Consider the following 54,253-nt stretch of genomic DNA (forward strand, 5'->3'; position numbering starts at 1 on the left):
TGGGCTGCCAGGTGCTGCTCAAGCGCGAAGACCTGCAGCCGGTGTTTTCCTTCAAGATCCGCGGCGCCTACACCAAGCTGGCCAGCCTCTCGGCCAGCGAGAAGGCCCGCGGGGTGATCACCGCCAGCGCCGGCAACCATGCCCAGGGCCTGTCCCTCGCGGCCCGCGAGCTGGGCGTGCGGGCGATCATCGTCATGCCGCGCACCACCCCCGAACTCAAGGTCATCGGCGTGCAGTCGCGTGGCGGCGAGGTGGTGCTGCACGGCGACGCCTTTCCCGAGGCCCTGGCCGAGGCGCTGCGCCTGGTCGAGGAGCAGGGCTACACCTTCGTGCCGCCCTATGACGATCCCGATGTCATCGCCGGCCAGGGCACCGTGGCCATGGAGATCCTGCGCCAGCATCCCGGGCGTTTGGACGCCATCTTCGTCCCGGTTGGTGGCGGCGGTCTGATCGCCGGCATCGCCGCCTATGTGAAATACCTGCGGCCCGAGATCAAGGTCATCGGCGTCGAGCCGGACGACTCCAACTGCCTGCAGCAGGCCATGGCGGCGGGTGAGCGGGTGGTCTTGCCGCGCGTGGGACTGTTCGCCGATGGCGTGGCCGTGGCCCAGATCGGCCATCACACCTTCGAGATCTGCCAGCGTTATGTCGACGAGGTGATCACGGTCAGCAGCGACGAGATCTGCGCGGCGATCAAGGACATCTACGACGACACCCGCTCCATCACCGAGCCCTCGGGGGCCCTGGGCGTGGCCGGGATCAAGAAGTACGCCGAGCGTGAAGGCTCCGGCGGCCAGGTGCTGGTGGCCATCGATTCCGGCGCCAACATCAACTTCGACCGCCTGCGCCACGTGGCCGAACGCGCCGAACTGGGTGAGCAGCGCGAAGCCATCATCGCCGTGACCATCCCCGAGCGGCCAGGGAGCTTCCGGGCCTTCTGCGAGGCCCTGGGCCGGCGGCAGATCACCGAATTCAACTACCGCTACCACACCGGCGAAGAGGCGCACATCTTCGTCGGCGTCCAGACCCATCCGCAGCGCGATCCGCGCGAGGCGCTGCTACAGGGGCTGCGCGACCAGGGTTTCCCGGTGCTGGACCTGACCGACAACGAACTGGCCAAGCTGCATATCCGCCACACCGTGGGTGGCCATGCCGCGCGGGTCGGCCAGGAGCAGGTGTTCCGCTTCGAATTCCCCGAGCGACCGGGCGCGCTGTTCGACTTCCTCGAAAAGCTGGGCGGACGCTGGAACATCAGCATGTTCCATTACCGCAACCACGGCGCGGCGGACGGCCGGGTGTTCGCTGGGCTGGAAGCCAGCCAGGCCGAACGGCCGGAGCTGCTGGCGACCTTGGATGCCATCGGCTATCGCTATTGGGACGAGACGGAGAATCCGGCGTACCGGTTGTTCCTGGGCTGAGGTCTGGCGGTGTTGGGCTTCGCCAGGCTCAGCGCCAACCCATGGGGCATACGGGTAATGGCGCAGTCTTATCCACCGCTGGCGCCGACGTGTGTCAGTGGAAAACGCTACGCGGTTTTCCACGCTACGGCGAAGATCGCGGCCATGGGCCGCTCCTACAGGGAATGACGCCTTTGTAGGAGCGACCGCATCGACGGACCGCCATGGGCATAATGAGCCCCCAAGCCCACGCTGGACCAGACCGCCCGCTCTCCCTCGGGGAGAGGGCTGGGGTGAGGGCGGCCAGACACCGCCAGTCCCGCCCGTTGGGCTTCGCTGCGCTCAGCGGCAACCTACGAAGCCAGCGGCTCCACTTGGATATCCGTCAGTCCATGCACCTCCGCCTGGCGCAGGATGGCCGCGGCTGGGGCATCGGCGGGCGGCAGGGCCAGGCTGTTCTCGGCGTCGGCGCGAAGGTGCTCCAGCACGGCCAGGGCCGCTTCATGGGGCGCGAGCGTCGACTGCGGATGGTCGAGATCGAGCTGACGGGACTCGCCGTCCTTGTGGTAGTGGACGCGAAACGTGGGCATGGCGGCGGCCTCGGGCGGGTTTCTAGACAGACCCACCCGAGCGCGCCGCCGTTCCGGCCTACTTGAGGATGACCAGCTTGCCCTTGAGGGCGACACCGGCCATGAGGGCGCCGGCGTGGCACTCGTAGCGGCTGGGATCGCTCCACTCGTTCTTCTTGTAGTAGCTGGTGATATCGGTGACCGCATTGGCACCGGCGGCCTTGGCGGCTTCCTGCAGGCGGATCAGCGCCGATTGCAGCACCCAGCGGCAGGCGACCTCGTCGGTCTTGTTGAAGGCGTTGGTCTTCTGGTTGGTGGTGATGCTGGAGTTGACCACCGTGGCCTTGCCCGGCACCGGGTTGCCGGCCAGGTAGAACTTCACGCTGCCATCCAGACGCTTGGCGGCCAGGGCTTCCTGGACGACTTCGGCGAAGGGCAGTTGCAGGGTGGTGTCGCGGGCCTGGGCGGCGCTGGGCAGCAGGGTGGCCAGGGCCAGGGCCAGGGCCAGGGCGAGGGTAGGGGCTAGGGTACGCATGGCGACTTCCTTGTGGTGGTGGGGATGACTGTTTAACCCAGAACGCCCGCTCCGTCAGCCTGGAGACCGGCGTTCTGCGATATCGCGCAGGCCGCGGGCGGTCATTCCGCGTCGGCTGCGGGGGCGGGCAGCTGCAATTGCCTGCGGATGTCGGCGTCGAGCAGCTGGACCCATTTGTTGTAGTTGCGATGGATGCGCTCGCCGTCGTAGTCGAGGCCGGCGCTGTCGCGGTAGCGGATCTGGTAGCCCTTGGTGCTGTAGGGGATGTCGACCCAAGCCTGGTGGCGATCGCGCACCACGATGCTGGCGACCACCAGGCCGGGGCTCTCCTGGCCGACGCTCCAGCCACGGCGTTCGAGGGTGTCGACGATGGCGCGGCGGACATCGGCGGCGTTCTCCGTACGGTCGGCGGGAAAGACCTCCTGGGGCGTCACCAGGGGCGCGCGGGTGCAGGCCGCCAGGAACAGCAGAGCGGAGACGAGCAGCAGGCGACGCAACATGGGAGTACCTCGAGCTATGGCCATCAGGACCAGCGACGGAAGATCAGCGAGGTGTTGACCCCGCCAAAGGCGAAATTGTTGTTCATCACATGCTCGGTACGCAGCGCCCGCGGTCCGTCACGCAGATAGTCCAGCTCGCCGCACTGGGGGTCCAGGTCATCAAGGTTGAGCGTGGGCACGAACAGCTCGTCGTTCATCATGGCGATGCTGAACCAGGATTCCAGGGCGCCACAGGCCCCGAGGGTATGGCCCAGGTAGCTCTTCTGCGAGCTGATGGGCATGCGGGCGCCGAACAGCGCCTGGGTGGCCCGTGTCTCGGCGATGTCGCCCTGTTCGGTGGCGGTGCCGTGGCCGTTGACGTAGCCGATGGCCTCCGGCGTCAGCCCGGCGTCTTCCAGGGCCAGCTCCATGGCGCGCTGCATGGTGGCCTGTTCCGGGCGGGTGGAGTGCTGGCCGTCGGCGTTGCTGCCGAAGCCGACGATCTCGGCATGGATGTGCGCGCCGCGCGCCAGGGCGTGCTCCAGCTCTTCCAGCACCAGGATGCCGGCGCCTTCGCCGATCACCAGGCCGTCGCGCCCCTTGTCGTAGGGGCGCGGCGAGGTATGGGGGGCATCGTTGCGCAGGCTGGTGGCATAGAGGGTGTCGAAGACCATGGCCTCGCTGGGACAGAGTTCCTCGGCGCCGCCCGCCAGCATCAGCGGCAGGCGCCCGAACTTGATGGCCTCGTAGGCGTAGCCGATGCCCTGGCTGCCGCTGGTGCAGGCGCTGGAGGTGGGGATCAGCCGACCCTTGAGCCCAAAGAACAGACTCAGGTTGGCGGCCGCCGTGTGCGGCATCATGCGCACATAGGTGTTGGCGTTGAGGCCCACCGCGGCGTCGCTGAGCAGCATGTTGGCCAGCGCCTTGATGTCGTCGGTGCTGCCGGTGGAGGAACCACAGGCCACGCCCATGCGGCCGTCGGTGATGCCGGGATCATTCAGCAGCCCGGCATCGGCCAGGGCGCGTTCGCCGGCGGCCACCGCCAGCTGGGAGACGCGGCCCATGCTGCGCAGCTGCTTGCGCGTCCAGTGGCTGGGCACCTGGAAGTCGACGATGGGTCCGCCCAGGCGGGTGTTCATCTCGGTATAGCGATCCCAGGCGTCCATGCGGCGAATGCCGCTGTGGCCGGCCAGGAAGAGATCGCGGATGGTCGGCCAGTCACTGCCCAGGGCGGTGACGCCGGCCATCCCGGTGATCACGACGCGGCGCGCGCTCATCAGCACAGCCCTCCGTTGACCGCCAGCACCTGGCGGGTGATGTAGCCGGCCTCCGGGGCGAGCAGGAAGGCCACCGCATGGGCCACCTCCTCGGGGGTGCCCATGCGCCCGGCGGGGATCATCTCGAGGATCTTGTCCACCGGCACGTGCTCGTCGAGGATCTCGGTGTCGATCAGCCCCGGGGCCACGCAGTTGACGGTGATCCTGCGCTTGGCCAGCTCCACCGCCAGGGCCTTGGCGGCGCCGATCAGCCCCGCCTTGGAGGCGCTGTAGTTGACCTGGCCGCGATTGCCGATCAGCCCGGAGACCGAGGTGATGCAGACGATACGCCCCGGCGCGCGGCGGCGGATCATCGGCATGACCACCGGGTGCAGGACATTGTAGAAGCCGTCGAGATTGGTGCGCAGGACCACGTCCCAGTCTTCCCCGGTCAGCGCCGGAAAGGCGCCGTCGCGGGTCAGACCGGCGTTGCAGACCACGCCGTAGTAGCCGCCGTGGGCTTCGGTATCGGCGTCGAGGATGGCCGCGCAGGCGGCGCGGTCGCCGACGTCGAATTGCAGCACCCGGGCCGTGCGACCCAGGGCCTCGACCTCGGTGCGCACGGCCTCGGCTTCCTCGCGACGGCTGCGGCAGTGCAGCACCAGGTCGTGCCCGGCCGCGGCCAGGCGCAGGGCGATGGCGCGGCCCAGGCCGCGGCTGGAACCGGTCACCAGGACCGGAGCGGGGGCGACGCTCATGGCGCGGGCTCCTCTAGATACAGATCCGCCCGGGGCGGACGATAGACGTTCAGGCGGGCGCTGGCCTGGCAGCCAGGACCCTGCAGGTGGCAGTCGAAGATGGCCATGCCATCGTCGTTCTGCAGTGCCGGCTGAGCCTGGATGCGCAACTCACCGCCAGCGGGAAAGGCCGCCACATCACAGGCGAACTGGCGGGTGCCGAGCAGGAAGCCCAGAGCCGGGGCCTCGCCACGGCGCCGCGCCTGGCAGCCGGCGAAGGCGGCCACGCTCTGGGCCATCAGCTCCACGCCGATCCAGGCCGGCAGGGCGCCGTCGGCGTCGGTGAAGAGGCCGGGGCGTACCACCAGGCGGGTCTCGATGCCCTGGTCGTCGCAGGCGAGGATCTCCTCGATCAGCAGCATGTCGCCGGCGTGGGGCACCAGCTCGGCGAGGGGCCAGGAACTCATGGCGTGGCTCCGAGGATGAGGCTGACGTTGCTGCCGCCAAAGGCGAAGCTGTTGCTCATGGCGTGGCGGCGGCCGTCCAGGCGGCTGTCGGCGTGGGCCAGCGCCAGGCGTGGCAGGGCCGGATCGGCCTGGCCGTCCCAGCGCTGCGGTGGCAGCTGGCCGGCCGGGTTGAGGACCGGGTCCAGGGTCAACCAGGCGAAGGCGGCTTCCAGGGCGCCGGCGGCGCCGAGGGTATGGCCGGTCAGCGGCTTGGTCGAGGAGCAGGGCACCCCGGCCGGGAATACCTCATGGGTGGCGTGGCTTTCCATGGCGTCGTTGTGTGGCGTGGCGGTGCCGTGCAGGTTGAGATAGCCGATGTCGCCCGGCTGCAGGCCGCTGGCGCGCAGCGCCGTCTGCATGGCCTGGACGGCGCCGCGACCGCTGGGGTCGGGGGCGGAGATGTGGTGGGCATCGGAACTGGCGCCGCCACCGAGCAGGGCGATGGGACCGGGTTCGCGGGTCAGCAGGAACAGCGCCGCGCCCTCGCCGATGTTGATGCCGCAGCGATTGACCGAGAAGGGATTGCACAGCGACTCGCTGACCGCTTCGAGGGCGGCGAAGCCGTTCAGGGTCAGGCCGCAGAGGCTGTCGACGCCACCGCAGAGCACGGCATCGCAATGGCCCTGGACCAGTAGCCGACGGGCGCTGAGCAGGGCGCGGGCGCTGCTGGTGCAGGCGGTGGAGAGGCCATAGCAGGGGCCGCTCAGGCCCAGGTAGCGGGCGAGGAAATCGGCCGGCGCGACCAGTTCCTGCTGGGCGTACTGATAGCCCTCGGGCAGCTGGCCGCTGCGCTGGTGCACGGCGATGCCCAGGCTGGCCTCGTGAATGCCGGAGGTGCTGGTGCCCAGCACCACGCCGATGCGCGCAGGACCGTGGCGCTCGATGGCCTGGCGCACCTGGGGCTCGATCTCGGTCAGGGCCGCCAGCAGGAGCTGGTTGTTGCGACTGAAGAAGGGGGCCCAGTCGGCGGGCCAGGCCGGCAGGGGGGCGCTGACGGTACCCACCGGCGGCTGGCGCTCGGGAATCCAGCCCGGGGTGGGCTGCATGCCCGCCGTGTCGCCGGCGAACAGGCCGCGCGCCACCTCGGCCTTGCCCTGGCCCAGGGCGCAGAGCAGGCCCAGGGCATTCAGGTAGGCACTCAAGGCGCGGACTCCGGCAGCAGGGTCAGGCGATAGCGCGACCCGTCCGGCGCCTCTAGCTCCAGGCGGTCGGTGGCGGGATAGCGCACCTGCCAGTCCTTGAGGCGACGGCTACCATCGGCGGCCTGTTGCCAGTCGTCCGCGGCATAGGTTCGCGGCAACCGCTCGGCCGGGGTCAGGGCGAACAGCAGCACGCTGAAGAAGGTGCGCGCCCGGGGATTGGGCGGCAGCAGGCCGTCGGCGTGCCAGGCGCCGTCGAGCAGCCGCTGGCGCGCCTGGGGCACGCCCAGGGGGTCGAACAGCGAAAAGCGCAGGGCTTGGCCTTCCGGCTGGATGGCCAGCAGCAGGGCGTCGCTGCCCTCGGCGGTCTGGCGTTCCACCTGGTAGACGAGGGCGCGCGCCAGCGGCGGCGGACTGCTGGGCAGCGGCGGCTGGCTGGCGCAGGCGGCGAGCAGCAGCAGGCAGGCCAGCGCGAAGACGAACGGACGGGGCAGGGTCATGCAGGATGGGCCGAATTCAGCTGGCAGAGCTCGACGAGCAGGCGCAGGCGCCGCTTGGGCTCCTTGACGAAGGGGTTGCGAAGGTCCCAGGCGTAGCCGGCGAGAATGGCGCAGATCATGCGGCGGATCTCGGGATCGGCGTTCTCGAAATAGATGACGTCCTGGAAGCTGCCATCGTACCAGCCCTCCACATAGGCACGGAACGTATCGACGCCCGCCTTGAGCGGTCGGGCGAATTCGCCCTCCCAGTCCACCGCCTCGCCACGCAGCTGGCGATCCACCAGCGGCGCAGCCAGGCTGGCCGAACGCAGGGCGATGGTGACGCCCGAGGAAAACACCGGATCGAGAAACTCGGCGGCGTTGCCCAGCAGGGCGAAGCCGGGGCCGTGCAGGCGCTTGACGTTGGCCGCATAGCCGCCCAGCTCGCGCACCGGGGTATCCCAGACCGCATTGTGCAGCACCCGGGCCAGACTCGGGGTCTCGGCGACCCAGTCGCGCAGACAGGTGGCGAGATCGGCGGCGCGTCCGGCATGGCGCTCGGCGGCGGCCACCACCCCGACCGAAGTGCGGCCGTCGCTGAAGGGGATGGTCCAGAACCAGACGTCGCGCCAGGTCGGGTGGGTGGTGATGAGGATGCGCTCGCGGTCGAAGCCGGGATCGTCGATGCGGTCCTCGACATGGGTGAAGAGGGCGCGGCGCACCGGGAAGTCCGAAGGGGCTTCCAGGTCCAGCAGGCGTGGCAGCACCCGGCCGTAGCCACTGGCGTCGAGCAGGAAGTCGGTGGTCAGCGCATAGGCGTGGCCGTCGTCGCCCAGCACCTCGATCCGGGTCTTTTCACCGCCTTCGCCCAGGGTCACGGCGGTCACCCGCTGGCCGTAGCGGATTGCCACGCCCTGGCGTGCGGCGTCGTCGGCGAGGATCTTGTCGAAGGGGCCGCGCTGGACCTGGAAGGTGCTGCGCCCGCCACTGTAGGTGTCGCGGAAGTCGAAGTCGGTGTAGCGCTCGCCCCAGGCGAAGGCGGCGCCGACCTTGGTCTGAAAAACGGCGGCCTCGACCGCCGGCAGCATCCCGGCTTCCTCGACGAAATCCAGGCTGTGGGAGAGCAGGCTCTCGCCGATGGAAAAGCGCGGAAAATGCTGGGCTTCCAGCACCAGCACCGGATGGCCGCGACGCTTGAGCAGCGCGGCGACCACGGCGCCGGCCGGGCCGGCACCGATGATGACCAGGGGATGATGTTCAACCATGACGAAGGTCCTTTTCGTGGGAGACGGGGGGCGAGGCCCAGGGTGCCAGCAGGAAGCTGAACACCAGCCCCAGGCTGATGGCCAGGCCGAAGTTGGCGATGGCCGGGGTGCTGCTGAGCAGCAGCAGTCCAAAGGACAGCCAGCTGCCGACGCCGGACAGCAGGCCGCCGAGCAGACTGACCGCCGCGCCGCCGATGGCCTCGTGCATGAGGATGGCGTAGTCCACGCCGATGGCGGTGATGAGCAGCAGGGCGAAGAGGCTGAACAGGGTCAGTGGCTGACCCAGCCAGCCGAGGCAGGCCAGGGCCGCCAGGGCGGCCAGGAGCGGCAGGCAGACGATGCGCAGCGCCGCGCGGCGACCGAAGGCCCAGAGCAGCAGGAGGAAGATCGCGCCCGAAGCCAGCAGCTTGAGTTCCACCGCCAGGCGCTGGGTGTGGACGAACAGTCCGCGCAATTCGCCGAGGCGATCCACCAGCTGCACGCCGGGCAGGCCCTCGGCCACCGTCTGCAGGACCTGGGCGTTGCCCAGCCCTTGCAGGCTGACCAGGCCGGCCGCGCCGCCATCGACGGTCCGGCCCAGCCAGAGCGGTCGCCAGAGCTCGCCCAGCGGGCCGGCCAGGGCCTGGTCGAGACTCAGGTCGGGCAACTGGCGCAGTTGATCGAGTTCGGCCTCCAGCGCCTCGGCCGGGATGCCTACCGCCAACAGGGGTTGCAGGCGCTCGCCCCAACCGGCCAGGGCCTGGCGCAGTTCGGCCTGGGCCGCGGCGGGAGCGACCAGGCCACTCAGGGCGCGATAGCCCTGCAGCTTGCCCTCGGCGACCAGGGCGTCGAGGCGCTTGCCCAGGACGGTCTGGCGCTGTAGCACCTCGTCGGCATCGCCGCCACGCACCAGGAAGAACTGGCTGGTGGGCTGCAGGCCGGTGAGACGGGCGATGGCTTGGGCTTCGCGGGTCAGCGCCGGGTCCTGGCCAAGCCAGAGGCGCAGGTCGTTCTGCAGGTGCAGCTGCCAGACGCCCGCGCCACAAAACGCCAGCAGCGCCAGCAGCAGCGGCAGGCTGCCGGTGCGCGCCAGCAGGCGCAGCCGCAGGTCGAGCAGGCGTTGCATCAGCCGCAGGGGCGCGGCCGGCGGCGCCAGGTCCAGGCATTGCCACCAGGCCGGCAACAGGCAGACGGTGGTGAGGTAGGCGCCGATCAGGCCGGCGGCGGAAAACGCCGCCACCTGGGTCAGCGCCGGAAAGGGCGTGCAGGCCAGCGCCAGGTAGCCCAGCAGATTGGTCGCCAGGCTCAGGGACAATCCCGGCAGGGTCTGGCGCAGGATGGCCGTGGCGTCCCAGGGGCCGCCCTTCCAGCTCTTGCTCAGGTAGTGCAGCGGATAGTCGGCGGCCACCCCGGTGAGGCTGGCGCCAAGGATCAGGGTGAGGGCGTTGATCTGGCCGAACAGCAGCACGCAGGCGGCGCTGCCGGCCAGCAGGGCCACGCCCACCGCCAGCAGGCTGAGCAGCACCCGCCAGCGGCGGAACAGCCCCAGCAGCAGGGCCAGGGTGCCAAGGGTGGCCAGCCCGCCGATCAGCGACATCTCGCGACTGGCGGTGGCCTGGCCGGCGGCGGCGTATCTCAGGCCGCTGGCGGCGAGTAGCTGACCGCCATCGGCGACCACCTCACGGCGGGCGGCCTCGATCAGGGCTTCCACCCGGGGCGGGGCGTCGAAGTCGAAGGCATCGGCGCGGGTACGGGCGCGGATCAGGGCCCAGGTCAGGCCGTCGCCCTGGGTCAGCAGCAAGCCGCTGCCGGCGTCGAATTGCACCTTGCTGGCCGGGGTGAGCTGGCGCTGCACCAGCAGGCCGAGGCCGAACCAGTCCTGCTCCAGGGGCAGGGCGCCGGCGCCGGCGAAGGGATCGAAGAGGGCCGCGGCTCGGGCCTGCAGATAGCTGTCGGGCGTCTTGAGCAGCTCGTCGCGCGCCGGCCCCAGTGCCAGCGCCAGGCGGCTAGCCAGGAGCTGCTGGCGCAGGCCGGGCAGGTCCGGCGTGAGTTGCCACTGCACCTTCTCGAACAGCGGTTCCCGGGACCAGGCCTGGCCCAGGCGCTCGGCCAGGGCGGCTACCCGCTCGCGCTGGGGATAACCGACCAGCAACAGGACTTCGCGATTGAGCGGCTCGGCCATGCGCGCCTCGGCCTGCAGGGTCAGGGCATCACCGGCGCCCTGGGGCAACAGCGCCAGCAGATCGGCCGCCACCGGCGGACCATGGCGCCACTGCCAGGCGCTGAGCGCCAGCAGGGCGAGCAGGAACAGCAGGAAGGGGCGCTGCAGCCGGGTCACTGGAAGACCGCGCGCTGCTCGGCGCTCAGGGTGTCGCGAGGCTGGCCGTCCAGCTTGAGTAGGCTGCGATCGCCCTGGGTCTCGCGGATTTCCACCCGTTCGACCAGGGCGCCGCCCTGGATGAAGATGCCGTCGAACACCTGCTTGAGCAGGGCGCCGCGCGGGGTCAGGCGCAGCTGCCAGTGACTGGCGTCGCCCGTCAGGGCCAGCTCGAAGTCGCGTTCCAGGCCGCTGCGATCACCGCCGAGCACGGCCAGGAACAGCGCGCTCTGGCGCGCGGCCAGGTCGCTGCCGGGCAAGGGCGTCCAGCCCGTCGGCGTCTGCTTGGCGATGGCGCCCGGGGTGATGCGATAGGTCTGCGCCAGGGGCTTTTCCAGCCGCCAGAGCAGGCCCAGGCCGCGGGCCAGGGTGAAGTGACCGCTGCTGGTGAGCGGCTGCGGCAGGGCGCGCAGATAGCGCTGCTGGACGAAGCTGCCCTCGACCGCCGCGGGGCGCGCCAGCTGGGCGGCCAGGTCATCGAGATCGAAGGCCTGGGCCAGGGGCGCGGCCAGGATGAACAGCAGGGCGATCAGCGTGCGCATGCCAGGGCCCTCTCCACGGCGTCGATAAAGACCTTGGGCGAGGCCAGCTGCATCTCGCGGCTGGCCAGGTCCACGGCGACCTGCACGGTGCTGGCGCGGGTCAGGCGCTCACCGGTGACGGCGTCGCTGATCAGGTAGTTGAGCTTGAGGCGATGCTCCCACTCCACCAGATCGGCGCGGACGCGGACGCGCTGCTGGAACAGCAGCGGACGGATGTAGCGGATCTGCAGGTCGATCACCGGCCAGCCATAGCCGGAGTCGCGCATCTGCAGGTAATTGTGGTCAAGGCGGTCGAGCAGCGCGCAGCGCGCCACCTCCAGATACTTCACATAATGGCCGTGCCAGGCGATCTCCATCATGTCGACGTCGAAGAAGGGGATCTGCATCTCCACCTCGACCTGCAGGGCACCGGTCTTACGCATAGAGCCTCCAGTGGCGGGCGCGAATCAGGGTCAGGGTCTGGCGCAGTTCGGCTTCCAGGGCACGGTCTTCGATCAGCGGCGGGAAGGTCTCGCCCAGCGCCCGGTGCATGGCGGCCAGGGGCACGGGCGGTTGCCCGCCCTGCGCACACCTGAGCCAGACGCCCTGCTGGGCAGCCAGCAGGGTGGCGGCGGCCACCTGCTCGGTGAGCTCCAGCACGCGCAGGGCGTCGCGGGCGGCGATGGTGCCCATGCTGACCTTGTCCTGGTTGTGGCATTCGGTGGAACGGGAGAAGACGCTGGCCGGCAGGGTGCCCTTGAGCGCCTCGGCGGTCCAGGCGCTGGCGCCGATCTGCACCGCCTTGAAGCCGTGGTTGAGCATGGCCCGCTCGGCCGGCGCGCCGGAGAGATTGCCCGGCAGGCCGTGGTTGTAGCGGGCGTCCACCAGCAGGGCGAGCTGGCGGTCGAGCAGGTCGGCGACGTTGGCCACCAGGGTCTTGAGACTGTCCATGGCGCAGGCGATATGGCCGCCATAGAAGTGGCCGCCATGCAGCACCCGCTCGTCCTCGGCGTCGATCAGCGGATTGTCGTTGGCGCTGTTGAGCTCGGTCTCGATGAACTGGCGCAGCCAGGGCAGGCTGTCGGCCAGCACGCCCAGCACATGGGGCGCGCAGCGCAGCGAATACCTGTCCTGCAGGCGGTGCAGGGGCGCGGCCGGCCCCTCTGCGGCCAGATCCGCGCGCAGCCAGGCGGCCACCTGGCCCTGGCCCGGATGGGGCTTGGCGGCGAACAGGCGCTGGTCGAAGTGCTCGGGATTGCCGGCCAGGGCCACCACGTTGAGCGCGGTGATGCGGGTCGCCAGGCGCAGCAGGTACTCGGCGCGGGAGAAGGCCAGGCAGGCCAGGCCGGTCATCACCGCGGTGCCGTTCATCAAGGCCAGGGCTTCCTTGGGCCTGAGCACCAGCGGCGTCCAGCCCAGCTCGGCATGGACGTCCGCGGCGTCCCGTATCTCGTTGCGCCAGAGCATCTGGCGCTCGCCGCAGAGGGCGGCAGCGACGTAGGACAGCGGGGTGAGATCGCCACTGGCGCCCACCGAACCCTCTTCGGGGATCAGCGGCAGGATGTCTTCGCGCAGGAAGGCGGTGAGGCGTTCGAGCAACTCGACGCGCACCCCGGAGACGCCCTGGCACAGCGACTGCAGCCGCGCGGCCAGCACCGCACGGGTCGCCGCCGGATCCAGGTGGCGGCCCAGGCCGCAACCGTGGAAGGTGTAGAGCTGGCGCGGCAGTGCCTCGACCTGGGCCAGGGGCACGGCGACCACGCAGGAATCGCCATAGCCGGTGGTGATGCCGTAGACCGAACCCTCGCGGGCCAGCAGCGACTCGACGAAGCGGGCGCCGCGGGCGATGCCGTCGCGAAAGGCGGCGTCGTCCTGCAATTCGGCCTGGGCCCGGCCCTCGGCCAGGGCGACCAGGTCTTCGACGGCAAGGGCCTGGCTACCAAAGCGAACACTAGCGTTCATCGCGACTCCAGAAGGGGTAGAAGTTGAACCACTGCCGCGGCGCCTTGAGGCAATGGGCGGCGAGGCGCTCGGCATAGGCCTGGGCCAGGCCCTGGATGCCGGCGGCGCGCTCCTGGCGGCGCCAGGCCGGGGCCGGGGCGAAGTCTTCCAGGTAGAGGTGGTAGCCGTCGGCTTCGCGCAGGCAGAACAGCAGGTTGGTCGGGCAGCGCAGCAGGTGCGCCAGCAGCCAGGGGCCCTGGGGGAAGGGCGCCGGGGCGCCGAGGAAATCCACCTCGACGGTCCGACCGCCGTGCAGCGGCACCCGGTCACCGGCGATGGCCAGCCATTCGCCGCGCTCCAGGCGTTCGCTGAGCTGCAGCATCACCGCCGGGTCCAGTTCGCTGACCTGGATCAGCCGCAGGTCGCTGGCGCCGGCTTCTTCCAAGAGGCGATTGAAGGCTTCGGCATGGCGGGTGTGCACCAGCACATTGAGGCGCACCCGCCGCCCCAGCTGGGCCAGGGCGCGACAGACCTCCAGATTGCCCAGGTGGGCGGTGACCAGGATCTCGCCACGCGGCGCGTGCATGCGGCTGTGCACCTGATCCGGGTCGTGCAGTTGCACCTGATCCAGGCCGAGGCGGCCGTTCCAGGCATCGAGCTTGTCCAGCAGGGCTTCGGCGAAGGCCATGAACTGGGCATAGCCGCTGCGCCAGCTGGGCTGCAGGTCGGGGCGCTTGCTCCAGTGGGCCAGGCGCTGCTGGTATTCGCGGATGCCGCGGCGGGCGCGGGCGCCGAACAGGAAGAAGTACAGCACGATCAGCCGCAACAGCGGAGCGATGGCGCGGCGGCCCAGGTGCCGCGCCAGCCAGGCGGTGAGCCGCATCAGCAGGGGGCTGCCGCGCTCGCGCTGCTGCGCCCAGTGGCCGCTCACGCGCGCACCCGGCGCCAGAGCAGGCGCGGCGCGCGCAGCAGCATGCCGAAGAACAGCCGGGTGTGCATGCGCGAGATCAGCACGTTGTCCTGCCAGAGGCGAAAGTGCGAGCGACCGTCCAGCGGGTAGTGCACCCGGGTCGGGCGCCAGCGCATGGGCTGCTCGCGCCAGGCCAGGCGCACCAGGATCTCCGGGTCGAAATCCATGCGCTTGCCCAGGCCGCCAGCGCGGATCACCGCCAGGGTTGGCGCCAGCGGATAGACGCGAAAGCCGCACATGCTGTCGCGGATCGCCAGGGATAGGCTGTTGATCCACACCCAGACATGGGTGAGGTAGCGGGCATAGAGCCGGCCCTTGGGCACCGAGTCGTCGAACTGCGGGTAGCCGCAGATCAGCGCCTCGGGATAGGCCTGGGCCTCGGCGAGAAAGGCGGCCACGTCGGCCAGGTCGTGCTGGCCGTCGGCATCCACCTGCAGGGCATGAGTGAAGCCCAGGCGCTGCGCCTCGGCGAGTCCGGCCATCACCGCGCCGCCCTTGCCCTGGTTGACCGGCAGCCGCAGCAGATGGACATCGGGCTGGGTCGCCAGCTCGTCCATCACCTGGGCGCAGGCGGGGCTGGAGGCATCGTCCACCAGCACGCAGGGCAGCGCGCGCTGGCGCAGCGCCTGGACCACCAGCGGCAGGGCGTGCTCATGGTCGAACACCGGGATCACCGCGCAGGCACGAAAGCTCATGGCTGCGCCGCCTTGAGCAGGATGCGCCCGGAGGAGCAGGCCGCGGCGCCCTGGCGAAAGGCGAAGTGCAACTTGCTGCGGGTGGCGTCGAAGTGGAAGGTCAGGGTCACCCGGTCGCCGGGGCGCAGCAGCTGCTGGAACTTGAGCACCTCCAGGCCGGCGAAGTCCGCGGGCAGATCCAGGTGCTGACGGGCCAGGCGCTGGGCCCAGCCGACCTGCACCACCCCGGGCACCACCGGCGCCGTGGGGAAGTGGCCGAAAAAGAACGCCAGGTCCGGGGCGATCTCCAGCTCCAGGCGCCAGCCGTCTGCGGTCTGCTCGACGCTCAGCGGCTCGATCTCCACCGGCCGTGGCTGGGCCAGCAGGCGTTCCACCTCGGCCTGGGCCAGCTTGCCCTGGGCGCTGTAGGGCAGCGCCAGCAGCAGGCGCCAGCGGCGCGGCAGGGCGATGGCCTCGCAATGGCCGGCCAGGTGTTCGCGCAAGTCGGCCACCAGGGCGCGCCGACCGCCATTGCGCAACTGGTGCAGGCCGCTTTCGCTCAGGGCGACCAGAGCGCCGAGCAGGGCGCGACCCTGTTGCACCACGCCCAGGCGGACGTCGGCGATGGCGGGATGGTCGAGCAGGCGCGCTTCCAGTGCCGGCAGGGCGATACGCTTCTCCTCCAGTTTGACGATGCGATCCAGCCGCCCGAGCAGCTCGAAGCGACCCTCTCCCAGCAGGCTCACACCGTCCATGGTCTGCTCGCGCACGCCCTGGGGCAGATAGGGCGAGGTCAGCCAGAGGGCGCCGTCAGCGTCCTGGCCCAGAGCGATGTTGGCGAAGGCCTGCCAGGGCTGCGGGCCCTGGCGCCAGGCAATGCCGCCCGTCTCGGAGCTGCCATAGACCTCGGTGGGGTATTGGCCGAAGCGCGCCTGGCAGGCCGTGGCCGCCGCTTCCGGCAGCACGCCGCCAGAGGAAAATACCCGCACCACCTGAGCGAGGATGGCGTCGTCGAGGTTCTCGCCCAGGCGCTTGAGCAGCGCCGGGCTGCTGATCCACACCGCGCGGCGGCCCTGGCGCAGCAGGGCGGCGGTCTCCCGCTGCAGCTCCTCGGTGAAGGGCAGCGCCTGGCGGGCGAAGGGGCGACCGGCGCAGAGCGGCCAGAGCACGCGAAACAGCAGGCCATAGATGTGCTGGGTGGAGACGCTGCCGAGGATGGTCGCCTCACCGAGGGACTCCCCCCACAGCCGCTCCAGGGCAGCGACCTCGTTGGCCAGCTGGAACAGCTGCTTGGCGATGGGCTTGGGCTCGCCACTGGAGCCCGAGGTGCTCAGGGTCAGCAGCGGTGCCTGGAGGTCGAGCACGGCAGGCGCCAAGGGCTCGGCGGCCGTCCAGCCGGCAAGATCGTCGAGCCAGGCGTCGAGTGTAGGCAGCAGCCGAGCACGGGTGGCGGGCTGGGCGTCGGCTGGCAGGATCACCTCGATGCCGGCGCGCCAGGCGCCGAGCAGGGCGCAGGCCAGGTCCTCGGCATCGTCCAGATGCAGCGCCAGGCGCTTGAGACCAGCGGCCTGGAAGGCCGCCGCCAGGCTCAGGGCGCGCTGCTTGAAGGCCGCATCCAGCGGGCTCGCGGCGCCCAGCAGGTCGGCGAGAGGGGTGAACGTCATGGCAGCCTCCGCACGCGCTGGCGGACCAGCCATTCACCGGCGAACAGCAGGCCCATCAGGCCATAGGCGATCACCCCGGTATAGAGCGTCCACCAGGCCAGGGGCGCCCAGAGCGCCAGGGCAGCGGCGGTGAGCGCGTTGAACAGAAAGAACAGGCACCAGACCTGGGTCACCCGCCGGGTATAGCGCACCGCGCGCGGCGGCAGCTCGGGTTCGCGCAGCCGTGCCAGGCGCTCGATCAGCGGCTGGCCGCGCAGCAGGCTCAGGCCGAACAGCGCCAGTAGGAAAAGACTGAGCAGCACCGGATACCAGCGCAACAGCACGGCGGCGTCGCTCAGGGCCAGCAGCAGGCAGAAGCCCAGGGCGACCAGGGCGGTGCCGCGCTGCAGGCCGTTGAGGCCGGGTTGCAGCAGGCGCAGGCCCCAGAGGGCACCGAGGCCGGCGGCGAACAGGCGCGGCGAGAGGTGCTGCAGGCCGAAGTAGACGGCGAAGGGATAGGCCAGGCCGAGCAGGAGCAGCAGGGCGCTGGCGACCAGGCCCAGGGGGGAGCGGGAAGGCAGGGCACTCATAGGCGGCGGATCAGGCGTCCGCCTGGCTGATGCGATGGACGGCCTCGACCACGTCACCCACGGTACGCACCTGGCGGAATTGCTCGGCGGCGATCTTGTGCCCGGTCTGGCGGCGCAGGTGGTCGATCAGGTCGACGGCGTCGATGCTGTCGATCTCCAGGTCCTCGTAGAGGTTGGCTTCCAGGGTCACCCGCTCGGGCTCCAGCTCGAAGAGTTCGACCAGGGCGCTGCGCAGGGTCTCGAAGATGGCTTCACGGCTTTGCATGGCGATCTCCTCAGGCGGCGCGCTGGGCGGCGACGAAGGCCGCAAGGGCATTGACGTTGGCGAAATGGGTGCGGGTGTCCTTGGCCTCGGCGTCGATGCGGATGCCGTAGCGCTTCTGGATCGCCAGGCCCAGCTCCAGGGCGTCCACCGAATCCAGGCCCAGGCCGTCGCCGAACAGGATCTGGTCGTCGCCGATGTCGTCGACGGTGACGTCCTCGAGGCCGAGCGCCTCGATGATCAGGCTTTTGAGCTCAAGGTTGAGATCAGTCATGGTTGCCGGTTTCCTTCAGGTAGAGCTGGTGCAGCTGGTCGTTGAGTTCACGCGACGCCAGCGGCAACGGCCGCCCGGCGAAGGTGGTGGGGTCGATGTCGGCGCCCACTTCCAGCTGGAAGTCGAAGCGCCGGGAGGGGATGCGATACCAGGGCGTGGCCTTGGTCAGGGTGCTGGGCACCACGCGGATGATCACCGGGGTGATGCAGCGGGCGCCGCGCAGGGCGATGGCCGCGGCGCCCCGATGGAAGCGCGGCGGCTCGCCGGGGGTGGTGCGGGTGCCCTCGGGAAAGATGATCAGGGTCTGGCCTTCGCGCAGGGCGTCGGCGGCTTCGTCGAGCATCTCGGCGCTGCCGTTGTTGCTGATGTAGCCGGCGGCCTGGATCTGCCGCTTGAGATAGGGGTTCTGCCAGAGGCCCTGCTTGACCACGCAATTGGCGTCGGGCACCAGGCCGATGAGCACCACCACGTCGATCAGCGAGGGGTGGTTGGCGATGATCAGCTGGCCCGGACGACCCAGCCGCTCGCGGCCCTGGATGCGCAGATTCATCACCCGGGTCAGCACCATGAAGGCGACGAAGAAGCGGAACAGCCGGGCATTGGCCCGCCGCGCGCGCTGGCGGCGGCGCAGGGGATCGCCCGGCAGCGCCAGCAGCAGCGGCAGGATCAGCAGGCGAAAGACCAGGGCGCCGCAGCCGAACACCACGAAGTTGAGCGCCGTGGCCAGCAGGCGGTAGCCGTAGTCCAGGCGGCCGCTCATCCGAGGGTCTCCGCCTGCCAGTGCCAGGCGCGCCCGGCATAGGCGAGGTGCAGGGCGCCAGGCGCTTCCAGCAGGCGCAGCAACTCCAGGGCATGGGGCCAGGCGCTGGGCGCGGCCTCCGCCGGCGCCGGCGCGCCGCTCAGGCCATGGCTGCCGCCCGGGGTCAGCAGCAGGCCCACGGCATAGGGAAAGGGGACGTCGTCGATCTGGGGGGCATAGAGGGTCGGCGGGGCCTCCTCGGCGATCACCACCAGCACCCCGCTGGCACCCTCGGCGAGCAGGGTGCAGGCCTCCAGCACGGCGTGTTCGAGGCCGTCGCGACCGGTGGCCAGGGCGTTCATCTCGCTGTGGTCGCCGCGCAGGATCGACCACTGGCCGATGATGGCGTTGTGCACCGAGAGGCTGAACTGAGTCGGCGAGAGCGGCTCGCCGCGGGCCAGTTCCTGGAGGATGGCCAGGGTGCGCGGGGTCTCGCCATGGCGCGAGGCGAAGATCAGCGGCAGCGGCTCGCCATGGGCGTCGGCCAGCGGCCAGGCCACCTGGAAGGTCATGCGCGCCAGCCGGCTCAGGCGGCGCCGCTGCATGGCCGGCAGGAAGCTGGCATCGGGCTGGCTGCCGTCGTCCGCCGGACGCCAGGGCGCGGCGCACCACTGCCGCCAGGCGTCCTGGTCGCCAAGACCAGGTGCCCAGGCGCGCCAATCGCTAATCTGGAAGTGCATGTTCACAGCCGAATCTACCCCGGAGCCTTACGTGCTTGCCGTTTCATCTATCCCTGATGAGCAGGGTATTGCAGCGTTCGGCGCGCATTATCCAAGCGGCTCCCACCCTAGGCAAACATTTGTCTGAACTTTGCGAAGAGGTGACAGTCGCGCCGCCAAGCCAGAGACAGGCTAGCGTGGCGGGAGGTAGAGAGCCCCTTTTCAGGGAGTGAAACGCCGCTCCGTGCGACGAGCGGCAGCGCCAACCCCGATTTGCGGGACAGGGATGAAGGTAAAGGAGAAGCTGTCGCTGAAGGTTATCGCGATCAGGGCCTTCTCGGCGGCTCCAGGGGAATTTCCTCCTGCCAAAAGCCGTCGCCGCCCGCGATCAGGCCGCCGGCAGCGGCTGCAATCGCGATAGCCGAATCGCTACGGCCAGGGCCGCCAGCAGCAGGGCGCCGATGAACAGGCCGACCCCGGTCCAGCCACCCAGGTGCCAGCAGAAGCCGCCCAGGGTCCCGGCCACGCTGGAACCGGCGTAGTAGCTGAACAGATAGAGCGACGACGCCTGGCCCCGGGCCTGGCGCGCCCGCCGACCCACCCAGCTGCTGGCCACCGAGTGGGCGCCGAAGAAGCCGAAGGTGAACAGCAGCATCCCCGGCAGCACCAGCCACAGCGGGGTGAACAGGGTCAGCAGCAGGCCACAGAGCTTGAGCACGATGGCGGCGGCGAACACCCGCCGCCGACCGAAGCGATCGGCCAGGCTGCCGAACTTGGCCGAGCTGTAGATGCCGGCCAGATAGACCAGCGAGAGGACGCCGATCCAGGCCTGGCTCAGGTGGTAGGGCTCGGCGAGCAGGCGATAGGCGATGTAGTTGAACAGGGTGACGAAGGCGCCCATCAGCAGGAAGGCTTCGAGGAACAGCCAGGGCAGGCCGGCATCGCGAAAGTGCAGGGCATAGCCGGCGAGCAGGCTGCGCGGCCGCAGGGGGCGCGGCTGAAAGCGCTTCGAGGCCGGCAGGCTGCGCTTGAACAGCAGCGCCGCCACCAGCGCCAGCACCCCCAGGGCGCCGAGGGCGATGCGCCAGGAGACGAAATCCACCAGCACCCCGCTGATCACCCGGCCGGACATCCCGCCCAGGGCGTTGCCACTGATATAGAGGCCCATGGCATAGCCCAGGTGCTCGGGATGCACCTCCTCGGCCAGGTAGGTCATGGCCACCGCGGCCACCCCGGCCAGCGACAGGCCGACCAGGGCACGGGTCACCAGGATGCCGTCCCAGGTGGGCATCAGGGCGCTGAGCAGGGTGAAGCCACCCGCGGCGAACAGCGCATAGACCATCACCGACTTGCGCCCGATGGCATCGGAGATCGGCCCGGTCACCAGCAGGCCGCAGGCCATCAGCCCGGTGGCCAGGGACAGCGACAGGCTGCTGGCCGCGGCGGTGAGGCCGAAGGCCTGGGAAAAGATCGGCATCAGCGGCTGCACGCAATAGAGCAGGGCGAAGGTGGCGAAGCCGCCGCAGAACAGCGCCAGGGCGGTGCGCAGGAATTGCGGCGTACCCTTCTTGATGAAGGCATCCGGTTCGTGGTGGGCTTCGTTGGCGGCCGGCAGGGTGGCCAGGGTGGGGGCGGGTGGCGTGGCGGACGACCGGGACGTGTTCACGGGTACCTCAGGGCAAGTCTGACCTCATTACCCTAGGCTGGCGGCTGCCATATATCCAATATATTGTCCGTCTCGATTGATAGGTTTTACGACTCAATGGAGACGGCATGGAATTGCGCCACCTGAGGTACTTCGTGGCGGTGGCCGAGGAGCTGCACTTCGGTCGCGCCGCCCAGCGCCTGAATCTCTCCCAGCCGCCGCTCAGCCAGCAGATCCAGGCCCTGGAGACCGAGTTGGGCACGCGTCTGCTGGAGCGCACCAACCGACGCGTCGCCCTCACCGAGGCCGGCCGGCTGTTTCTCGACGAAGCCCGGCAGATCCTCCTGGCCAGCGAGCGTGCCGCCGAACGGGTCCGCCGCGCCGGCCGTGGCGAGACGGGGCAGTTGCAGGTGGGCTTCAGCGCCTCTTCACCCTTCGTCGCCACTATCCCCAAGACGCTGTTCGCCTATCGCCGCGCCTATCCGGAGGTGCGCCTGCAACTGCAGGAGATGAGCAGCCGCGAACAGATCGACGCCATGCTCGCCGGCAACCTGCAGATCGGCCTGATCCGCCCCATCGAATTGCCGGACTCGCTCGTTGCGGTCGAACTCTTCCGCGAACCCCTGGTGGTCGCCCTGCGCCACGATCATTCGCTGGCGCAGCAGGGCACCGCGCCGCTGCCCCTGGCCGCCCTTGCCGAAGAGCCTTTCGTCTATTTCCCGCGCAGCTTCGGCACCGGCCTCTACCAACAGCTCCACACCCTCGCGGCCCGCGCAGGCTTCACCCCGCGCATCGTCCAGGAGGCCAGCGAAGTCCTCATCATCCTCGGCCTGGTTGCCGCCGGCCTCGGCGTCACCGTGCTGCCCGCCACCTACCAGCGCACCCAGATGGAGGGGCTGGTGTATCGCGAGCTGGATGACCCGGAGGCGACGTCGGCGGTGTGGCTGCTGAGGCGGAGAGATGAGGTGTCGCCGCAGGCGGAGGCGTTTGTGGGGTTGTTGATGAGACAATAATGGCATTTAATTTCTTAATTTAATAGGCAGCTTTAAACTTCTTGAAAGCAGACGTTATAACCACCTTTTTCTAGTTCTCTTAATAATCTTGCAATTCCGCATTTTGCGAAGAATGGAAGCGCCATGTGATCTTTTCCCATAAGTGCTAAGCAGAGATTCCACTCATGTCTTTTAGGTTGACTCAAAATCCAACTTGTATCCCAGCTTTTGCCTATTTTTTGTATTCGCTCAGCTAGTTTCTTTCGATAGCTATCGTCTGCGCTAAAAAATATCTCTGCAGTGCGTCTCGTTTGTTCGCAAAGGTGGCTTACTCCTGCTGAGCCTGCAGGGTGCTTTACAAAGTATAGAGTTCGAGTTGGCCAGTGCATAATATCGCAAAACTCAAAGCGCGATGTCCCTCCTCCAAAGTTTACTAATTCTTTGTCAAAGAGCCAGAGGGATGAGTCTGAAAGGCAGGTTGTTTCGTTGTACTCGCCTTCGTGGCTTTTCTTGTCCCAGGTGCCTAACAGATATGGTGGTGGACTGAGGGTTTGAAGGGTTTTGTGCGTTTGCTCTATAAATTGATGATTGGCTAGGTACCAATGACCTGATGAGATTATGTATGTTTTCCCATCTTCAGAAACTTCGGCTCCAATGCAAGAGTACATGGAGCAACTACCTATACGTTCTCGATTTTCATCAAGCATGTTTATTGTGGTGCCGTGTGAATTTTCAAGATTCATAGGAAGCTTCTTGCTATCAAGGTATTGCTTGCAGCTTGAAAGCGATAGGTAGGGTGATGTAGCTGGGGTTGAGCTCATTCTGCCAATGATAAAGTGGTGGGGATAAGGCTTTTCCCCATTTTTTTCGTTAGGTGCTGCTAAAGTGATTTTAAGGTTGGCGTCCGTAGAGCATAGGATGGAATTTAAAATACCATCCAATATTAAAACTTTATCAGTGTCTTTTACTGGGCTTAGATTGTTTGCCTGTGGCCATCTATCTAGATGTTCGTTTGATTCGTGTCTTTCTATTAGAAGGTCAAGCGTTTCAAGTATTCTGTGTATCTGAATTTCAATTTTTAGGGCAGTGCCTCCTCGAATCTTTTCGCCTAGAGTATTTTGATATCTGGCTTCTGGAGTGCCCTCTACTGCAGATACAAGGTCACGGTCCGACTCAAAGCCAAATTCTTTTGCAGATGAGGCCTGAGGTGCTCTTTCACTTGCGATGTGTCGTTTTGCAAATACCTGTTCGGCTTTGACCTCTCGGACCTGGTTTTGGGGTATTGTCGATAGGGCTATGATCTTTCCAAAATCGGGTTCTATCCACTCTTCTTTAAGTCTGGAATGGGCGTGGCCAAAAGTAAATGCGAAAGTTTTTCCTCTGTGGTTTATCCAGATTATGGCGCTAGGGGACTGGGTTGTAACATTAGGTTTTTCTTCTGTTGGAACTAAGGTGTGGGCTGCTACAAGCCATTTAGGTATGTCTGATGTGCATGGGAGTAGGAAAAAGAAGCTGTCTGGAATGTTTTCGATTAATGGGTGGATTTCGTCGCAAAAGCTCTCTATTTTGGATTGGGCTTCTTTGGATTTGTGACTTTTTAGTAAGTAAATGCTGGTGTTTATGGTTTCAATGGGTTTGCTCATTTTTCGTCCCTGAATAATGCAGCTGTTATTTTTTTAGACTAATCTTTATCTTTCTCGTAAATTCTGACTCATGCTCGTATGTCATCACCAACCGATCAATCGCCCGCGTCATCGCCACATACAGCAACCGCGCCTCATCCGCTTCCGGCTCGCCCTGCTTGGGCATTTCGCCTAGTCCAGGAATCAATACCAGCCCGAACTCCAACCCTTTGCTGGAGTGCATGCTGACGATCTTGACGCTGTCTTCGGCGTCGTAGAGTTGGGCGCGGCCCTTGTTGCTGGCGCCGGAGCGATAGGGGATGGCGACCTTCTTGAGTTCGTATTCGGCCTGGTAGGCCTGGCTGGTGCTGCGGTAGAGGATGGCCATGTCGCTGAGCAGGCGGCCGGCGGCCTGTTCGTCGCGGATGCGGGCGATGAGCAGGTCCCATTCCTCGCGGTCGCTGCCGCACTGGATGAGTTCGGGAAAGGGGCCACGCCGGCCGGCGCTTTCCGGGGCGATCAGGGGCACGCCGTCTTCGCTGGCGTCGCGGCGGGTCAGCAGTTCGGTGGCGAAGGCGCGGGCGACGGACAGGATTTCCACCGTGTTGCGGTAGTTGAGCCTGAGGATGGTGGTGCGGCCCTGGGCCTGGATGCCGACGCTGGCGAAGCTGAAGTCCAGCGCCTTCTTGCCGCCCTTGCCGCGGTAGATGGCCTGGGCGTCGTCATAGAGCACCAGCAGCGACTGGGTGCTGGGGTCGACCATCTGCACCACCAGCTGGAACCACTCGGGGGCGAAGTCGTGGCCTTCGTCGATCAACACGGCGCTGTACTGGCCGCGGGGGATCTGGCCGCGGTCGACGGCGTCGATGGTGTGCTCGACCAGCTGCGTCGCGTAGCGATCCGCCGATGGACTCCACTTGGGTTTATCAGCGTTATAGGACGTAAGAATTTCTGAGCACCAGCCGTGGAAGTGCTGCACCACCACCCGTTCGCCGAGGCCCTTCTGCTCGATCACCTGGCGCAGCCGCCCGGCCAGGGACTTGTTGTAGCAGAGCACCAGGATGGGTTTGACCGAGACCTTGGCCAGGTGGGCGCAGCGATAGCCGAGGATCATGGTCTTGCCGCTGCCGGCGGCGCCATGGATGACGCGGTGGCCATCGCCCAGGGAGCGTGCCAGTTGCTCCTGCTGCAGGTCCATGACCTTGATCAGGCTGGGCAGCGGCGCCTCGGCGGCATCGAACAGGCCGAATTGACCGGGCTGGCTGTTGACCCGCACCTCGGGGTAGAGGTGATAGCGCACCCGGTCGATCTGCGGCAGGCTGAGGGCGCAAGGGAATACGTGGGGGAACATGTCCCAGAGGCGCTGCTGGAAGGCTTCCGGATCGGCGGATTCGGTCATCTCGTCCTGGAAGAGCACGCGCTGGGGATCGAAGACATCGGCGAGGTCGGTCTGCTCGAACTGGCGGCGGGTGATGCCGGTGAGCACCACGCCCCAGCCCCAGGGCATGATCAGCTGGCCCGGATGGGGCGAGCCGGCGCTCTGGCGCAGCAGCGGGTCCTTTTTCAGCAGCAGGTCGACTTCGAGGATGTAGGAACGGGCTTGCAGTAGGGGATTGGCGACGGTCTTGAGGCCGTCCTGGGTATGCAGGCGCACCTTGCCATGGGTGACGGACTCCAGGGTGGCCAGCTTCCAGTCCTTGACCTCCAGCACCAGGATGCCGCGGCGCGGATGCAGTACGACGAAATCCGGGTAGCGCGCCTTGGGGCCGACCGGGACGTTGCTCCAGCAGAGGTAATCGTCTTCGAGCAGTTTTTCCAGGCGCTCGGCGAAGCGGCGTTCACCGGGAGTATCGAACTGGCACTGGCTGCGAGCGGGGAAAAAGCGGGCCATCGGTCATCCATTCCGAGAGGCGGCAGGGCGCAGTAAAGCGAGACCTGGCGCACAAAAATCCTTTCGTCATACGTTAGCCAGGCAGGGACGACGGGTAAAGCGGGCAAATGACCTCGGCAGGTGATTGGCGGGGGTTGGCCGACCGATGGTGGCTGGCAGGTGGCCGGTATTGGGCTGTTCTGGGGGATATAGGGGCGTTTCGAGGGTCGGTTTGCCCTCACCCCGGCCCTCTCGCTGGAAGAGGGCCGGGGTGAGGTGCGGTGCCTTGGATCGTTCGGCTTCGACGGTGGAGCTGTTTCAACCCAACCTAGGGGTAGCGGGTAGGTTGGGTTGAGCGCAGCGAAGCCCAACAGGGCCCAGGCCAGCTCAGTAGTAGCTGCGCATCACCGCTATCCCTGCCTCCAGCACCTCCTGCCATTCCTGGCGCAGCGCTGGAGAGAAGTCAGGATCATGTTGGGTCAGGGTGGCGAGCAGGCAGTCGACCCAGAGGTCGTAGAGTGCGGGGTCGATGTCCAGCCGTGCGCGGCAATGGCTTTCGCCAAGCTGACGCAGCTTGGTGGCGGGCATGCCGCGGGCCACCAGCACCAGGTTCATGATGCCGTGGCGCAGCAGCAGCTTTTGCGCGGCCATGTCGGTATGGGCGAACTTCTCCCGGACCCGGGGCGAGCTGGCCAGGAAGCGCTGGTAGAAATCATCGAAGAAGGCGGGGCTGGCGCAGCAGCGTCCGTAGCTCAGCATCACGTTCCGGGCCGGCAGCATGCGGATTCCTGGGCGGGCAAGAAACGGCGCAGCTTGCCTGGGTGATGCGGCGGACATCTTGATCCCGGTCAAGGGCAAGGTGGCTCGCGGACCGCTGAAACATTTTGAACCAACTCTCGCGGCGACTTCTCTACCTTAAGCGCAGCGGTCGCCGAGAAACCCCTACTCCAGAGGACCTGGCCCGTCACTGCGCACCTCTCGTCCCCCTGGAGAACCCCATGAGTCAGACCCCCCTGTTGCTCGGCTTCGTCATCATGTCGCTCGCCTCGCTGGCCATCTATGCCAAGGGTGCGCACCGCGGTCCGCTGCGCGGCCATACCCTGGTCCATGCCGCCGTGCCCTTCATCGCCGCCACGGCCTATCTGGCCATGTACCTGGGGGTCGGCAATCTGATCAAGCCGGACGGCAGCATCACCTACGTCGCCCGCTACCTGGACTGGACCTTCACCACGCCGCTACTGCTGGCCGGGGTGGTGAGTTCGGCCTATCTGGGTGCCCGTGAGCAGGAAGGCGAGGCGGGTTTCGTGGCCTCCATCGTGACCCTCGACGTAGTGATGATCGTGACCGGCCTGGTCGCGTCCCTGGCACCCTACGGCACCCTCAAGTGGGTGTTCTTCGCCTGGTCCTGCGCCGCCTTCGTCGGGGTGCTCTATCTGCTGTGGAAGCCGCTGGCGACCCTGGCTGGGCAGCACGCCGCGATTGGCGCGGCCTATCGCAAGAACGTCGGCTTCCTCAGCGTGCTCTGGCTGATCTACCCGGTGGTGTTCGCCGTGGGGCCGGAAGGTGTCTGGGCGGTGAGCGACACGGCCACGGTCTGGATCTTCCTGATCCTCGATGTGCTGGCCAAGGTGGTCTATGCCTTTACCTCCGAGCGTAATCTCAAGGCGGCCCTGGCGCGGCCCGGCGTCTGAGCATGACGGCCACCGGGCGAGGCTGGCTGGCGCTGGTGCTAACCGCCGGGCTCGTCAGCCTGGCGGGCGGGGCCGGGCAACTGGCCTATGCCCTGGCGGTAGGCCTGGGTCTGGGCCTGCTGCATGGCGCCAGCGATCTGCGGCTGGTCGCGCCCGCGCGGCGCCTTGCCTTTCTGGGCTGCTATCTGGCGACGGCCCTAGCCTGTCTGCTCTGCTGGCAACTGGCAGGCACGGCGGCTTTGCTGCTGTTCCTGCTGCTCTCGGCCTGGCACTTCGCTCATGAAGACGAGCTGTTTCCCGATCGGCTGACTTCGCTGGCCCTGGGGCTGTTCATTATTGGCGGTCCGGCGGTGGTGCACGAAGCCGCCGTCGCCCGGTTGCTGGCCCTGGCCATGGGGCCGGCTGCCGCTCTGGCCCTCGCAGACTGGCTGGCCCGTGTACTCGCCATGGGTGGCTTGCTCGCGCTGCCAGTGCTGTTGCTGGCCGCCTGGCAGCAGCGTTGCCCCAGGTTGGCGGTAACGCTGCTGGCCGTGGTGCTGGCGCCGCCCCTGGTGGGGTTCGCCCTGGGCTTCTATCTGCTGCACGCCGCGCCCCAGACCGGGGTGCGCCAACGTTTGCTGGGGACGGCCACCTTCAAGGCCTATCTGCGCCTGACGTGGCCGATCCTGCTGGGCGCTGCGCTGTTTGCCCTGGCCGGTGGCTTGGTGTTCCTGCTGCAGGAGCGTACCGGCATCCGCGCGTTGTTCGCCGTGCTAGCCGCCTTCGCCGTGCCGCACATGCTGGTGCTGCCGCGTTTTCTCGAAGCCGGCGTCGACGCCGCGCCGCGCTCAGGGCCGCAGGTGGTTGAGCGGTAGTTCGGTACTGGCCAGGATCTGGTTGAGCACAAAGCTCGACCGCACGCTGGAGACGCCCTCGATGCGCGTCAGGGTGCCCAGCAGCAGCTGCTGGTAGTGCTCCATGTCGGGCACGACGACCTTGAGCTGATAGTCCGCATCCATGCCGGTGACCAGGCAGCACTCCAGCACCTCGGGGCACTGGGCGATGATGGCCTGGAAATTCTCGAAGCGCTCCGGGGTGTGCCTGTCCATGCCGATCAGCACGAAGGCGGTCAGCGACAGGCCAAGTTTCTTGCGGTCGAGCAGGGCGACCTGGCGGGTGATGTAGCCGCTGTCTTCCAGTTGCTTGACCCGTCGCGAGCAGGGCGAGGGTGACAGGCCGATGCGTTCGGCCAGTTCCTGGTTGGAGAGGCGCGCGTCGCGCTGCAGTTCTGCCAAGATTTTCAGATCGAAGCGGTCGAGTTTGTCCATTTTGCATGCCTTGCGCTAGCCGATTGCGCCTAATCCTAGGTTTATGGTCATGGATTGCGCAAGAGGTAGGAAAGAAGCTGCACAACGCAACCCGCTGCCGGCAGCAGGGGCGTAAGCTGAACTCAACTTCGATAGCCCGGTAGAGCTGTCCAACGAAGGCGCCCCAGGAGGGCCTTTCGCATCGTCAACGACGGTATCCCGTCCGCGACGCCCGGGCCCGCCCAGGTCACCATTCCTGGTCGATCGCAGCCACCGTCACGAGCGGTGCGAGAGGACAACGAATTCAAGGGGAGGCCGCAAGGTCTCCCCTTTTCTTTTGGGCAGGATGTGGTGGGGGCGGGTGCTCACCCCGGCGCTCTCCCGGCGGAGAGGGGGCATTGGGGGAAGGTTTGGTAAGGGGGGAAGAGCATCGCGGCCATGGCGGTCCGCCGATGCAGTCGCTGCTTTGGAGGCTATTCGATCGCGGCCATGGGCCGCTCCTACAGGTACGGATACCACTGTAGGAGCGGCCCATGGCCGCGATGCTCAGGCCTGTCCGGGCGGCTGCTTGTCCACGGTCAGGGGCGCGTCGCTGGCGAGGAACTCCCGGGCTTCCTCTTCGCTGGCCACCGAGGGCGGCGAGCCGCGCAGGGGTTGGCCGGCGGTTTCGCGCACGGTGAGCATGGTCAGGATGCCGATCACCGCCGCGGCCATCATGTAGTAGGCCGGCACCAGGGGGTCGCCGGTCTTTTCCACCAGCCAGGCGGTGACCAGCGGCGTGGTCCCGCCAAACAGCGACACCGAGATGTTGAAGGCGATGGACAGGGCGCTGTAGCGGATCGGGGTGTAGAACAGCGCCGGCAGGGTGGACGGCATGGTGCTGGTGAAGCAGGCCAGGGCCATGCCCAGCAGCATCAAACCGAGGAAGATCAGCCAGTCGTGGCCGCTGCCGATCAGCTTGAGGCAGGGAATCGCCAGGACCAGGATCGCCAGGCAGGCGCCGATGATCATCGGCTTGCGGCCCAGGCGGTCGCTGAAGAAGCCACCGAGGACGTTGAGCGGCATCATCACCACCATGACGATGAGGATCAGCAGCAGGCCCTTGGTCTCGGCGTAGCCCATGGTCACGGCCAGGTAGCTGGGCATGTAGGTCAGCAGCATGTAGTCGGTGACGTTGAACACCAGCACCAGGCCGATGCACTTGAGCAGGGCGACGCGATGCAGGGTGAACAGCTCGCGCAGGCTGTGCGCCGGGCCGTCCGCCGCCTTGCCTTCGTTGGCCTCGGTATGGGCCTTGAAGGCCGGGGTCTCTTCCAGCTTGAGACGCATGTAGAGACCGAGCAGGCCGAGCGGGCCGGCGATGAAGAAGGGCACGCGCCAACCCCAGTCGAGCAGCTGCTCCTGGGTCAGGGCCGCGGTAAGTGCCGTCACCGTTCCCGCGCCGGCGATGTAGCCGGCGAGGGTGCCGAACTCCAGCCAGCTGCCCATGCGTCCGCGGGTCTTGTCGGTGGCGTATTCGGCGATGAAGGTCGCCGCCCCCCCGTATTCACCGCCGGTGGAGAAGCCTTGCACCACACGCGCCAGCAGCAGCAGGGCGGGCGCCCAGATGCCGATGCTCTGGTAGCTGGGGATGAGGCCGATGCTGAAGGTGCCCAGGGCCATCATGATCATGGTCAGGGCCAGCACCTTCTGGCGACCGTACTTGTCACCCAGGGGGCCAAAGACCATGCCGCCGATGGGACGAACCAGGAAGGCCACGGTAAAGGTGGCGAAGGTGGCGATCAGCTGGGCCGCGGCATCGCCGTCGGGAAAGAAGACCTTGCCCAGGGTTACGGCCAGGTAGCCATAGACGCCGAAATCGAACCACTCCATGGCATTGCCAAGGGCGGCGGCGCCGACGGCGCGCTTGACCAGGGAATTGTCGACGATGGTGAGGTCGTCCGGTTTTACCTCATGGCGGCGCTTGAACCAGCCAACGTGATGATGGTGTTTCGACATGTGTTTTCCTCCTTGCGTGGGGCCATAGACCCGAGCGGACCGCTAGAAGTGCGATGACAGAGGGGCAGAAACTTCCCCGCTACCCCCGGGGATCGACCCCGGCAATGCCCGAAGCCCGCGATGGTTGCAGGCGCGGGCGTTCGCTCCGTCCTTGCGGGCTCCGGATCTCTCGGCACCCTGCAGTGGCCGTTCGATGGCAGCTGGGCGCGCGGCTAACAGCCAGGCTGGGGCAGGGTCCAAGCCTTGGGGTACTCTGGGTCATCCCTTCGTGGAGCCGTGCGATGAAGTCGCCTGCCGTGCTGTGTGCGCTTGTCCTTTCCGGCGTTTCCCTATGGAGCGCCGCGCCCGCCTGGGCCGATAACAACTATCGCCTCGGCGGCGGCTATGTCACGCCCCCGGCGGGCGCCCAGCCGCCACCGGTCATGCCCCCAGGCAATGCCGGACGCTGGCAGGGCGGCGGTCAGGGTGACTGGAATGGTGGCCCGCCCGGGCGTGGCGCCGGTCCTGGGCGCGGCAATGGTCCGGCCCTGGAGCGCTGGGAGCGCAACGCCCCCCCGCCACCGCGGCCGGGCTATCAGCCGGCTTGGCAGGATCGACCCGTCCCCGTGCCGCGCCCCGGCTACATGATGCCGGCGCCCGACCAGCCGGGACGGAACTACCCGCCGCCGCCACCGCGTCCGGAGCGGGATCCCCACTGGGCCGGTCCGCGCCCCGGCTGGGGCGCCAATCCCCAGTGGCGACCGGGTTTCGAGGTGCCGGGCGTGCCGGCCGGCTTCACCCGCGTCTGGTACCGGGACAGCCAGTATTACTATGCCGACGGCTACTGGTATCGCCCCCAGGGGCCGCGCTATGTGGTGACCCTGCCGCCGACCGGGGTGCGCGTCAGCGTCCTGCCGGCCTTCGCCGAGACCCTGTGGATGGGCGGCACCACCTACTACTTCGCCGCGGGCAGTTATTACCGCACCGATCCGGGCGGCGGCTTCGTCACCGTCGCCGATCCCAGCGTAGCGGCCGTGCCGACCACGACGGCAGCGCCTGCAGGAACGGGTTACGACGCATATGACGTGACCGCCTATCCCTTGCAGGGACAGTCGCCGCAGCGCTACGCCACGGATCGCTACGACTGTCGGCGCTACGCCGCCGGAGAGTCGGGCTTCGATCCCGAACGACCCGGCGCGGTCGCCGATCCCTATCTTACCCAGCGCTTCCGCCAGGCACTGGCGGCCTGTCTGGCGGGGCGTGGCTATCGCGTGGAGTAGTTCTCGCCTGGAGTAGCCGTCAGTCGTTGGTCAGCTGCACCAGGGTGAACAGCCCGAAGGGCGGCACGCTGCTGCGGCTGGCGCGGCGCAGGTCTTCGCGGGAGAGGATGGAGTCCATGGCGAAGTCCGGGTGCCAGCCAAGCTTGCGCGAGGCCGGTGCCAAGGCCTTTTCCGCCAGCAGCCGCAGCCCGCTCTCGGCCTGGAAGTGATTGACCAGCAGGATATGACCGCCCGGCTTCACCACCCGGCGCATCTCCTGCATCAGCTTGCGCGGATTGGGCACCACGGACGCCACGAACATGGCCACGGCGATATCGAAGGAGCCGGTGGGCAGGCCGGTGTCCTCGGCATTGGCTTCGAGCAGGGCGTCCACCGTGGTGAGGGCGTCGCGGCCGACCCGTTCCCGGGCCTTGGCCAGCATGTCGGGCGAGAGATCGATGCCGGTGACGCGCTTGTCGGCGCCGTAGTGAGGCAGGGCCAGCCCCGTCCCTACCCCCACTTCCAGTACCCGGGTACCCGCCAGGGCGTTGACCGCCGCCACCGCGCGCTTGCGGCCCGGCGCGGAAACGCCGCCGAACACCCGATCATAGACATTGGCCCAGCGCCGGTAGGCGGAAATGATGGCGGCATTGTCCAGCGCGGAGTGCGGTGCGGAGCTATCGGCAGTATTCAGCGAATAATCGATTTTCTTCGAGTCGTGCATAGCGGCCTTGTCATTGTCGGTAGATGAAAGCAGCGGCGTTACGAAGCGGATTCGGCGCGGCGTCCGAGGGTGATAAGTGCAGTCTGTGGGTCGATACAGGCGCTTCGCTATTTCGTCGGGCAGATTGAAAGTGGCTCTTTCGCCTTTGTGTCCAAGGGCTGCAAGCCAGGCGTGACGGCTGCTACAGATAGGATCGTTACCGTTTTAGAACAATGGCACCGTGTTTGGCTAGTTATGTCTGGCGTTATCTCGTCTGGATGAGAAGTTGGTAGTTTTAATTGTTTTTGATTGTTCGTTCTTTCAATTTAAATATCATTTTATTATTTGTTCGTTCAATTAATGGGTTTGGCCAGATACACAGCGGCGTACTTCCTGGCATAGCTGAGGTCGGCAGATAACAAGTAGAACGCTGGGAGCGGTGGGAGGCAGACAGGGGAGGGTAGGGAAGGCAAGGGTCAGCGGGCCCTGAGGCGTCTCTATTCAAGAGTCTGACCTTTGCCAGGGGGCAGCCGATCAAGACCCGCGTTTCAGAGCATACGGGCGGGAAACAGATGCTTAGATAACATATCGATAGCTGGCTTTATTTACATTTTGCAAAGCAATCTGCCGTGCTGCAGGCCTTCGTTTCGCTCGTGCTGGTCCCTTCCAGTCATCCCGCCAGGATGGCCGAATATCCCGCTATTGCTGATTTACAGCCCGCTTGAGTGCAGCATCCTTGCCATTCCGTCACTTACAAGGCAGACCTGGCATGCAGAAGGCTGCGGGCTTCACTCTTACCGAATTGCTCATAGTCATGGCGCTGGTGGCGATTCTGGTCTCCATCGCAACACCCGGCTTCGGCGCCATGACGAGAGCCAATCGCGTTCTCGTGGCCACGAATGAGCTGACTAATCTGCTCACCTATGCCCGGAGCGAGGCCTTGACCCGGGGGCTCAACGTCAGCGTCGAGGCCCCCGGCGTCAACAACTGGTCCGGGGCGCTCAAGGTCACCACCGCCAGCAGTACAGTGACCGGTGGCGTGGAAATCCTGAGGACCTTCGAGGGCACCGGCCTGGCGCCCAGCGGCCTCAACAGCACCGGGACCGCCACGCGCCTGACCTTCAGGCCCAACGGCACCCTGGCGAGTGCCTTCACCATCCGACTCTGCGCCAGCAACGACAGGAGCACCCCGGGCAAGGTCCTCACCGTCACCCAGGGTGGCCATACCGAAGTGGCCGACTTCACGCCGACATCAGTGAGCACCGGATGCAGCTGAGACGCGAGCCTTCCCAGGCAGGCTTCAGCCTGATCGAGGTGCTGGTCAGCCTGGTGATCATCTGCATCGGCGTGCTGGGACTGGTGGCACTGCAGTCGCGCAGCCTGGTGCTGTCCCAGGATGCCATCCAGCGCAACAACGCCATCATGCTGGCCGGCGACCTGCTGGAGCTGATGCGCAGCAACGCCGGGGCCGCCCTGGACAGCAAAGGTCGGTTCAGCATCGACAGCACCTATGCCAAGCCGGTCGGTGAGGACTTCACCACCCGGGCCCTTGAGGCAGCCGATGGCTCCTGTGCCACCCTCGCTCGGGGGCAGGGCGGGGAGACCATCGCCGGCAAGGATCTGACCTGCTGGCTGCAACAGGTGCGGACGCTGCTGCCAGTCAGCGATGCCATCCTCAAGGCCAATTTCGCGGTATGCCCGACGCGCCAGCCGCCGCAGGTGGGCAGCGCGGCGCCCTATGCGGACCCCGATGCCTGCGTGTCACCCGATGCCTCCATGGTCATGATCGTCCTCGCCTGGCAGGACAATACCGGCAACAGCGCCGGCTGCAGTGGCGGCCTGTGCTTCTACACCCTGAGGGGCGAGTTATGAGGGCGCAGCGCGGCCTGTCCATCATCGAACTGATGGTGGCCCTGACCGTGAGCAGCTTTCTCATCCTGGCGGTGACCCAGCTGTACCTGAACAACAAGCGACACGCGCTGTTCCAGGAAGGCCAGGTCAGCAACGAGGAAAACGGTCGGACCGCGCTGCTGCTGCTCGACCAGCAACTGGCGCGCGCGGGCTTTCGGGCCAATCCAACCCTGCAGACGACTCTGGAGACCGCCTTTGCCGCGCGTCCCGCTACCAACGGCTGTCCGGCGATGAGCAGCGGCCAGGCCATCGCCCTGACCGATGACAAGACCGGGCTGTGCCTGCGCTACCAGGGTGAGACGAAGGGCAAGGACAGCGACTGCCTGGGCAATCCCATCGCCGAAGATACCAACGGTAACGGCACCGAGGTGCTGACCCGGATCAGCTACGTCGCCGATCCCGCTGGCGCCCTTGGCCGCGGTACCCTGCAATGCAGCGCCCAGGGCAAGCCGGCCCAGATCATCGTCGCCGGCTTGGCGGATTTCGTCTGGTTCACGTTGCCCACCCCCAGCCAGGCGAGTCAGGCGGTGCGCTATGCCGCGCTGTTTTCCAGTCGTGCCGTACCCACCGAGGGTATGGCCAATGCCATGGCCGCCAACTGGAAGCCCCTCACCGGGCGCGAATTGCCCGCGGGCGCCAGCACCCAGGTGCTGCAGATCGTCCAGGGCAGCGTCACCTTGCGGAATCTGATGCCATGAAGTCCCGTTCACCCCGGCACCAAGGGGGCGCGGTGCTGCTGATCGCCCTGGTCATGCTCCTGCTGCTCACCCTGCTGGCCGTCACCAGCATGCGCGAGACCACTTTGCAGAACCGAGTGGGTGGCAACGTCTCCGAACAGAAACGCGCCTACAACGCCGCCGAATCGGCGTTGCGCGAGGCCGAACGGCGGCTCAGCACCCTGCGGGGGACCCAGGCCTTCAGCAATGCCAGCGGTGGCTTCGACTCCTGCACGACCAGTGCGACTGTCCTGGCGCCCACCGTCGAGAATCTGTGCATCCTCAGCGACAGCAAGGATCTGGACACCCAGGCCAAGGTGCAGACGTGGGCGCAGGCTGCGCTGCAGACCATGGAGCCTGTACCTGCAGCGAACTCCGTGGGTTATCGCGGCTTCGATGGCCAGTCCCGCTATCGCCTGGCGCCGCGCTGGGTAGTGACTGCCATGCAGGGTGGTCCGGAAGGTGATCTAGGTGACGTGTACCAGGGGCGTGGGACCTATTACTACCGGGTAACCGCCGTCGCGCGTAGTGGTGGGGCGCGTTTCCCGGTCATCCTGCAGAGCATCGTCAAGCTGGAGGTGAAATGAAGCTTTCGTTCCGTATGGCGCTATCGGCCGCCCTGCTTGCCTCGGCCAGCGTCAGCGCCAGCAACCTGAACATCGGCCAGCAACCGCTGTTCCTGAGTACCGGCGTCGATCCCAATATCATCGTCACGCTGGACAACTCCAACAGCATGAAGTGGGGCTTCATTCCGGATTCGCTGGGCTACAGCGCCAATGGCCTGCGCACCACGCGGCGGGTCAAGTCGGCGGCCTTCAATGCGCTCTACTACAACCCGGCGGTGAGCTATGCCGTACCGAAGAAGGTCACCTTCAGCAATGGGGTTCTGACGACCACGGACTATCCGGTCAGCAGCGGCACCGGCTTCGATTTCACCCGGGTATACGTGAATGGCTTCCGACCCGGGGCCGGCACCGTGGATCTGAGCCGGGACTATCGCGTCGCCTGGGAATACGACACCGCTCGTGGCCAGGACACGAATTACAACGCCGGGACCAATTATGGTGGCGCTACCGGCACCATCTACTACCTGGCAGAAAATCCCAGAGCGGATTTCTATGTCTGGTGGAACGATAGGACCGAGGCGGGGGTTCCAGCCTATTACTACACGTTCAACAAGGGAAATCCCAACTGCCAGACGTCGAATGAAGACTGCTATACACTGGTAAATCCTACCTCCGCGGCCGATCGGCAGAACTTCGCCATCTGGTATGCCTTCTATCGCAATCGCGCGCTGAGCATGCAGTCGTCGGCCAACCTGGCCTTCTCGCAATTTTCCAGCTCGGTGCGGCTGACCTGGCAGGACCTGAGCAACTGCACCACCCTGAACTCCGGCACCGATTGCTCAGGCATCAGCTACCGCGGCAGCAACCAGCTGCGCACCTTCGATGGCCAGGCGCGGGCCAACTTCTTCCGGTGGCTGGGCGATATCAACTTCAATACCGGCACGCCGCTGCGCAGCGCCCTGGATCGTGCCGGACGCTTCCTGCAGACCAGCGGCAGGGACGCTCCCTACGCCAAGGACCCCGGGGTGACCCAGAGTCCCGAATATGCCTGCCGCCCGAGTTATCAGATCATGATGACCGATGGTAAGTGGAATTCGGACAATATCGGTGCCGGTAACGTGGATGGCAGTGGGCAGACGCTTCCGGATGGCACCAGGTACTCGCCGCGGGCGCCTTTTACCGATAGCGCGAGCAATACCCTGGCCGACTTGGCGTTCAAATACTGGGCGACCGATGCCCAGCCGGGGATCTCGGACAAGCTCTCGCCTTATGTTCGCGACCCTAGCAGTAACACCGATACCCAGTACTGGAATCCCAAGAACGATCCGGCGACCTGGCAGCATTTGGTCACCTATACCGTTGGCTTCGGCCTGAGTTCGTCGCTGACCAACCCGGCCTGGGGCGGCAGCACCTTCGCCGGCGGCTACAGCCCGACCATGAGCTGGCCCGCCGCCAGCAGCGACAGTGACAACAACGTCTATGACCTCTGGCACGCGGCGATCAACTCCCGCGGCGACTTCTTCAGCGCCGACGATGCCAATGGCTTGGTCGACTCCCTGAATCAGGTGGTCAATCGTATCGCCCAGACCAATACGGCCAGTGCCGGCCAGGCCTCGTCACCGCTGCTGGACAGCACCCAGAGTTCCAACTACAGCTATGTGCCCAGTTTCTCCAGCAGCGACTGGAGCGGCGACCTTGCCAAGTACCTGCGCACCTCGACGAGCACTACCAAGGTCTGGAGTGCCCAGAGTCGTCTGGACGCGGCTTATGGCGCGGGCGGCTTTGCCGCGCGCAAGGTGTACATGAGCATCGGCGGTGTGCTGCAGCCGTTCCTGTGGGGCAACCTGAGCGACGACCAGAAGACGGCGCTGAACCGCAACGCCAACGGTACCCGCGACAGCTATGGCGAGGCGCGGCTCAACTACCTGCTTGGCGATCGGAGCAAGGAGAGCCAGACGGCCACGCCGGCCCTGCGCATTCGCAACCATCTGCTCGGCGACATCATCGATTCGACACCGGCGCTGGTCAGCGCGCCCAGCAGTCCCGCTGCCAGGATGAATGCGCTCGGCGCCGCCGGCAGCTACAGCGCCTTCCAGCAGAAATGGGCCAAGCGGGCCACGCGGATCTACGTCGGTGCCAACGACGGCATGCTGCATGCCTTCGACGACAACGGCGACGAGGCTTTCGCCTTCGTCCCCACTGCGGTCATCCCCAATCTCCACAAGCTTGCCGATCCGAGTTATACCGGCAGTACCCATCAGTTCTACGTCGATGGCGCGCCAGTGGTGCAGGACGTCTACGACGGAGAATGGCACACCGTACTGATCGGTACCCTGCGTGGCGGTGGCAGGGCAGTGTTCGCCCTCGATATTACCGATCCCAATGCTCCCAAGGTACTTTGGGAGCGCAGCGCCAATGATGCGGATTTCGGCGAGTTGGGCCTGACCTACAGCCAGCCGGTAGTTGCCCGGCTGCATACCGGCAGCTGGGCAGTGCTACTGGCCAATGGCTACAACGGCGCCAACGACAAGGCGGTGCTCTATGCGCTGGATGTGATGACCGGCAAGCGCATCGCCGCGCTCACGCCCGAGCCCAACGATGGTCTGACCACGCCCAATGGCCTGGCTGCGCCGACGGTGGCCGATGTCGATGGTGATCTGGTCGCCGACTACGTTTACGCGGGCGACCTGCACGGCAATCTCTGGCGCTTCGATCTGATCGGCAGCGAGCTCAAGGCCAATGCCAGCGCGAGCGCCTTCAAGGTCGCCTTTGGTGGTGCACCCCTGTATCGCGCCCGGGCGTCCCGCTACACCAGTGGTGACGCCAACCAGGTCCAGGCCATCACCGCGGCGCCGCGCCTGTTGCGGCATCCCTCGGGGATTGGCCATCTGCTGATCTTCGGCACCGGCAAGTACCTGGAGACTGGCGACGCCACCGCCGTCACCGGCAAGGCCATGAGCCTGTATGGCATCTGGGACCGCCAGACCGCAGGCAAGGCTGCCGACAGTACGCCGACCCTCACCACGGCCAATCTGCAGGTGCAGACCCTGGGCAGCGACACTCAACTTACCTATACGAGCACGGCCCAGGTCTCGGTCACCACGACGGCCAATACCCTGAGCACCAACGCGGTGGACTGGTACGGCGACAGCAACAGGACCGGCAAGTACGGCTGGTACCTCAATCTGCCGTCGACGGGGGAGATGATCGTCACCAAGCCGCTCTACCTGGCCGATACCCTGCTCGCCGCGGCCCTGGTGCCCAATGACAATCCTTGCGATTCGGGCGCCGTTACCTATCTTTATGCAGTGGACCCCTACACGGGTGGCGGGACCAATCACCTGCAACTGGGCAGCCAGCTCCGCTACGCCCGCCTGCAGATGGCCGGACTGCTGAGCGGACTGAACGCATTTGTGTATGGCGATGGTCCTATCAGTGTGGGCGGTACCCTCCTGCCGGGCAGCAACGATGGGTCACAAGGGGGTAGCGGCGGTGGCGGTGGCAACATTGGGGGCGTGCCGTTGGCCAAGCCATCCGAGCGCCAGACCTGGCGTACCTTCTCCAATCAGAATCCCGATCCCTGAGGTAGCGATGCGAGCACGAGGCTTTACCCTGATCGAGCTGATGATCGTCGTGGCGATCGTCGGCATCCTGGCGGCCATCGCCTATCCGAGTTATCAGAACTACGTGCTGCGCTCCAATCGCAGCGAGGGGCAGGCACTCCTCAACGAGGCGGCGGCGCGGATGGAGCGGTATTACGCCCAGAACAACGCCTACACGACCAAGGTCGGCGATCTAAATATCGTCAATGGCAAGACGGCTGCAGGGAGTCAGACGGTGTTGTCGCCGAGCGGCTATTACGAACTGAACCTCGCCACCAATGCAGCCGGTAGCGCCGGCTATACCAGCGATGGCCCCTATGTGCTGACGGCGCAACCTAAGGGGACGCAGGCCAACGATGTCTGCGGCAACCTGATACTCAATGCCCAGGGCGTCAAGAAGGTATCCAAAGGCAACGCCACCGACTGCTGGCGCTAATCCTCCCGTCCCTGCACCAGGCCGGCATCCCGGTCCTGCTCTACGCGATAGCCGCCGAAGCCCAGGGTGACCCTTTGGGTGGCGTCGGCCTTGCCGGCGTCGCGGGCTTCGTGTTCGACCACCAGGCGGTTGAGGCGGTTGAGCAGGTGCATGGATTCGTCGTAGGCGGTGCGATAGAGACTTAAGGTCGAGTCTTGGGTCAGGTTGTGGCCGTAGACCACGTGAAAGGTGAAGTCCGGCGCGGCGCGGTCCTGCAGATAGAGGCGCTCGAAACCGGCCAGCAGGTCGCCGGTGAAGTGGGCCAGCAGCCGCCCCGCGCCTTCCTGGCTCTCGGTGCCGCGCAGCAGCGAGCGGGGCGTGAGCACCACCCGGTCTTCCTCGTCGAGACGGGCATAACCCTTGCGCAGCCATTCATCCAGCACGGTGCGGGCGCGGACGTCGCTGCCGACGCTGGCGACCAGGGCGTCGAAACTCTGTTCGCCGCCGCGCCGCAGGGTGCGGGGGAGGGGGCGCAGATTGCCCTCGGCATCGAGCAGGTCCAGCCGTGAGGTCCAGGCGCTGAGCACCTGCCATTCCAGGCTGGGCGTACAGGGCGTGCGTTCCGGGCTGGCCTCGCGCAGGGCGCGGACCTCGCGGCGCGGCAGGCCGGTCAGGACCGAGATGCGACTGTCGGAATTGGGCTTGTCGCGCAGCGGTTCGAAATCCTGGGCGACCTCGAAGTAGGTCTGGCGCAACAGGCGATCGAAGGTCTGGTAGGTCACGCCGGAGGCGATGGCGATACGCACCAGCCGACCGATCAGGCTGCGTAGAAGCAGGGGTACCTTGGTGGAAAGCATGGGGGACTCGACGCGGCAGACGCCCGCCCATCTTCGCGGGGCCTCGGGTCCCCGTCAAACCAGCCGGTCACAAAGTGTCGCGGACGCCGCTCAGGCTGTCGTCCGCGGGTCAGGGCGCTAACTAGCCAGGGGTACCCGATTCGGTCGCGCCGGCCACGTCCGGATCGTCCGGAAATTCTTCCGGCTCCATGTCCGCATAGGGCAGTTCTTCCGGCGGCGGGGTGTTGCTGGGGTTGTCGTAGGTCTTCTGGTCGGCGTCGCTCATGGTGGCTCTCCGCGGTGGGTGTGGAGATATCGAACCCCTCTGGGCGGGGCCGTTCCCGAGCGCCTGTCGGCAGCGACCTCAGGTCGGCCAGTTGGCCAGGGGCCGAACGTCGTTAGCGCGATAGCGGTCTATTGGCTGACCGTCTCATCCGAATGACGGCGCCCGAGGAGTCCCGTGATGACCACGCCTACCGCTGTCCATCCGTTGCCATTCCAGCCCGCCTTCGAACAGGTGCCGGATGATGAAGCCGACACCATTCGCGAGATGGTCGCGGCCATGAGAGACATCACCGAAACCACCTATGCCAATGGCGGCCATGCCATCCGCAGCGTGCATGCCAAGAGCCACGGCCTGCTCACCGGCCAGGTGCGGGTGCTGGACGACCTGCCGCCGGCCTATGCCCAGGGCGCCTTCGCCGTGCCGGGCAGCTATGCCGCGGTGCTCAGATTCTCGACCAATCCGGGCGACATCCTGGCCGACAGCGTCTCCACCCCGCGGGGCCTGGCGCTCAAGCTGATCGACGTGCCGGGCGAGCGCCTGCCTGGCAGCGAGGGGCAAGTGACCCAGGATTTCGTCATGCAGAATGCCCCGGCCTTTACCGCGCCGGATCCCAAGACCTTTCTCAAGACGCTCAAGCTGCTGGCCAGGACCACCGACCGCGGCGAGGGCCTGAAGAAGGTCGCCTCGGCGGTGCTGCGGGGTACCGAGAAGGTGGTGGAAGCCTTTGGCGGCGAGAGTCCGACGCTGAAGAGCCTGGGTGGCCATCCGGAGACCCATCCGCTCGGCGAAACCTTCTACACCATGGTGCCCTTTCTCTACGGTCCCTATTTCGCCAAGCTCAGCGTGGTCCCGGTGGCGCCCGAGCTGACCGCTCTGACTGACGCGCCGGTCGAGGTCAACGGCAAGCCCGATGGCTTGCGCGAAGCGGTCAATGCCCATTTCGCCCGGCACGGCGGCGTCTGGGAGATCCGCGTGCAGCTGGGCGTCGATATCGAGCAGACGCCCATCGAGGATGCCTCGGTGGCGTGGCCGGAAGATCTCAGTCCCTATGTGACCGTGGCGCGCCTGGAGGTGCAGCCGCAACCGGCCTGGAACGAGACACGCTCGCGCGAGGTGGACGACGCCATGGTGTTCAGCCCCTGGCACGGTCTGGCCGCGCACCGCCCGCTGGGTGGCATCATGAGATCGCGGCAGCCAGCCTACGAGATGTCGTCGCAGTTCCGCAGCGAGCGCAATGGTTGCCCGTTGCATCATCCGCGTGGACCGGTGGAGCTGTAGACGCGGGCACTAGTTGAGCGTGGCGAGCTCGGCGTCGTCGAGTTCGCGGGCGCGTACCGCGGCCGGGCGGCTTACCAGCCCGGCGACATAGCGCTCGAAGTGCGGACGCTTCTCGACGGTGCCAAAGGCCATGCCCCAGGCGAGGTGGGCGCCGACATAGACGTCGGCGGCGGTGAACCGATCGTCCACCAGGAATTCACCCGGGGCCAGGGCGGCGTCGAGGGTATCGAGCACCTCGGCAAGGCTGCCATAGCCCACCGCGCTGCGCTTTCGCGGGTCTTCGGGCAGGACGACGCCCAGCGCCTGGTTGGTGGTGGCGGCTTCCAGCGGACCGGCGGCAAAGAACAGCCAGCGGTAGTAGGCACCGCGCGCCGGATCGCTCAGCGGCGGCGCGAGCCCCGCGGCGGGAAAGGCATCGGCGAGATAGGCGCAGATGGCGGCGGTCTCGGTCACCACGGCGGCGCCATGGCGCAGCGCCGGCACCTTGCCCATGGGATTGATGGCGCGATAGGCCGGGGATTTCATCGCCGGCCCGTAGTCGACCCGCTGCACCTCGTAGGGTTGTCCGAGCTCCTCCAGCAGCCAGCGCACGATGCGGCCGCGCGACATGGGGTGGGTATAGAGCACAGGCCGGTCGAACATGGTGAAGCTTCCTTGAGTTGTCGTACCCCTTAGCATAGGTAGCCCCTCATCCAGCGTCCATTCACAGGAGCCTGGGTACCCTTCTGCTAAACTGGTAAACCTTTACCAGCCGTTTCACAGGACTCCCGTGCCCTCATCCTTCGCTTCCCTGCCACTGGCCGAGGCCATGCAGGCCAATCTGGCCGAACTCGGCTACCTGAGCATGACGCCCATCCAGGCGGCCAGCCTGCCCATCATCCTCAAGGGCCAGGATCTCATCGCCCAGGCCAAGACCGGTTCGGGCAAGACGGCGGCCTTTGGCATCGGCTTGCTGACGGGGCTCAATCCGCGCTATTTCGGCTGTCAGGCCCTGGTCCTCTGTCCGACCCGCGAACTGGCGGATCAGGTGGCTCGCGAACTGCGTCGCCTGGCGCGCACCACGCCCAACCTGAAGATCCTGACCCTCTGCGGCGGCATGCCGCTGGGTCCGCAGATCGCCTCCCTGGAGCATGGCGCCCAGGTGATCGTCGGTACCCCAGGGCGGGTACAGGAGCACCTGCGCAAGGGCACCCTGGTGCTGGACGGGCTCAATGTCGCGGTGCTCGACGAAGCCGATCGCATGCTCGACATGGGCTTCATCGAGGCCATCGCCGACATCCTCAGCCAGACGCCGGCGCGGCGGCAGACGCTGCTGTTCTCGGCGACCTATCCGGAAGGCATCGAGCGCCTGGCCCAGGACTATCTGCGCGCGCCGCTGCGCATCAGCGTCGAGAGTCAGCACAGCGAGACCCAGATCCGTCAGCGCTTCTACGAGATCGCCGCCCAGGATCGCCTCGCCGCCGTGGTGCGCCTGCTCCGCCACCATCGCCCGGCCAGCGCCGTGGCCTTCTGCCAGACCCGCCAGCAGTGCCAGGAGGTGGTCGAGGCGCTGCATGCCCAGCGCATCTCCGCGGCCGCCCTGCATGGCGATCTGGAGCAGCGCGAACGGGATCAGGTGCTGGCGATGTTCGCCAACCGCAGTCTCTGCGTGCTGGTGGCCACCGACGTGGCGGCCCGCGGCATCGACGTCGCCGGCCTGGAAGCGGTGATCAACGTGGAGCTGTCCCGCGATCCGGCGGTGCACGTGCACCGCATCGGCCGCAGCGGGCGGGCGGGTGAGCAGGGCCTGGCGCTGTCGCTGGTGGCCCCGGCCGAGGCCAGCCGCGCCCAGGCCATCGAGGTGCAGCAGGGTTCGCCGCTGGATTGGCAGCCGCTCGGCGCCCTGCGCGACACCCCGGAGCCGCTGGTGCCGACCATGCACACCCTGGCCCTGGCAGCCGGCAAGAAGGACAAGCTGCGCCCCGGCGACATCCTCGGCGCCCTGACCGGCGACGCCGGTCTGCCCGGTGCCAAGATCGGCAAGATCACCCTGTTCGACAACCAGGCCTTCGTCGCCGTGGAAAGAGACATCGCCCGCCAGGCGCTGCAACGGCTGAGCGAGGGCAAGATCAAGGGCCGGTCGATCAAGGTGCGGATGCTGTAGGGCGGATTTGGCTACGGCCATTGTGGCCCTGTCGACCCGCTCCTGACGGTATTCGCCTTATCGCGGCCCATGGCCGCGATAAGCGATAGGCCTGTCTCAGGTGAGCGGTAGCGCCGTAGCGTGGAAAACGGCGCAGCCTTTTCCCCTGGGACTGCGTCGCGAGGCGCGCCCTCACCCCGACCCTCTCCCAAGGGGAGAGGGGGTCGTCCGAATGCCTCGACGTACCTCCGGCTGTTGGGCTTCGACGGTGGAGCCGTCTCAACCCAACCTACGGTCTCGACCTGGGGCGTAGGTTGGGTTGAGCGCAGCGAAGCCCAACGGTGCTTGGTCGCAATAAAGCGTAGGCTACGTCTTGACGCCCATCCGCCGTCTGGCGCGATGCGAGGAGCCGTTGCGTACCGCCCAGCGCAGCACCGGGGCGGTGGCGCCGATACCGGTGCGAATCAGCTGCCGTTGCAGCGGACCCTGGTGGAAACCCAGCTCCGCGCTGGCCCAGTCGGGCAGCAGGTCGATGCCGGCCCGCATCATCAGGGCTCCGAAGGGCTTGGTCAGGGCGCTGGGCGCGGGCGCCTGCAGCAATACCCGGCAGACCTCGCGGCTGCGTTCGTCGCACACCAGCTGGGGACGGATCGCCTGGTAGTAGGCGGCTATCTCTGCCCGCGAACGGGGCACATCCGTCGCGCCCAGGCGTTCGGCGACCAGGGCGATCTCGGCGTAGTAGCGATCCTGTTCGGCCCCTGGCAGCCGGGGATCGAAATAGCGCAGATAGGCTGCCAGGAAGTGACTGACCTCGGCCACATGGACCCAGGTCAGCAGCGCCGGGTCTTCGGCGCTGTAGGGGCGGCCGTCGGCGGCCTGGCCCTGGATGTGCCGGTGGATGGCCTTGACCCGGGCGATCAGTCGCTCGGCATCGCCGCGGCTGCCGAAGGTGGTGGCGGCGATGAACTGACCGGTGCGTCTCAGGCGGCCGAGCATGTCTTCGCGGAATTTCGAATGGTCCCAGACCCCGGCCAGGGCCAGCGGGTGCAGGGTCTGCATGAGCAGGGCGGCGATGCCGCCGATCAGCATGCAGGTGAAGTCGCTGTGCACCCGCCAGGGCACGCTGCCAGGCCCGAACAGCCCGGGATCGCCCGGCGGCTGCTCGTAGTCGACCTCGCCCAGGGCCAGTCCGGTGAGGCTCATCACCTGCCGCTCGATACGGTTGCGGATCAGTTCCATGGGCTAGCGCGGCAGCAGGTAGAGGGCGGCGTACTGCAACAGCATGATGGTCTTGCCATCCAGCAGCCGACCGTCACGGGCCATGGCCAGGGCCTCGTCGAAGGGCAGTTCCAGCAGCTCGATGTCCTCACCTTCCTCGTGCAGTCCACCGCCGTCGGCGATGCGCTGGTCGGCGCGGTATTCACCGGCGAAGAAGTGCAGCAACTCGGTCACCGAGCCGGGACTCATGAAGGCGTCGAACAGGTGCTGGACGTTGTCCAGGCGATAGCCGGTCTCTTCCTCGACCTCGGCCTTGATGCGCGCTTCGGGAGCGGCCGCGTCGAGCAGGCCGGCGGGGGTCTCCACCAGCAGGCCGTCGTCCAGGCCGTTGCCCAGGGTCGGCAGGCGGAACTGGCGGATCAGCAGGACGGTGCGCCGCTCGCGGTCATACAGCAGGATGGTGGCGCCATTGCCGCGATCGTAGGTCTCGCGGGTCTGGCGTTGCCAGCTGCCGTCGCGGCGCAGGTAGTCGAAGGTGGTCTTCTTCAGCAGGCCCCAGTCGGCGGAAAGGGTCTCGACCTGCTGGATGCGAACGCGCGGGGTATCGGGCATGGGGGCTCGTCTGGACGGGAGGCGTCGGGCCACGGTAGCAGAAGCGGTGCCTTTTTAAGGCACGCGACGCGACCCCGGGTTCCACCCCACCGTGAGGCCGGCTGGTAGCCGACGTCTAGAACCAGCGGTCGTTCTTCTTGCGACCCCGCGTCATGGACGGCAGGATCAGGCCGGCCAGCAGGCCGGCGCCGGCGATACTGCCGCCGTAGACCATGTACTGCATCAGCGCCTGCTTGTTCTCGTTGCCGAGCTTGGCCTGGGTACTGCGCAGTTCCGACTGGGCCTGGGTGAGCTGGGCGTCGAGGTCCTTGCGGCGGCTCTCCAGCTCGTCGATCTGCTTCTTGCGCGAATCCAGGGTCTCCTGCATGCCCTGGACGCGATTCTTCCAGCTGTCGTCGATGGTCTTGAGCTGGCCGCTCAACTCGGCCACCTGCTGTTCCAGCTGCGGCAGGCGCTCGGCCTGGCCGGGCTTGGCCTGCAGGTCGGCATTGGGGATCCAGACGGTGCTGCCGCCTTCGCCGCGCACCTGGCTGTAGTCGCCCTGGGTGCTGATCAGCTCGACCTTCTGCCCGGACTTGAGGGTGCCGACGATGCGATAGCCATCGGTGGGACCACTGCGGACATAGGTGGTCAGGCTGTCGCTGACCCAGCGGGCGGTGCCTTCCTGGGCCACGGCGGTGCCGGCCAGGGAAGCGAGGGAGGCGGCCAGGCAGAGGCCGAGATGCGGTAGGCGGGACAGCAGGCGAGATGGGGACATGGGCATGATCGGGTCTTTATGCATGAGCTGAAAAGATGAAGGCCGTGGTGAACAAGCCGGATTATTGTGGGGCAGTACCCTAGCAAGCTGCCGCGCTCTATCCGCCAACCCGTAGCGCCCTCTGTTCGAGACGGTGAAGCAGTTCAAGCTTTGGCGGTGGAAAGCGACGGCCAGTGTCATCTTGCCGCCATGCGGCGGCGGGAGAAAGCGGCCAGGCCATTCAGGATCTTGCCGGCGGCGCTTCAGAGACGCTGCAACAGATCCAGACTCAGGGCCGCGAGTGCGCCAAGGCCGGCGCAGCCAAAAGCCAACGCCTTGCCCCACCAGCGTTTCCAGGCGATTGCGCCAGCCACCATGCCCACCCCGCAGAGCAACAGGCCGGACTTGAGATAGAAGTCGGACCAGGCGAGCAGCTGATCGATGAAGTCGAAGAGTTCTTGGAATTCCTGCGGCATGGGGCCTCCTGGCGCGCTGGCGCTATTGAGTCGCCGGGACCCCGGTCGTTCCCTGGCAGTCCGCCGCCAGCAGCCGCTCGGCCGAACCCTGGTCGCCCGGCTGGCTGCCCGCGCGGCCGGCCAGCAGCAGGAACTGGCGACTGGCGTCCCGGCTCGGCAGCGCGACCACCGCCAGTGACAGGCGTGGGTCCGGCAATGGGTAGGGCGGCTGGCTGGCCAGGGCCTGGAAGAAATCCGCGGCCAGCAACTGGGCTTCGCTCAGCCGCCGCGCCTGATAGCGACTGCCTGCCAGGGCTACCGGCAAGGCGCGCCAATGGGCGTCCAGCCCGGGCGCCAGCTGCCACAGCAACTCGCGTAGTTCGGGCCGCAGGCAGGCCAGATGCACATGCAGCTGATCCTGGCTGCGCCCGCTGGGGGCATTGAGCGCGAGGGCGATCCGCTCATCCGCCACCGGCGCCCGGCCCCAGGCGCTCAGGTACCAGCGCTGGCGCCAGGCCAGACCGAACCAGTTGGGTTGGCTGGGCTGCCAGAGCGCCGGACTCTCCAGACCACGAAGGGGCCGCAGGGGTACCAGGATGAAATGCTGCCGCTCACCCGGCGCGCGCAGCACGGCGAAGCCGGGCTCCTTGACCACTTGGCGACAGGGGGTGGCCAGACCGGTAAGCCGGGCATTCGGCACGCAGAGCCCGGTCGTGACCTGGCGCAGCAGGTCGCGGCTGGCACAGCCCGTCAGCCCCACGCCCAGCACCAGTAGCCACAGCAGGCGCCGCCACGACGAGCGGATGCCGGGCGGCGGCGAACAACTGCGCGAACTGCACTTCCAATGGCTATCAGGGCAATGCAGCGGGAGATCAGCCATGGCCAATGGGTGGGCCGGAGACGGCGCGGTTCAGGAACAGATCGACAGCACGGTGGACGATGCGGTGCAACGCGCCCGCAGCCGTCTGCACCGAGGCGCGAGCCTCACTCACTGCGAAGAGTGCGGCGACGCCATCCCCGAGGCGCGCCGCCAGGCGGTGCCGGGCGTACGCCTGTGCATCCGCTGCCAGTCCGAGCAGGACGCCGAAGACCAGCGCGCCGGCGGCTACAACCGGCGGGCGAGCAAGGACAGTCAGTTGCGCTAGGGCCGGGGCGGCCTTCAGCCGCGTGGACGCCGGGCCGGTTTCCAGCCACTGGCGTAGCCGCAGCCCAACGTCGGCCGCCATCAGGGCGCTGCCGGGATCTGCAGGCCGCGTTGCACCGCCGGGCGGGCGAGGAAGGCGTCGAGGGCGCGACGGACCTCGAAGAAGTCCTGGAAGCCGATCAGGTCGGCCACCTGGTAGACCTCCAGCAGGGCGCGGATCCAGGGGAAGGTGGCGATGTCGACTAGGCTGTAGTCCTCGCCCAGGATCCAGGCGCGGCCGCGGAGCTGGCCCTCCAGCACGCCGAGCAGGCGCCGGGCTTCGTTCACGTAGCGGTCGCGGGGGCGCTTGTCTTCGATGTCCTTGCCGGCGAATTTGGTGAAGAAGCCGAGCTGGCCGAACATGGGGCCGATGCCGCCCATCTGGAACATCAGCCACTGGATGGCCTGGTAGCGCCGCGCCGGCTCCTCGGGCAGCAGGCGCCCGGTCTTTTCCGCGAGGTAGAGCAGGATGGCGCCGGACTCGAACAACCCCAGGGGTTCGCCACCAGGACCGTCGGGGTCGAGGAGGGCGGGGATCTTGTTGTTGGGGCTCAGGGAGAGGAATTCCGCGGTGTGCTGGTCGTCCTGGCCGAAGTCGATGCGGTGCACCTCGTAGGGCAGGCCGAGCTCTTCCAGGAGGATGGCGACCTTGACACCATTGGGCGTGGGCAGCGAATAGAGTTGCAGGCGCTCGGGATGCCGGGCGGGCCAGCGGTGGGTGATGGGAAAGCGTGACAGATCGGCCATGGTGGACTCCGGAAAGGGGGCGGCTCTGGGTGAGACCGGCCAGCGCGGGCCGGGTTGCCAGGCCTGCAGCGAAGCGGAACTTAGCGCGATGCCTACCTCTCCATCTGAGACGTACCCGCCTTCAGCCCCGCACCGAGGATTTCCCATGCTTCCCCACAGTCAGCAGGGCAGCGGTTCGCCCACCTTCGTGCTCATGCACTTTCTCGGCGGCTCCCACCGCACCTGGTTTCCCACCGCCCCCTACCTGGATGGCGAACATCGCTGCGTGGCGCTTAATACGCCGGGCTTCGGCGATGCCGCCGAGGTCGCGGGCTACAGCGTGGCCGAGATGGCCGACCAGGTGGATGCCAGCATCCGCGCTCTGGGCCTGGAACGCTGCATCCTGGTCGGCCATTCGATGACCGGCAAGGTGGCCGTGGTGCTGGCGGCGCGGCGACCGGAGTATCTGGTCGGGCTGATCCTGGTGGCGCCTTCGCCGCCCGGGCCGCAGCCCATGAGCGAGGCGGATCGCGATGCCCAGCGCGCCTATGGCAAGAGCCGGGCGGAGGCCGAGGCCTTCGTCGACGAATCCAGTGCCCATCGGCTGCCCGATGCCATCCGCGAGGTGGTGATCGCCGATGCCCAGCGGCTGAATCTGCAGGCCTGGCGCGCCTGGGTCGATCATGGCAGTCGCGAGGACTGGAGCGATCGGATCGACACCCTGGACTATCCGGTGCTGCTGGTCTGCGGCGCGGATGACCAGCAGGTGCCGGGTCCGGACGAACAGCGCCGCACCACCCTGGCGGCCTTCCCCAACAGCCGCCTGGAGGTCATTCCCGGTGCCGGCCACCTGATGCCGCTGCAGACGCCCCAGGCGCTGGCGCGGCTGATGCTCGACTTCGCCCGGGAGCTCTGACCGGTGGATTCGCTGACCCAGGCCGTGCTTGGCGCCACCGTCCAGACCGCACTGCTGGGTCGCTGGCAGGGTCGGCGCGCCATCCTCTATGGCGCGGCCCTGGCCACCCTGCCGGATCTCGACGTGGTCATCGACTACGGCGATGCGGTCAAGGCGATGACCTACCACCGTGGCTTCAGCCATTCGCTGTTCGTGCTGACCGGACTGGCCCTGCTGCTGACCTGGATCTGCGGCCGCTGGCGCAATCCTGGATACGGCCCGGGACGCCTGTTCCTGACGCTCTGGCTGGTGCTGGTCACCCATCCCTTGCTGGATGCCTTCACCACCTATGGCACCCAGTTGTTCTGGCCGCTGCCGACCACCCCGATAGCCTGGTCCAGCGTCTTCATCATCGATCCGCTCTATACCCTGCCGTTGCTGGTGGCGGTACTCGCTGGCCTGGTGGTTGGCCCCCTGGGCAGGACCCCTCGGCTGGCCGTCGCAGCCTTGCTACTGTCCACGACCTACCTGGGCTGGACCCTGGTGGCCAAGTATTCCGCCGAGCGCCATGTACGCCAGGCGCTGGCGGCCCAGGGGCAGGCGGATGCCCGCCTGTTCAGCGCCCCGCTACCCTTCACCAGCCTGCTCTGGCGGGTCATGGTGGATGACGGACCCGAGCGCTACCGGGAGACCTGGGTAGGGCTGTTCGACGACCGCCCACCCGTCCTGGTCCCACTGCCACGGGGTGGCGAACTGGCGCCGATCCTCGCCGACTCGCCGGCCGAACAGCGGCTGCGCTGGTTCACCGACGACTGGCTGCGCTACGACCGCCTGGGCGACGACCTGGTGGTGACCGATCTGCGCCTGGGCGCCACTGGCTACCACAGTTTCCGCTTCGTCTTGGCTCAGCGGGAGGCCAGCGGTTGGCGACTGGTCGCCGAACCCTCGCTGTGGCCGCGCGAGCGCGGCGGTCGCGAACAGCTGGCGGTGGTCTGGCGCAGACTCTGGCATCCGGAGTCGCCGGCACCGGTGGCGGACTGGGCGGCGCGGCTGTCGCGCCTGCCGGACTGACGCCAGGCCTCCAGCAGCAGTCGCCACCAGGGGCGCCGGGCCTCGCGCAGGGCGGTATGGCGATCCAGACCGATATCGGCCAGTTCCCGGTCGGTAAGGTCCGGCAGGCTGCGGCGGGTGGTCAGCTGGCGTCGGAACAGCAGCCAGCAGCCGCTGGCGCGGGTCTGATCATGAAGGCTGGGATCTCTGGACATGGCGTCTCTCCTGGGCTGTCTCCATGCTCCGCCGCCAGCAGCCTCAGGGGCAGATCCAGGCCGGTGGGTTGTCCGCCATACAGCGGCCTTACAGCACTCAGCTGTATGGTGCACGGCGTGGCCATCTGTATGGCGCGCGTTTCCTGTCTAGCCCGCTATAGTCCGGGCATGAATCGCTATCAGCTGTTGGCCGATGCCCTTGGCCGCCGTATCGAGCAGGGCCTCTATCGACCGGGCGAACGCCTGCCGTCGGTGCGCGCCCTGGCCCAGGAGCACGGGGTCAGTCTGGCCACGGTGCAGCAGGCCTATCGACTGCTGGAGGACCGTGGCCTGGTGGAGCCACGGCCCAAGTCCGGCTACTTCGTCCGCCTGGAAAGACGCGTCATCGAGTTGCCGCGGGTGACCCGGCCGGCGCGCTGGCCGGTGGAGGTCTCCGGCTGGGAGCCGGTACGGGAGCTGATGACCAGCACCCCGGATTCGGTACGGGTGCAACTCGGCCGCGGCCTGCCGGATACCGAGGCGCCGACCCTGGCGCCGCTGCTGGCCGGCATGGCGCGGCTGGCGCGGCGACCGGGCAATGCCGGGCTGTCCTACGACAGCATCCAGGGCGTGGCGGCGCTGCGCGAACAGGTGGCGCGGCTGCAACTGGATGCCGGCTGCGTGCTCACCGCCGATGACATCGTCATCACCAGCGGTGCCCACGAGGCCCTGGCCACGGCCTTGCGCGCCACCTGCCAGGAGGGTGACATCGTCGCGGTGGATTCGCCGACCTTCCACGGGGTGATGCAGACCCTCAAGGGCCAGGGCCTCAAGGCGCTGGAGATCCCCACCGATCCGCGTACCGGCATCAGCCTGCCGGCGCTGGAACTGGCCCTGGAGCAATGGCCGGTGCGCGCCATCCAGCTCACCCCCAGCTGCAACAATCCCCTGGGCTACTGCATGCCCGAGGCCAGCAAGCGCCAGCTGGTGGCCCTGGCGCGCAAGCACGACCTGGCGGTGATCGAAGACGATGTCTATGGCGATCTGCTCTATGGCTATCCGCGGGCGCGGGCGCTCAAGGCCTTCGACGAAGACGACCGGGTGGTGCTCTGCAGCTCCTTTTCCAAGACCCTGGCCCCCGGGCTCAGGGTTGGCTGGGTGGCGCCCGGGCGCTATGCCGAGCGCATCCTGCACCTGAAGTACATAGGCACCGGCTGCACCGCCCCCCAGCCGCAACTGGCCATCGCCGAATTCATCGCCGCCGGCCACTACACCGTGCACGTCCGCCGCATGCGCGCCCAGTACCAGCGCAATCGCGACCTGATGAGTGCCTGGGTGCAGCGCTACTTTCCCTCCGGTACCCGGGTCAGCCAGCCCCAGGGCAGCTTCCTGCTGTGGGTCGAGTTGCCCGAGGCCTGCGACAGCCATCGACTCAATCGCGAACTGCTCGCCCAGAGCGTGCAGATCGCCTGCGGCAGCATCTTTTCCGCCTCGGGCAAGTACCGTAACTGCCTGCGCCTGAACTATGCCCAGGCCCAGCGTCCGGGGATCGAGGAGGGCGTGCGGCGCGTCGGCGAGGCCGCGTGCCGGCTGCTCGACGAAGCGCTGCCGCGGTCGCTGGCGCTGCCGGTCTAGCCGAGTTCGGCGATCTCGCTGCAGTTGCGCCCGCGATGCTTGGCCCGGTAGAGGGCGGCGTCGGCCTGGGCCAGCAGGCGGACCGGGGCCCCTTCCGCCAGCCGCGGCGTCACCGCCACGCCGAAGCTGGCGGTGACCGGCAGCGCCTCGGTCGGGCCGACGGCGAAGGGCGCCTCGGCGATGCCGCAGCGCAGGCGCTCGGCGAGCGCCAGGGCGTCGGCCGGCTGGGCCACATCGGCGAGCACGGCGAATTCCTCGCCACCGATCCGGGCGATGCGATCACCGGGACGCAGCAGCTCGCGGCAGCGCTGCGCCAGCTGCTGCAGCAGCAGATCGCCGGCGGCGTGCCCGTAGGTGTCGTTGATGCGCTTGAAGTGATCGATATCGAAGGCGATCGCCGCCAGCTGTCCGGTGGTGCGGGTCACCCCCTGCGCCAGCTCGCGTTCGAAGGCGCGGCGATTGGCCAGGCCGGTCAGGTAGTCGGTCTCCGCGCGAATGCCCAGTTCGGCGATCAGGGCATCACGCTCCTCTCGCAACCGGTCGGCCTGCAGCCATTCGTCTTCCAACTGAGCGAAGGCGGCGAACAGGCTGCGCGGGTCGTTTTCGGCCACCGTCCCGAGCGGTCGGGCGCGCCGGCTGAGGCTCAGCAGCCGCTGGGTATTGGCCAGCAGCGGCGTCAGCAGGCGCTGCTTGAGCAACAGCAGGCCGGTACCCAGCGCCAGCAGGATGCCCACCGCCGCGGCGATGGTCAGCCACAGCCGCAGCTGGGCTTCGCGTGCCAGGACGTCGGCTTCCTCGTGGGCCAGGCTCAGCATCTCGTCGCGCAACTCCAGGATGCTGACCATGGTCGGGACATAGCCCTGGGCGAAACTGGCCGCGCTGGGCGCCGTGCCGGTCGCCAGGGCGGCGAGGGTCTGGTGGTACCAGTCCAGGCCTTCGCCCAGGTAGCGCTCCTGCACCTGCACGAAGCGGTCAGGCTCGGGGCGACCGGGCGCCAGATTGAGGTTGCTGCGCAGGAGATCCATCAGCTGGTTGATGCGGCCCTGGGTCTGCAGCAACTGGACCTGTTCCGCTCCACTGGGCAGGCGCTGTGCCTGCAGCGCCGGGGTCAGCAGCGAGCCCAGGCGTCCGGCGGTATCGCGCAGGCGGGCGGCGAGCTTGGCATTGACCAGGTAGATGGCCACGGCCGGGCTGCGCTGGATGAGGTCGTGCAGGGTAAGGTCGGCGGTGATGAAGTTGCTGTCCAGGGCGCCAAACATGCCCTGGACCACGGTGGCGATATCCTGGGGCTCGGGATCGTCCGGCGTCGCCCGGAGGCGCTGGTCGACCCGGGCGCGGGCCTGCAGCAGCGCTTGATAGCCGTTTGCCGCCTGCTCGGCGGTCACGCTGCATTGCCGGCAGCCCTGCAACAGTGCCTGCAGCCGGGCGAAGCGCTGATCGCTCAGGGCCCGGGCGCGCGCCTGCTCATGGCTATCGCCGCCGCGACCGCCGAGCAGGGCATTGGTCGGGCCACGCTCGGCGGAGACGGCTTCCACTAGCCGCAGCGCCTCTTCGTAGACCGGCAACTGGTCACGGGTCAGGCCCATGCTCGCCGAATTCTCGTGGGCCTGCTGGACGAGCAGGGCCATGCCGCAGGCGGTGGCGAGCGAGGTCACCACCAGCAAGGCATTAATTAGTCGATTGAGGTGAGTGGTCAGCAGAAAACGGCCAGACATCAGGCG

Annotated in this window: 55 protein-coding genes and 1 pseudogene; 17 read left to right on the forward strand and 39 right to left on the reverse strand. The window is 67.2% G+C overall.

What is annotated here, in order from left to right; all coding sequences use genetic code 11:
• Positions 1–1,418: threonine ammonia-lyase, biosynthetic (gene ilvA / locus PVZ77_RS20160; RefSeq protein ID WP_273808932.1), on the forward strand; the 1,418-nt coding region annotated here is incomplete at its 5' end.
• A gap of 332 nt (positions 1,419–1,750) precedes the next feature.
• Here the strand turns inward: ilvA and PVZ77_RS20165 are convergent.
• The 22 genes from PVZ77_RS20165 to PVZ77_RS20270 all read right to left on the reverse strand — a co-directional run bounded on the left by PVZ77_RS20165 (position 1,751) and on the right by PVZ77_RS20270 (position 20,717).
• A complete protein-coding gene (locus PVZ77_RS20165; protein ID WP_273808933.1) occupies positions 1,751–1,987 on the reverse strand; it encodes a hypothetical protein in 237 nt (78 codons plus the stop codon).
• Positions 1,988–2,045: 58 nt separating this feature from the next.
• Positions 2,046–2,501: an excinuclease gene (locus tag PVZ77_RS20170; RefSeq protein WP_273808934.1), complete on the reverse strand. Its 456-nt coding sequence runs from the start codon at positions 2,499–2,501 to the stop codon at positions 2,046–2,048.
• 101 nt (positions 2,502–2,602) lie between these two features.
• Entirely contained in the window at positions 2,603–3,001 is a 399-nt protein-coding gene (locus tag PVZ77_RS20175; protein ID WP_133862242.1) for a hypothetical protein, read from the reverse strand.
• A 23-nt stretch (positions 3,002–3,024) separates the two neighbouring features.
• Positions 3,025–4,257 (reverse strand): beta-ketoacyl-ACP synthase, encoded by a 1,233-nt coding sequence (locus tag PVZ77_RS20180; RefSeq protein WP_273808935.1) that lies wholly within the window; start codon positions 4,255–4,257, stop codon positions 3,025–3,027.
• Entirely contained in the window at positions 4,257–4,994 is a 738-nt protein-coding gene (gene fabG / locus PVZ77_RS20185; RefSeq protein ID WP_273808936.1) for a 3-oxoacyl-ACP reductase FabG, read from the reverse strand. Before fabG ends, PVZ77_RS20180 begins: the two co-directional genes overlap by 1 nt.
• Positions 4,991–5,440, reverse strand: a complete 450-nt coding sequence (locus tag PVZ77_RS20190; RefSeq protein ID WP_273808937.1) for a hotdog family protein — start codon at positions 5,438–5,440, stop codon at positions 4,991–4,993. The genes fabG and PVZ77_RS20190 overlap by 4 nt, the downstream gene beginning before the upstream one ends.
• A complete protein-coding gene (locus PVZ77_RS20195; RefSeq protein ID WP_273808938.1) occupies positions 5,437–6,621 on the reverse strand; it encodes a beta-ketoacyl-[acyl-carrier-protein] synthase family protein in 1,185 nt (394 codons plus the stop codon). Before PVZ77_RS20195 ends, PVZ77_RS20190 begins: the two co-directional genes overlap by 4 nt.
• Positions 6,618–7,118, reverse strand: coding sequence for a hypothetical protein (locus PVZ77_RS20200; RefSeq protein ID WP_273808939.1), 501 nt, complete (start codon positions 7,116–7,118; stop codon positions 6,618–6,620). The genes PVZ77_RS20195 and PVZ77_RS20200 overlap by 4 nt, the downstream gene beginning before the upstream one ends.
• Positions 7,115–8,362, reverse strand: a complete 1,248-nt coding sequence (locus PVZ77_RS20205) for an NAD(P)/FAD-dependent oxidoreductase (RefSeq protein WP_273808940.1) — start codon at positions 8,360–8,362, stop codon at positions 7,115–7,117. Before PVZ77_RS20205 ends, PVZ77_RS20200 begins: the two co-directional genes overlap by 4 nt.
• Complete coding sequence (locus PVZ77_RS20210) at positions 8,355–10,679, reverse strand: MMPL family transporter (protein WP_273808941.1); 2,325 nt, start codon at positions 10,677–10,679, stop codon at positions 8,355–8,357. The genes PVZ77_RS20205 and PVZ77_RS20210 overlap by 8 nt, the downstream gene beginning before the upstream one ends.
• Positions 10,676–11,260, reverse strand: a complete 585-nt coding sequence (locus PVZ77_RS20215) for an outer membrane lipoprotein carrier protein LolA (protein WP_273808942.1) — start codon at positions 11,258–11,260, stop codon at positions 10,676–10,678. The genes PVZ77_RS20210 and PVZ77_RS20215 overlap by 4 nt, the downstream gene beginning before the upstream one ends.
• Positions 11,248–11,682, reverse strand: coding sequence for an acyl-CoA thioesterase (locus PVZ77_RS20220; RefSeq protein WP_273808943.1), 435 nt, complete (start codon positions 11,680–11,682; stop codon positions 11,248–11,250). The genes PVZ77_RS20215 and PVZ77_RS20220 overlap by 13 nt, the downstream gene beginning before the upstream one ends.
• Positions 11,675–13,201 carry an HAL/PAL/TAL family ammonia-lyase gene (locus tag PVZ77_RS20225; protein WP_273808944.1) on the reverse strand — a complete coding sequence of 509 codons (1,527 nt, stop codon included), beginning with the start codon at positions 13,199–13,201 and terminating at the stop codon, positions 11,675–11,677. Before PVZ77_RS20225 ends, PVZ77_RS20220 begins: the two co-directional genes overlap by 8 nt.
• A complete protein-coding gene (locus PVZ77_RS20230; protein WP_273809040.1) occupies positions 13,191–14,063 on the reverse strand; it encodes an LpxL/LpxP family acyltransferase in 873 nt (290 codons plus the stop codon). The genes PVZ77_RS20225 and PVZ77_RS20230 overlap by 11 nt, the downstream gene beginning before the upstream one ends.
• Before the next feature lie 44 nt (positions 14,064–14,107).
• Positions 14,108–14,845, reverse strand: coding sequence for a glycosyltransferase family 2 protein (locus tag PVZ77_RS20235; protein WP_160921879.1), 738 nt, complete (start codon positions 14,843–14,845; stop codon positions 14,108–14,110).
• Positions 14,842–16,488, reverse strand: a complete 1,647-nt coding sequence (locus PVZ77_RS20240) for an AMP-binding protein (protein WP_273808945.1) — start codon at positions 16,486–16,488, stop codon at positions 14,842–14,844. Before PVZ77_RS20240 ends, PVZ77_RS20235 begins: the two co-directional genes overlap by 4 nt.
• On the reverse strand, positions 16,485–17,057 hold the full coding sequence (locus PVZ77_RS20245) for a hypothetical protein (RefSeq protein ID WP_273808946.1): 573 nt from the start codon (positions 17,055–17,057) through the stop codon (positions 16,485–16,487). The genes PVZ77_RS20240 and PVZ77_RS20245 overlap by 4 nt, the downstream gene beginning before the upstream one ends.
• Positions 17,058–17,067: 10 nt before the next feature.
• A complete protein-coding gene (locus tag PVZ77_RS20250) occupies positions 17,068–17,322 on the reverse strand; it encodes an acyl carrier protein (protein WP_027599969.1) in 255 nt (84 codons plus the stop codon).
• A 10-nt stretch (positions 17,323–17,332) separates the two neighbouring features.
• Positions 17,333–17,593, reverse strand: a complete 261-nt coding sequence (locus PVZ77_RS20255; RefSeq protein ID WP_017642722.1) for a phosphopantetheine-binding protein — start codon at positions 17,591–17,593, stop codon at positions 17,333–17,335.
• Positions 17,586–18,353 carry a lysophospholipid acyltransferase family protein gene (locus PVZ77_RS20260; RefSeq protein ID WP_273808947.1) on the reverse strand — a complete coding sequence of 256 codons (768 nt, stop codon included), beginning with the start codon at positions 18,351–18,353 and terminating at the stop codon, positions 17,586–17,588. Before PVZ77_RS20260 ends, PVZ77_RS20255 begins: the two co-directional genes overlap by 8 nt.
• Entirely contained in the window at positions 18,350–19,072 is a 723-nt protein-coding gene (locus tag PVZ77_RS20265) for a beta-ketoacyl synthase chain length factor (protein ID WP_273808948.1), read from the reverse strand. The genes PVZ77_RS20260 and PVZ77_RS20265 overlap by 4 nt, the downstream gene beginning before the upstream one ends.
• Before the next feature lie 367 nt (positions 19,073–19,439).
• On the reverse strand, positions 19,440–20,717 hold the full coding sequence (locus tag PVZ77_RS20270) for an MFS transporter (RefSeq protein ID WP_273808949.1): 1,278 nt from the start codon (positions 20,715–20,717) through the stop codon (positions 19,440–19,442).
• A gap of 107 nt (positions 20,718–20,824) precedes the next feature.
• Between PVZ77_RS20270 and PVZ77_RS20275 the strand changes: the two genes are divergently transcribed.
• The gene (locus tag PVZ77_RS20275) at positions 20,825–21,709 is read left to right on the forward strand and encodes a LysR substrate-binding domain-containing protein (RefSeq protein WP_273808950.1); all 885 of its coding nucleotides are present in this window, start codon (positions 20,825–20,827) and stop codon (positions 21,707–21,709) included.
• A gap of 32 nt (positions 21,710–21,741) precedes the next feature.
• On the opposite strand, the gene PVZ77_RS20280 is transcribed toward PVZ77_RS20275, so the two are convergent.
• From PVZ77_RS20280 to PVZ77_RS20290, 3 genes are all read right to left on the reverse strand, one after another.
• On the reverse strand, positions 21,742–23,331 hold the full coding sequence (locus tag PVZ77_RS20280; protein WP_273808951.1) for a TIGR04141 family sporadically distributed protein: 1,590 nt from the start codon (positions 23,329–23,331) through the stop codon (positions 21,742–21,744).
• Between the two features lie 25 nt (positions 23,332–23,356).
• Positions 23,357–25,201, reverse strand: a complete 1,845-nt coding sequence (locus PVZ77_RS20285; protein WP_273808952.1) for a 3'-5' exonuclease — start codon at positions 25,199–25,201, stop codon at positions 23,357–23,359.
• Positions 25,202–25,567: 366 nt separating this feature from the next.
• The gene (locus PVZ77_RS20290) at positions 25,568–25,960 is read right to left on the reverse strand and encodes a globin domain-containing protein (RefSeq protein ID WP_273808953.1); all 393 of its coding nucleotides are present in this window, start codon (positions 25,958–25,960) and stop codon (positions 25,568–25,570) included.
• Positions 25,961–26,178: 218 nt separating this feature from the next.
• Between PVZ77_RS20290 and PVZ77_RS20295 the strand changes: the two genes are divergently transcribed.
• Together PVZ77_RS20295 and PVZ77_RS20300 are read left to right on the forward strand one after the other, a co-directional pair.
• Positions 26,179–26,871: a bacteriorhodopsin gene (locus PVZ77_RS20295; RefSeq protein WP_273808954.1), complete on the forward strand. Its 693-nt coding sequence runs from the start codon at positions 26,179–26,181 to the stop codon at positions 26,869–26,871.
• Positions 26,872–26,873: 2 nt separating this feature from the next.
• Positions 26,874–27,725 carry a Brp/Blh family beta-carotene 15,15'-dioxygenase gene (locus PVZ77_RS20300; protein ID WP_273808955.1) on the forward strand — a complete coding sequence of 284 codons (852 nt, stop codon included), beginning with the start codon at positions 26,874–26,876 and terminating at the stop codon, positions 27,723–27,725.
• On the opposite strand, the gene PVZ77_RS20305 is transcribed toward PVZ77_RS20300, so the two are convergent.
• Together PVZ77_RS20305 and proP are read right to left on the reverse strand one after the other, a co-directional pair.
• Positions 27,699–28,178, reverse strand: coding sequence for an Lrp/AsnC family transcriptional regulator (locus tag PVZ77_RS20305; RefSeq protein WP_064309082.1), 480 nt, complete (start codon positions 28,176–28,178; stop codon positions 27,699–27,701). The two genes, PVZ77_RS20300 and PVZ77_RS20305, sit on opposite strands and share 27 nt — an antisense overlap.
• Positions 28,179–28,703: 525 nt before the next feature.
• The gene (gene proP, locus PVZ77_RS20310) at positions 28,704–30,155 is read right to left on the reverse strand and encodes a glycine betaine/L-proline transporter ProP (protein ID WP_273808956.1); all 1,452 of its coding nucleotides are present in this window, start codon (positions 30,153–30,155) and stop codon (positions 28,704–28,706) included.
• Between the two features lie 281 nt (positions 30,156–30,436).
• Here proP and PVZ77_RS20315 point away from each other — a divergent pair, with 281 nt between their 5' ends.
• On the forward strand, positions 30,437–31,414 hold the full coding sequence (locus PVZ77_RS20315) for a DUF6515 family protein (protein WP_273808957.1): 978 nt from the start codon (positions 30,437–30,439) through the stop codon (positions 31,412–31,414).
• A gap of 19 nt (positions 31,415–31,433) precedes the next feature.
• On the opposite strand, the gene PVZ77_RS20320 is transcribed toward PVZ77_RS20315, so the two are convergent.
• A complete protein-coding gene (locus tag PVZ77_RS20320) occupies positions 31,434–32,117 on the reverse strand; it encodes a class I SAM-dependent methyltransferase (protein ID WP_273808958.1) in 684 nt (227 codons plus the stop codon).
• Between the two features lie 748 nt (positions 32,118–32,865).
• Between PVZ77_RS20320 and PVZ77_RS20325 the strand changes: the two genes are divergently transcribed.
• The 6 genes from PVZ77_RS20325 to PVZ77_RS20350 are packed head-to-tail and all read left to right on the forward strand — an operon-like array spanning position 32,866 to position 39,327.
• Positions 32,866–33,372: a GspH/FimT family pseudopilin gene (locus PVZ77_RS20325; protein WP_273808959.1), complete on the forward strand. Its 507-nt coding sequence runs from the start codon at positions 32,866–32,868 to the stop codon at positions 33,370–33,372.
• Positions 33,363–33,968: a type IV pilus modification protein PilV gene (gene pilV / locus PVZ77_RS20330; RefSeq protein WP_273808960.1), complete on the forward strand. Its 606-nt coding sequence runs from the start codon at positions 33,363–33,365 to the stop codon at positions 33,966–33,968. The genes PVZ77_RS20325 and pilV overlap by 10 nt, the downstream gene beginning before the upstream one ends.
• Positions 33,965–34,705 carry a PilW family protein gene (locus PVZ77_RS20335; RefSeq protein WP_273808961.1) on the forward strand — a complete coding sequence of 247 codons (741 nt, stop codon included), beginning with the start codon at positions 33,965–33,967 and terminating at the stop codon, positions 34,703–34,705. Before pilV ends, PVZ77_RS20335 begins: the two co-directional genes overlap by 4 nt.
• A complete protein-coding gene (locus tag PVZ77_RS20340; protein ID WP_273808962.1) occupies positions 34,702–35,310 on the forward strand; it encodes a pilus assembly PilX family protein in 609 nt (202 codons plus the stop codon). Before PVZ77_RS20335 ends, PVZ77_RS20340 begins: the two co-directional genes overlap by 4 nt.
• Positions 35,307–38,873, forward strand: a complete 3,567-nt coding sequence (locus PVZ77_RS20345; protein ID WP_273808963.1) for a pilus assembly protein — start codon at positions 35,307–35,309, stop codon at positions 38,871–38,873. The genes PVZ77_RS20340 and PVZ77_RS20345 overlap by 4 nt, the downstream gene beginning before the upstream one ends.
• Before the next feature lie 7 nt (positions 38,874–38,880).
• Positions 38,881–39,327, forward strand: a complete 447-nt coding sequence (locus tag PVZ77_RS20350) for a type IV pilin protein (protein WP_273808964.1) — start codon at positions 38,881–38,883, stop codon at positions 39,325–39,327.
• Here the strand turns inward: PVZ77_RS20350 and PVZ77_RS20355 are convergent.
• Positions 39,324–40,163: a DUF6502 family protein gene (locus PVZ77_RS20355; RefSeq protein ID WP_273808965.1), complete on the reverse strand. Its 840-nt coding sequence runs from the start codon at positions 40,161–40,163 to the stop codon at positions 39,324–39,326. The two genes, PVZ77_RS20350 and PVZ77_RS20355, sit on opposite strands and share 4 nt — an antisense overlap.
• Before the next feature lie 121 nt (positions 40,164–40,284).
• Positions 40,285–40,428: a hypothetical protein gene (locus PVZ77_RS20360; RefSeq protein ID WP_007161029.1), complete on the reverse strand. Its 144-nt coding sequence runs from the start codon at positions 40,426–40,428 to the stop codon at positions 40,285–40,287.
• A 177-nt stretch (positions 40,429–40,605) separates the two neighbouring features.
• Between PVZ77_RS20360 and PVZ77_RS20365 the strand changes: the two genes are divergently transcribed.
• Positions 40,606–41,706 carry a catalase family protein gene (locus PVZ77_RS20365; protein ID WP_273808966.1) on the forward strand — a complete coding sequence of 367 codons (1,101 nt, stop codon included), beginning with the start codon at positions 40,606–40,608 and terminating at the stop codon, positions 41,704–41,706.
• A gap of 9 nt (positions 41,707–41,715) precedes the next feature.
• Here PVZ77_RS20365 and PVZ77_RS20370 read toward each other — a convergent pair whose 3' ends face one another.
• Positions 41,716–42,348: a glutathione S-transferase family protein gene (locus PVZ77_RS20370; protein WP_273808967.1), complete on the reverse strand. Its 633-nt coding sequence runs from the start codon at positions 42,346–42,348 to the stop codon at positions 41,716–41,718.
• Between the two features lie 127 nt (positions 42,349–42,475).
• Here PVZ77_RS20370 and dbpA point away from each other — a divergent pair, with 127 nt between their 5' ends.
• Positions 42,476–43,849, forward strand: a complete 1,374-nt coding sequence (gene dbpA, locus PVZ77_RS20375; protein ID WP_273808968.1) for an ATP-dependent RNA helicase DbpA — start codon at positions 42,476–42,478, stop codon at positions 43,847–43,849.
• A gap of 345 nt (positions 43,850–44,194) precedes the next feature.
• Here dbpA and PVZ77_RS20380 read toward each other — a convergent pair whose 3' ends face one another.
• The 5 genes from PVZ77_RS20380 to PVZ77_RS20400 form a co-directional block, all read right to left on the reverse strand.
• Complete coding sequence (locus tag PVZ77_RS20380) at positions 44,195–45,067, reverse strand: oxygenase MpaB family protein (RefSeq protein ID WP_273808969.1); 873 nt, start codon at positions 45,065–45,067, stop codon at positions 44,195–44,197.
• Positions 45,068–45,070: 3 nt separating this feature from the next.
• On the reverse strand, positions 45,071–45,658 hold the full coding sequence (locus PVZ77_RS20385) for an NUDIX domain-containing protein (RefSeq protein WP_183633279.1): 588 nt from the start codon (positions 45,656–45,658) through the stop codon (positions 45,071–45,073).
• Positions 45,659–45,773: 115 nt separating this feature from the next.
• Entirely contained in the window at positions 45,774–46,421 is a 648-nt protein-coding gene (locus tag PVZ77_RS20390) for a TIGR04211 family SH3 domain-containing protein (RefSeq protein WP_133863252.1), read from the reverse strand.
• Between the two features lie 236 nt (positions 46,422–46,657).
• Positions 46,658–46,870, reverse strand: coding sequence for a hypothetical protein (locus PVZ77_RS20395; RefSeq protein WP_273808970.1), 213 nt, complete (start codon positions 46,868–46,870; stop codon positions 46,658–46,660).
• Between the two features lie 22 nt (positions 46,871–46,892).
• Positions 46,893–47,729, reverse strand: a complete 837-nt coding sequence (locus tag PVZ77_RS20400) for a CDP-diacylglycerol diphosphatase (protein ID WP_273808971.1) — start codon at positions 47,727–47,729, stop codon at positions 46,893–46,895.
• Here PVZ77_RS20400 and PVZ77_RS20405 point away from each other — a divergent pair.
• Positions 47,728–47,994, forward strand: a complete 267-nt coding sequence (locus tag PVZ77_RS20405) for a DksA/TraR family C4-type zinc finger protein (RefSeq protein ID WP_273808972.1) — start codon at positions 47,728–47,730, stop codon at positions 47,992–47,994. The genes PVZ77_RS20400 and PVZ77_RS20405 overlap by 2 nt on opposite strands.
• An 80-nt stretch (positions 47,995–48,074) precedes the next feature.
• Here the strand turns inward: PVZ77_RS20405 and PVZ77_RS20410 are convergent, their stop codons facing one another.
• A complete protein-coding gene (locus PVZ77_RS20410; RefSeq protein ID WP_273808973.1) occupies positions 48,075–48,779 on the reverse strand; it encodes a glutathione S-transferase N-terminal domain-containing protein in 705 nt (234 codons plus the stop codon).
• Positions 48,780–48,924: 145 nt separating this feature from the next.
• Here PVZ77_RS20410 and PVZ77_RS20415 point away from each other — a divergent pair, with 145 nt between their 5' ends.
• Together PVZ77_RS20415 and PVZ77_RS20420 are read left to right on the forward strand one after the other, a co-directional pair.
• Positions 48,925–49,674 carry an alpha/beta fold hydrolase gene (locus tag PVZ77_RS20415; protein ID WP_273808974.1) on the forward strand — a complete coding sequence of 250 codons (750 nt, stop codon included), beginning with the start codon at positions 48,925–48,927 and terminating at the stop codon, positions 49,672–49,674.
• A 3-nt stretch (positions 49,675–49,677) separates the two neighbouring features.
• A complete protein-coding gene (locus PVZ77_RS20420; protein WP_273808975.1) occupies positions 49,678–50,724 on the forward strand; it encodes a metal-dependent hydrolase in 1,047 nt (348 codons plus the stop codon).
• Between the two features lie 95 nt (positions 50,725–50,819).
• Here PVZ77_RS20420 and PVZ77_RS26180 read toward each other — a convergent pair.
• A pseudogene (locus tag PVZ77_RS26180) lies at positions 50,820–50,918 on the reverse strand (hypothetical protein); the annotation flags it as partial.
• A gap of 168 nt (positions 50,919–51,086) precedes the next feature.
• Here PVZ77_RS26180 and PVZ77_RS20425 point away from each other — a divergent pair.
• Complete coding sequence (locus PVZ77_RS20425; RefSeq protein WP_273808976.1) at positions 51,087–52,532, forward strand: aminotransferase-like domain-containing protein; 1,446 nt, start codon at positions 51,087–51,089, stop codon at positions 52,530–52,532.
• Here PVZ77_RS20425 and PVZ77_RS20430 read toward each other — a convergent pair.
• On the reverse strand, positions 52,529–54,247 hold the full coding sequence (locus PVZ77_RS20430) for a GGDEF domain-containing protein (RefSeq protein ID WP_273808977.1): 1,719 nt from the start codon (positions 54,245–54,247) through the stop codon (positions 52,529–52,531). The genes PVZ77_RS20425 and PVZ77_RS20430 overlap by 4 nt on opposite strands.
• Positions 54,248–54,253: the final 6 nt, after the last annotated feature.

Source organism: Pseudomonas sp. SHLD1 (genome assembly GCF_028640935.1).
Taxonomy (GTDB): domain Bacteria; phylum Pseudomonadota; class Gammaproteobacteria; order Pseudomonadales; family Pseudomonadaceae; genus Chryseomonas; species Chryseomonas aestiva.

Bases quoted from the DNA above. Each gene is read 5' to 3' on its own strand.
- PVZ77_RS20285 (WP_273808952.1), bottom strand. From the start codon at position 25,201: ATGGCCCGCTTTTTCCCCGCTCGCAGCCAGTGCCAGTTCGATACTCCC.
- PVZ77_RS20250 (WP_027599969.1), bottom strand. From the start codon at position 17,322: ATGCAAAGCCGTGAAGCCATCTTCGAGACCCTGCGCAGCGCCCTGGTC.
- PVZ77_RS20235 (WP_160921879.1), bottom strand. From the start codon at position 14,845: ATGAGCTTTCGTGCCTGCGCGGTGATCCCGGTGTTCGACCATGAGCAC.
- PVZ77_RS20220 (WP_273808943.1), bottom strand. From the start codon at position 11,682: ATGCGTAAGACCGGTGCCCTGCAGGTCGAGGTGGAGATGCAGATCCCC.
- PVZ77_RS20295 (WP_273808954.1), top strand. From the start codon at position 26,179: ATGAGTCAGACCCCCCTGTTGCTCGGCTTCGTCATCATGTCGCTCGCC.
- PVZ77_RS20175 (WP_133862242.1), bottom strand. From the start codon at position 3,001: ATGTTGCGTCGCCTGCTGCTCGTCTCCGCTCTGCTGTTCCTGGCGGCC.
- PVZ77_RS20365 (WP_273808966.1), top strand. From the start codon at position 40,606: ATGACCACGCCTACCGCTGTCCATCCGTTGCCATTCCAGCCCGCCTTC.
- PVZ77_RS20315 (WP_273808957.1), top strand. From the start codon at position 30,437: ATGAAGTCGCCTGCCGTGCTGTGTGCGCTTGTCCTTTCCGGCGTTTCC.
- PVZ77_RS20165 (WP_273808933.1), bottom strand. From the start codon at position 1,987: ATGCCCACGTTTCGCGTCCACTACCACAAGGACGGCGAGTCCCGTCAG.
- PVZ77_RS20385 (WP_183633279.1), bottom strand. From the start codon at position 45,658: ATGCCCGATACCCCGCGCGTTCGCATCCAGCAGGTCGAGACCCTTTCC.
- PVZ77_RS20345 (WP_273808963.1), top strand. From the start codon at position 35,307: ATGAAGCTTTCGTTCCGTATGGCGCTATCGGCCGCCCTGCTTGCCTCG.
- PVZ77_RS20265 (WP_273808948.1), bottom strand. From the start codon at position 19,072: ATGCACTTCCAGATTAGCGATTGGCGCGCCTGGGCACCTGGTCTTGGC.
- PVZ77_RS20390 (WP_133863252.1), bottom strand. From the start codon at position 46,421: ATGCCCATGTCCCCATCTCGCCTGCTGTCCCGCCTACCGCATCTCGGC.
- PVZ77_RS20410 (WP_273808973.1), bottom strand. From the start codon at position 48,779: ATGGCCGATCTGTCACGCTTTCCCATCACCCACCGCTGGCCCGCCCGG.
- PVZ77_RS20320 (WP_273808958.1), bottom strand. From the start codon at position 32,117: ATGCACGACTCGAAGAAAATCGATTATTCGCTGAATACTGCCGATAGC.
- PVZ77_RS20415 (WP_273808974.1), top strand. From the start codon at position 48,925: ATGCTTCCCCACAGTCAGCAGGGCAGCGGTTCGCCCACCTTCGTGCTC.
- PVZ77_RS20230 (WP_273809040.1), bottom strand. From the start codon at position 14,063: ATGCGGCTCACCGCCTGGCTGGCGCGGCACCTGGGCCGCCGCGCCATC.
- PVZ77_RS20325 (WP_273808959.1), top strand. From the start codon at position 32,866: ATGCAGAAGGCTGCGGGCTTCACTCTTACCGAATTGCTCATAGTCATG.
- PVZ77_RS20350 (WP_273808964.1), top strand. From the start codon at position 38,881: ATGCGAGCACGAGGCTTTACCCTGATCGAGCTGATGATCGTCGTGGCG.
- fabG (WP_273808936.1), bottom strand. From the start codon at position 4,994: ATGAGCGTCGCCCCCGCTCCGGTCCTGGTGACCGGTTCCAGCCGCGGC.
- PVZ77_RS20280 (WP_273808951.1), bottom strand. From the start codon at position 23,331: ATGAGCAAACCCATTGAAACCATAAACACCAGCATTTACTTACTAAAA.
- PVZ77_RS20395 (WP_273808970.1), bottom strand. From the start codon at position 46,870: ATGCCGCAGGAATTCCAAGAACTCTTCGACTTCATCGATCAGCTGCTC.
- PVZ77_RS20200 (WP_273808939.1), bottom strand. From the start codon at position 7,118: ATGACCCTGCCCCGTCCGTTCGTCTTCGCGCTGGCCTGCCTGCTGCTG.
- proP (WP_273808956.1), bottom strand. From the start codon at position 30,155: ATGTCGAAACACCATCATCACGTTGGCTGGTTCAAGCGCCGCCATGAG.
- PVZ77_RS20275 (WP_273808950.1), top strand. From the start codon at position 20,825: ATGGAATTGCGCCACCTGAGGTACTTCGTGGCGGTGGCCGAGGAGCTG.
- PVZ77_RS20255 (WP_017642722.1), bottom strand. From the start codon at position 17,593: ATGACTGATCTCAACCTTGAGCTCAAAAGCCTGATCATCGAGGCGCTC.
- PVZ77_RS20425 (WP_273808976.1), top strand. From the start codon at position 51,087: ATGAATCGCTATCAGCTGTTGGCCGATGCCCTTGGCCGCCGTATCGAG.
- PVZ77_RS20405 (WP_273808972.1), top strand. From the start codon at position 47,728: ATGGCCAATGGGTGGGCCGGAGACGGCGCGGTTCAGGAACAGATCGAC.
- PVZ77_RS20240 (WP_273808945.1), bottom strand. From the start codon at position 16,488: ATGACGTTCACCCCTCTCGCCGACCTGCTGGGCGCCGCGAGCCCGCTG.
- pilV (WP_273808960.1), top strand. From the start codon at position 33,363: ATGCAGCTGAGACGCGAGCCTTCCCAGGCAGGCTTCAGCCTGATCGAG.
- PVZ77_RS20340 (WP_273808962.1), top strand. From the start codon at position 34,702: ATGAAGTCCCGTTCACCCCGGCACCAAGGGGGCGCGGTGCTGCTGATC.
- PVZ77_RS20290 (WP_273808953.1), bottom strand. From the start codon at position 25,960: ATGCTGCCGGCCCGGAACGTGATGCTGAGCTACGGACGCTGCTGCGCC.
- PVZ77_RS20380 (WP_273808969.1), bottom strand. From the start codon at position 45,067: ATGGAACTGATCCGCAACCGTATCGAGCGGCAGGTGATGAGCCTCACC.
- PVZ77_RS20170 (WP_273808934.1), bottom strand. From the start codon at position 2,501: ATGCGTACCCTAGCCCCTACCCTCGCCCTGGCCCTGGCCCTGGCCCTG.
- PVZ77_RS20335 (WP_273808961.1), top strand. From the start codon at position 33,965: ATGAGGGCGCAGCGCGGCCTGTCCATCATCGAACTGATGGTGGCCCTG.
- PVZ77_RS20430 (WP_273808977.1), bottom strand. From the start codon at position 54,247: ATGTCTGGCCGTTTTCTGCTGACCACTCACCTCAATCGACTAATTAAT.
- PVZ77_RS20260 (WP_273808947.1), bottom strand. From the start codon at position 18,353: ATGAGCGGCCGCCTGGACTACGGCTACCGCCTGCTGGCCACGGCGCTC.
- PVZ77_RS20180 (WP_273808935.1), bottom strand. From the start codon at position 4,257: ATGAGCGCGCGCCGCGTCGTGATCACCGGGATGGCCGGCGTCACCGCC.
- PVZ77_RS20305 (WP_064309082.1), bottom strand. From the start codon at position 28,178: ATGGACAAACTCGACCGCTTCGATCTGAAAATCTTGGCAGAACTGCAG.
- PVZ77_RS20300 (WP_273808955.1), top strand. From the start codon at position 26,874: ATGACGGCCACCGGGCGAGGCTGGCTGGCGCTGGTGCTAACCGCCGGG.
- PVZ77_RS20400 (WP_273808971.1), bottom strand. From the start codon at position 47,729: ATGGCTGATCTCCCGCTGCATTGCCCTGATAGCCATTGGAAGTGCAGT.
- PVZ77_RS20245 (WP_273808946.1), bottom strand. From the start codon at position 17,057: ATGAGTGCCCTGCCTTCCCGCTCCCCCCTGGGCCTGGTCGCCAGCGCC.
- PVZ77_RS20205 (WP_273808940.1), bottom strand. From the start codon at position 8,362: ATGGTTGAACATCATCCCCTGGTCATCATCGGTGCCGGCCCGGCCGGC.
- PVZ77_RS20360 (WP_007161029.1), bottom strand. From the start codon at position 40,428: ATGAGCGACGCCGACCAGAAGACCTACGACAACCCCAGCAACACCCCG.
- PVZ77_RS20355 (WP_273808965.1), bottom strand. From the start codon at position 40,163: ATGCTTTCCACCAAGGTACCCCTGCTTCTACGCAGCCTGATCGGTCGG.
- PVZ77_RS20225 (WP_273808944.1), bottom strand. From the start codon at position 13,201: ATGAACGCTAGTGTTCGCTTTGGTAGCCAGGCCCTTGCCGTCGAAGAC.
- PVZ77_RS20215 (WP_273808942.1), bottom strand. From the start codon at position 11,260: ATGCGCACGCTGATCGCCCTGCTGTTCATCCTGGCCGCGCCCCTGGCC.
- PVZ77_RS20190 (WP_273808937.1), bottom strand. From the start codon at position 5,440: ATGAGTTCCTGGCCCCTCGCCGAGCTGGTGCCCCACGCCGGCGACATG.
- PVZ77_RS20370 (WP_273808967.1), bottom strand. From the start codon at position 42,348: ATGTTCGACCGGCCTGTGCTCTATACCCACCCCATGTCGCGCGGCCGC.